This window comes from Idiomarina rhizosphaerae (assembly GCF_024159085.1).
Classification (GTDB): domain Bacteria; phylum Pseudomonadota; class Gammaproteobacteria; order Enterobacterales; family Alteromonadaceae; genus Idiomarina; species Idiomarina rhizosphaerae.
On record NZ_JAMZDE010000007.1, the window covers coordinates 114273 to 170682 of the forward strand.

Annotated in this window: 62 protein-coding genes, 1 tRNA gene and 1 pseudogene (2 of these 64 only partly in view); 11 read left to right on the plus strand and 53 right to left on the minus strand. The window is 46.3% G+C overall.

The annotated features are described in order from the left end of the window. The 16 genes and pseudogenes from NJR55_RS08170 to NJR55_RS08245 all read right to left on the minus strand — a co-directional run. Nucleotides 1–423 carry the beginning of an efflux RND transporter permease subunit gene (locus NJR55_RS08170; protein WP_253619470.1) on the minus strand. 2709 nt of this gene lie to the left of the window's left edge, so 423 of the gene's 3132 nt are visible here — the first part of the coding sequence; the start codon lies at nucleotides 421–423; its stop codon lies beyond the left edge, outside the window. A gap of 10 nt (nucleotides 424–433) precedes the next feature. Then, nucleotides 434–1339 carry an efflux RND transporter periplasmic adaptor subunit gene (locus NJR55_RS08175; protein ID WP_253619472.1) on the minus strand — a complete coding sequence of 302 codons (906 nt, stop codon included), beginning with the start codon at nucleotides 1337–1339 and terminating at the stop codon, nucleotides 434–436. Beyond that, entirely contained in the window at nucleotides 1336–2583 is a 1248-nt protein-coding gene (locus NJR55_RS08180) for a TolC family protein (protein WP_253619474.1), read from the minus strand. The genes NJR55_RS08175 and NJR55_RS08180 overlap by 4 nt, the downstream gene beginning before the upstream one ends. Nucleotides 2584–2632: 49 nt before the next feature. Then, the gene (locus NJR55_RS08185) at nucleotides 2633–2959 is read right to left on the minus strand and encodes a hypothetical protein (RefSeq protein ID WP_253619476.1); all 327 of its coding nucleotides are present in this window, start codon (nucleotides 2957–2959) and stop codon (nucleotides 2633–2635) included. Nucleotides 2960–3018: 59 nt separating this feature from the next. Next, nucleotides 3019–4989 (minus strand): hypothetical protein, encoded by a 1971-nt coding sequence (locus tag NJR55_RS08190; protein WP_253619477.1) that lies wholly within the window; start codon nucleotides 4987–4989, stop codon nucleotides 3019–3021. Nucleotides 4990–5021: 32 nt separating this feature from the next. Continuing rightward, nucleotides 5022–5276 (minus strand): hypothetical protein, encoded by a 255-nt coding sequence (locus NJR55_RS08195; RefSeq protein ID WP_253619479.1) that lies wholly within the window; start codon nucleotides 5274–5276, stop codon nucleotides 5022–5024. Further along, entirely contained in the window at nucleotides 5251–5727 is a 477-nt protein-coding gene (locus tag NJR55_RS08200; protein WP_253619481.1) for a DUF6985 domain-containing protein, read from the minus strand. The genes NJR55_RS08195 and NJR55_RS08200 overlap by 26 nt, the downstream gene beginning before the upstream one ends. Nucleotides 5728–5736: 9 nt before the next feature. Then, complete coding sequence (locus NJR55_RS08205) at nucleotides 5737–6447, minus strand: hypothetical protein (RefSeq protein WP_253619483.1); 711 nt, start codon at nucleotides 6445–6447, stop codon at nucleotides 5737–5739. Between the two features lie 196 nt (nucleotides 6448–6643). After that, complete coding sequence (locus NJR55_RS08210; protein ID WP_253619485.1) at nucleotides 6644–7063, minus strand: SecDF P1 head subdomain-containing protein; 420 nt, start codon at nucleotides 7061–7063, stop codon at nucleotides 6644–6646. Between the two features lie 9 nt (nucleotides 7064–7072). Next, nucleotides 7073–7687 (minus strand): HAD-IB family hydrolase, encoded by a 615-nt coding sequence (locus tag NJR55_RS08215; RefSeq protein ID WP_253619487.1) that lies wholly within the window; start codon nucleotides 7685–7687, stop codon nucleotides 7073–7075. A gap of 109 nt (nucleotides 7688–7796) precedes the next feature. Beyond that, nucleotides 7797–8015, minus strand: a complete 219-nt coding sequence (locus tag NJR55_RS08220; RefSeq protein ID WP_114981441.1) for a type II toxin-antitoxin system Phd/YefM family antitoxin — start codon at nucleotides 8013–8015, stop codon at nucleotides 7797–7799. Nucleotides 8016–8074: 59 nt separating this feature from the next. Next, complete coding sequence (locus NJR55_RS08225; protein ID WP_253619489.1) at nucleotides 8075–8440, minus strand: cupin domain-containing protein; 366 nt, start codon at nucleotides 8438–8440, stop codon at nucleotides 8075–8077. 196 nt (nucleotides 8441–8636) lie between these two features. Next, nucleotides 8637–10754, minus strand: a complete 2118-nt coding sequence (locus NJR55_RS08230; protein ID WP_253619491.1) for a TonB-dependent siderophore receptor — start codon at nucleotides 10752–10754, stop codon at nucleotides 8637–8639. A 104-nt stretch (nucleotides 10755–10858) separates the two neighbouring features. Beyond that, nucleotides 10859–11884 carry a DUF2157 domain-containing protein gene (locus NJR55_RS08235; protein WP_253619493.1) on the minus strand — a complete coding sequence of 342 codons (1026 nt, stop codon included), beginning with the start codon at nucleotides 11882–11884 and terminating at the stop codon, nucleotides 10859–10861. Nucleotides 11885–11911: 27 nt separating this feature from the next. Beyond that, a complete protein-coding gene (locus tag NJR55_RS08240; RefSeq protein WP_253619495.1) occupies nucleotides 11912–12868 on the minus strand; it encodes a hypothetical protein in 957 nt (318 codons plus the stop codon). A 66-nt stretch (nucleotides 12869–12934) separates the two neighbouring features. Next, a pseudogene (locus NJR55_RS08245) lies at nucleotides 12935–13800 on the minus strand (delta-class carbonic anhydrase). Nucleotides 13801–13914: 114 nt separating this feature from the next. Between NJR55_RS08245 and NJR55_RS08250 the strand changes: the two are divergent. Beyond that, on the plus strand, nucleotides 13915–16245 hold the full coding sequence (locus tag NJR55_RS08250; protein ID WP_253619496.1) for a glucose/quinate/shikimate family membrane-bound PQQ-dependent dehydrogenase: 2331 nt from the start codon (nucleotides 13915–13917) through the stop codon (nucleotides 16243–16245). A gap of 27 nt (nucleotides 16246–16272) precedes the next feature. Here NJR55_RS08250 and NJR55_RS08255 read toward each other — a convergent pair whose 3' ends face one another. The 6 genes from NJR55_RS08255 to NJR55_RS08280 form a co-directional block, all read right to left on the minus strand. Next, on the minus strand, nucleotides 16273–16686 hold the full coding sequence (locus NJR55_RS08255) for a VOC family protein (RefSeq protein WP_253619498.1): 414 nt from the start codon (nucleotides 16684–16686) through the stop codon (nucleotides 16273–16275). A 16-nt stretch (nucleotides 16687–16702) separates the two neighbouring features. Then, nucleotides 16703–17761, minus strand: a complete 1059-nt coding sequence (locus NJR55_RS08260; protein ID WP_253619500.1) for a MerR family transcriptional regulator — start codon at nucleotides 17759–17761, stop codon at nucleotides 16703–16705. Between the two features lie 36 nt (nucleotides 17762–17797). After that, nucleotides 17798–18652, minus strand: a complete 855-nt coding sequence (locus NJR55_RS08265) for a class I SAM-dependent methyltransferase (RefSeq protein ID WP_253619502.1) — start codon at nucleotides 18650–18652, stop codon at nucleotides 17798–17800. Nucleotides 18653–18852: 200 nt separating this feature from the next. Further along, nucleotides 18853–19206, minus strand: a complete 354-nt coding sequence (locus NJR55_RS08270; protein ID WP_253619504.1) for an SdpI family protein — start codon at nucleotides 19204–19206, stop codon at nucleotides 18853–18855. Nucleotides 19207–19216: 10 nt separating this feature from the next. Next, nucleotides 19217–19573: a DUF4156 domain-containing protein gene (locus NJR55_RS08275; protein WP_253619506.1), complete on the minus strand. Its 357-nt coding sequence runs from the start codon at nucleotides 19571–19573 to the stop codon at nucleotides 19217–19219. Between the two features lie 81 nt (nucleotides 19574–19654). Further along, complete coding sequence (locus NJR55_RS08280) at nucleotides 19655–20485, minus strand: MipA/OmpV family protein (RefSeq protein ID WP_253619508.1); 831 nt, start codon at nucleotides 20483–20485, stop codon at nucleotides 19655–19657. Nucleotides 20486–20683: 198 nt separating this feature from the next. On the opposite strand from NJR55_RS08280, the gene NJR55_RS08285 reads away from it, so the two are divergent. After that, nucleotides 20684–21172 carry a hypothetical protein gene (locus NJR55_RS08285; protein ID WP_253619511.1) on the plus strand — a complete coding sequence of 163 codons (489 nt, stop codon included), beginning with the start codon at nucleotides 20684–20686 and terminating at the stop codon, nucleotides 21170–21172. Between the two features lie 19 nt (nucleotides 21173–21191). Here the strand turns inward: NJR55_RS08285 and NJR55_RS08290 are convergent, their stop codons facing one another. Then, nucleotides 21192–22370, minus strand: a complete 1179-nt coding sequence (locus NJR55_RS08290; protein WP_253619513.1) for a DUF3179 domain-containing (seleno)protein — start codon at nucleotides 22368–22370, stop codon at nucleotides 21192–21194. Between the two features lie 168 nt (nucleotides 22371–22538). Here NJR55_RS08290 and NJR55_RS08295 point away from each other — a divergent pair, with 168 nt between their 5' ends. Together NJR55_RS08295 and yiaY are read left to right on the plus strand one after the other, a co-directional pair. Next, the gene (locus NJR55_RS08295) at nucleotides 22539–24710 is read left to right on the plus strand and encodes a TonB-dependent siderophore receptor (RefSeq protein ID WP_253619515.1); all 2172 of its coding nucleotides are present in this window, start codon (nucleotides 22539–22541) and stop codon (nucleotides 24708–24710) included. A gap of 192 nt (nucleotides 24711–24902) precedes the next feature. After that, nucleotides 24903–26051 carry an L-threonine dehydrogenase gene (yiaY, locus tag NJR55_RS08300; RefSeq protein WP_253619517.1) on the plus strand — a complete coding sequence of 383 codons (1149 nt, stop codon included), beginning with the start codon at nucleotides 24903–24905 and terminating at the stop codon, nucleotides 26049–26051. Between the two features lie 16 nt (nucleotides 26052–26067). Here yiaY and NJR55_RS08305 read toward each other — a convergent pair whose 3' ends face one another. Next, nucleotides 26068–26484, minus strand: coding sequence for a hypothetical protein (locus NJR55_RS08305; RefSeq protein WP_253619519.1), 417 nt, complete (start codon nucleotides 26482–26484; stop codon nucleotides 26068–26070). Between the two features lie 94 nt (nucleotides 26485–26578). On the opposite strand from NJR55_RS08305, the gene NJR55_RS08310 reads away from it, so the two are divergent. Together NJR55_RS08310 and NJR55_RS08315 are read left to right on the plus strand one after the other, a co-directional pair. After that, on the plus strand, nucleotides 26579–27187 hold the full coding sequence (locus NJR55_RS08310) for a superoxide dismutase (protein ID WP_253619521.1): 609 nt from the start codon (nucleotides 26579–26581) through the stop codon (nucleotides 27185–27187). Then, nucleotides 27184–28077, plus strand: coding sequence for a ZIP family metal transporter (locus NJR55_RS08315; protein ID WP_253619523.1), 894 nt, complete (start codon nucleotides 27184–27186; stop codon nucleotides 28075–28077). The genes NJR55_RS08310 and NJR55_RS08315 overlap by 4 nt, the downstream gene beginning before the upstream one ends. A 121-nt stretch (nucleotides 28078–28198) precedes the next feature. Here NJR55_RS08315 and NJR55_RS08320 read toward each other — a convergent pair whose 3' ends face one another. From NJR55_RS08320 to NJR55_RS08335, 4 genes are all read right to left on the minus strand, one after another. Then, entirely contained in the window at nucleotides 28199–28624 is a 426-nt protein-coding gene (locus NJR55_RS08320) for a GNAT family N-acetyltransferase (RefSeq protein ID WP_253619525.1), read from the minus strand. Between the two features lie 17 nt (nucleotides 28625–28641). Further along, complete coding sequence (locus NJR55_RS08325) at nucleotides 28642–29244, minus strand: hypothetical protein (protein ID WP_253619527.1); 603 nt, start codon at nucleotides 29242–29244, stop codon at nucleotides 28642–28644. Between the two features lie 229 nt (nucleotides 29245–29473). Then, complete coding sequence (locus tag NJR55_RS08330; RefSeq protein ID WP_253619529.1) at nucleotides 29474–29875, minus strand: GFA family protein; 402 nt, start codon at nucleotides 29873–29875, stop codon at nucleotides 29474–29476. Between the two features lie 31 nt (nucleotides 29876–29906). Then, nucleotides 29907–30302: a helix-turn-helix domain-containing protein gene (locus tag NJR55_RS08335; protein ID WP_253619531.1), complete on the minus strand. Its 396-nt coding sequence runs from the start codon at nucleotides 30300–30302 to the stop codon at nucleotides 29907–29909. Nucleotides 30303–30381: 79 nt separating this feature from the next. On the opposite strand from NJR55_RS08335, the gene NJR55_RS08340 reads away from it, so the two are divergent. Beyond that, nucleotides 30382–30873 carry a DUF2938 domain-containing protein gene (locus NJR55_RS08340; RefSeq protein WP_253619533.1) on the plus strand — a complete coding sequence of 164 codons (492 nt, stop codon included), beginning with the start codon at nucleotides 30382–30384 and terminating at the stop codon, nucleotides 30871–30873. A 185-nt stretch (nucleotides 30874–31058) separates the two neighbouring features. On the opposite strand, the gene NJR55_RS08345 is transcribed toward NJR55_RS08340, so the two are convergent. The 16 genes from NJR55_RS08345 to rpoE all read right to left on the minus strand — a co-directional run bounded on the left by NJR55_RS08345 (nucleotide 31059) and on the right by rpoE (nucleotide 45291). Continuing rightward, on the minus strand, nucleotides 31059–31391 hold the full coding sequence (locus NJR55_RS08345; protein ID WP_253619535.1) for a DMT family transporter: 333 nt from the start codon (nucleotides 31389–31391) through the stop codon (nucleotides 31059–31061). Between the two features lie 247 nt (nucleotides 31392–31638). Beyond that, entirely contained in the window at nucleotides 31639–31923 is a 285-nt protein-coding gene (locus NJR55_RS08350; RefSeq protein ID WP_253619537.1) for a hypothetical protein, read from the minus strand. Between the two features lie 100 nt (nucleotides 31924–32023). Then, nucleotides 32024–32800, minus strand: coding sequence for a nucleoside triphosphate pyrophosphohydrolase (mazG, locus tag NJR55_RS08355; protein WP_253619538.1), 777 nt, complete (start codon nucleotides 32798–32800; stop codon nucleotides 32024–32026). Between the two features lie 22 nt (nucleotides 32801–32822). Next, entirely contained in the window at nucleotides 32823–35012 is a 2190-nt protein-coding gene (relA, locus tag NJR55_RS08360) for a GTP diphosphokinase (RefSeq protein ID WP_253619539.1), read from the minus strand. 3 nt (nucleotides 35013–35015) lie between these two features. Next, nucleotides 35016–36368: a 23S rRNA (uracil(1939)-C(5))-methyltransferase RlmD gene (gene rlmD, locus NJR55_RS08365; protein WP_253619541.1), complete on the minus strand. Its 1353-nt coding sequence runs from the start codon at nucleotides 36366–36368 to the stop codon at nucleotides 35016–35018. A 27-nt stretch (nucleotides 36369–36395) separates the two neighbouring features. Next, nucleotides 36396–36776, minus strand: coding sequence for a holo-ACP synthase (acpS, locus tag NJR55_RS08370; protein WP_253619542.1), 381 nt, complete (start codon nucleotides 36774–36776; stop codon nucleotides 36396–36398). Continuing rightward, nucleotides 36776–37504 carry a pyridoxine 5'-phosphate synthase gene (gene pdxJ / locus NJR55_RS08375; RefSeq protein WP_253619544.1) on the minus strand — a complete coding sequence of 243 codons (729 nt, stop codon included), beginning with the start codon at nucleotides 37502–37504 and terminating at the stop codon, nucleotides 36776–36778. The genes acpS and pdxJ overlap by 1 nt, the downstream gene beginning before the upstream one ends. 38 nt (nucleotides 37505–37542) lie before the next feature. Beyond that, complete coding sequence (gene recO, locus NJR55_RS08380) at nucleotides 37543–38247, minus strand: DNA repair protein RecO (protein WP_253619545.1); 705 nt, start codon at nucleotides 38245–38247, stop codon at nucleotides 37543–37545. Nucleotides 38248–38250: 3 nt separating this feature from the next. Then, a complete protein-coding gene (gene era / locus NJR55_RS08385; RefSeq protein WP_253619547.1) occupies nucleotides 38251–39168 on the minus strand; it encodes a GTPase Era in 918 nt (305 codons plus the stop codon). Continuing rightward, nucleotides 39165–39854 carry a ribonuclease III gene (gene rnc / locus NJR55_RS08390; protein WP_253619550.1) on the minus strand — a complete coding sequence of 230 codons (690 nt, stop codon included), beginning with the start codon at nucleotides 39852–39854 and terminating at the stop codon, nucleotides 39165–39167. Before rnc ends, era begins: the two co-directional genes overlap by 4 nt. Further along, nucleotides 39851–40771 (minus strand): signal peptidase I, encoded by a 921-nt coding sequence (gene lepB, locus NJR55_RS08395; RefSeq protein ID WP_253619551.1) that lies wholly within the window; start codon nucleotides 40769–40771, stop codon nucleotides 39851–39853. Before lepB ends, rnc begins: the two co-directional genes overlap by 4 nt. Before the next feature lie 3 nt (nucleotides 40772–40774). Then, nucleotides 40775–42586 (minus strand): translation elongation factor 4, encoded by a 1812-nt coding sequence (gene lepA / locus NJR55_RS08400; protein ID WP_253619552.1) that lies wholly within the window; start codon nucleotides 42584–42586, stop codon nucleotides 40775–40777. 104 nt (nucleotides 42587–42690) lie between these two features. Then, nucleotides 42691–43134, minus strand: coding sequence for a SoxR reducing system RseC family protein (locus NJR55_RS08405; RefSeq protein ID WP_253619553.1), 444 nt, complete (start codon nucleotides 43132–43134; stop codon nucleotides 42691–42693). Next, nucleotides 43134–44099: a MucB/RseB C-terminal domain-containing protein gene (locus tag NJR55_RS08410; RefSeq protein WP_253619554.1), complete on the minus strand. Its 966-nt coding sequence runs from the start codon at nucleotides 44097–44099 to the stop codon at nucleotides 43134–43136. The genes NJR55_RS08405 and NJR55_RS08410 overlap by 1 nt, the downstream gene beginning before the upstream one ends. A 4-nt stretch (nucleotides 44100–44103) precedes the next feature. Next, on the minus strand, nucleotides 44104–44694 hold the full coding sequence (locus NJR55_RS08415; RefSeq protein WP_253619555.1) for a sigma-E factor negative regulatory protein: 591 nt from the start codon (nucleotides 44692–44694) through the stop codon (nucleotides 44104–44106). 18 nt (nucleotides 44695–44712) lie between these two features. After that, nucleotides 44713–45291, minus strand: a complete 579-nt coding sequence (rpoE, locus tag NJR55_RS08420) for an RNA polymerase sigma factor RpoE (protein ID WP_011234067.1) — start codon at nucleotides 45289–45291, stop codon at nucleotides 44713–44715. A 145-nt stretch (nucleotides 45292–45436) separates the two neighbouring features. Between rpoE and nadB the strand changes: the two genes are divergently transcribed. Further along, entirely contained in the window at nucleotides 45437–47038 is a 1602-nt protein-coding gene (nadB, locus tag NJR55_RS08425) for an L-aspartate oxidase (protein ID WP_253619556.1), read from the plus strand. On the opposite strand, the gene NJR55_RS08430 is transcribed toward nadB, so the two are convergent. Continuing rightward, nucleotides 47035–47304: a hypothetical protein gene (locus tag NJR55_RS08430; RefSeq protein WP_253619557.1), complete on the minus strand. Its 270-nt coding sequence runs from the start codon at nucleotides 47302–47304 to the stop codon at nucleotides 47035–47037. The genes nadB and NJR55_RS08430 overlap by 4 nt on opposite strands. 9 nt (nucleotides 47305–47313) lie before the next feature. After that, nucleotides 47314–47586: an FAD assembly factor SdhE gene (locus NJR55_RS08435; RefSeq protein WP_253619558.1), complete on the minus strand. Its 273-nt coding sequence runs from the start codon at nucleotides 47584–47586 to the stop codon at nucleotides 47314–47316. Between the two features lie 80 nt (nucleotides 47587–47666). Between NJR55_RS08435 and ygfZ the strand changes: the two genes are divergently transcribed. After that, nucleotides 47667–48560, plus strand: a complete 894-nt coding sequence (gene ygfZ / locus NJR55_RS08440) for a CAF17-like 4Fe-4S cluster assembly/insertion protein YgfZ (protein ID WP_253619559.1) — start codon at nucleotides 47667–47669, stop codon at nucleotides 48558–48560. Between the two features lie 4 nt (nucleotides 48561–48564). Continuing rightward, nucleotides 48565–49047: a peptidylprolyl isomerase gene (slyD, locus tag NJR55_RS08445; protein WP_034820491.1), complete on the plus strand. Its 483-nt coding sequence runs from the start codon at nucleotides 48565–48567 to the stop codon at nucleotides 49045–49047. Between the two features lie 68 nt (nucleotides 49048–49115). Here slyD and lysS read toward each other — a convergent pair whose 3' ends face one another. From lysS to NJR55_RS08475, 6 genes are all read right to left on the minus strand, one after another. Then, the gene (gene lysS / locus NJR55_RS08450; RefSeq protein ID WP_253619560.1) at nucleotides 49116–50627 is read right to left on the minus strand and encodes a lysine--tRNA ligase; all 1512 of its coding nucleotides are present in this window, start codon (nucleotides 50625–50627) and stop codon (nucleotides 49116–49118) included. A gap of 36 nt (nucleotides 50628–50663) precedes the next feature. Further along, nucleotides 50664–51762, minus strand: a protein-coding gene (gene prfB / locus NJR55_RS08455; protein WP_253619561.1) for a peptide chain release factor 2 whose coding sequence is annotated in 2 segments (ribosomal slippage) — nucleotides 50664–51686 and nucleotides 51688–51762 — 1098 coding nt in all. Because the reading frame shifts where the segments join, the coding sequence is not laid out codon by codon here. A 39-nt stretch (nucleotides 51763–51801) separates the two neighbouring features. After that, complete coding sequence (gene recJ / locus NJR55_RS08460; RefSeq protein ID WP_253619562.1) at nucleotides 51802–53514, minus strand: single-stranded-DNA-specific exonuclease RecJ; 1713 nt, start codon at nucleotides 53512–53514, stop codon at nucleotides 51802–51804. 9 nt (nucleotides 53515–53523) lie between these two features. Continuing rightward, a complete protein-coding gene (gene dsbC, locus NJR55_RS08465; protein ID WP_253619563.1) occupies nucleotides 53524–54249 on the minus strand; it encodes a bifunctional protein-disulfide isomerase/oxidoreductase DsbC in 726 nt (241 codons plus the stop codon). A gap of 55 nt (nucleotides 54250–54304) precedes the next feature. Continuing rightward, nucleotides 54305–55207 (minus strand): site-specific tyrosine recombinase XerD, encoded by a 903-nt coding sequence (gene xerD / locus NJR55_RS08470; protein ID WP_253619564.1) that lies wholly within the window; start codon nucleotides 55205–55207, stop codon nucleotides 54305–54307. 87 nt (nucleotides 55208–55294) lie between these two features. After that, entirely contained in the window at nucleotides 55295–55765 is a 471-nt protein-coding gene (locus NJR55_RS08475; RefSeq protein WP_253619565.1) for a VC2046/SO_2500 family protein, read from the minus strand. A 111-nt stretch (nucleotides 55766–55876) separates the two neighbouring features. On the opposite strand from NJR55_RS08475, the gene NJR55_RS08480 reads away from it, so the two are divergent. Further along, nucleotides 55877–55961: transfer RNA gene (locus NJR55_RS08480), tRNA-Tyr, on the plus strand. A gap of 37 nt (nucleotides 55962–55998) precedes the next feature. On the opposite strand, the gene NJR55_RS08485 is transcribed toward NJR55_RS08480, so the two are convergent. Continuing rightward, nucleotides 55999–56410 carry the 3' end of an NAD(P)H-quinone oxidoreductase gene (locus tag NJR55_RS08485; protein ID WP_253619566.1) on the minus strand. The gene runs 557 nt beyond the window's last position, so the window shows 412 of its 969 coding nt (coding positions 558–969); the start codon falls outside the window, past its right edge; it ends in the stop codon at nucleotides 55999–56001.

Below are 56410 nucleotides of genomic sequence, written 5' to 3' on the forward strand. Positions count from 1 at the left end.
GTTAAAAATTTCTCCCAAACCTGACGCAATGGGACCCATAGCCGGTTCAACGCCTTGCGGCAGCTCCCCCCTAACCTGCTGCAGTCGCTCGCTAATTTGCTGTCGAGCCCAGTAAATGTCGGTGCCTTCTTCAAATACCACCGTCACCTGAGACAAACCATAACGAGAAATTGAGCGGGTATAATCCAGCTTTGGAATGCCCGCCATAGCCGTTTCTACCGGGTAAGTGATACGTTGTTCTGTTTCCAGCGGTGAGTAACCCGGCGCTTCGGTATTTACCTGTACCTGCACATTGGTAATGTCCGGCACCGCATCAATTGGCAGCTTCATGGTGCTATATACACCAACAGCCGCAATCAAAAAGGTAGCGGCCACCACTAACCAGCGGCGTTCAACCGCAAAGCGAATGAGTGCATCAATCATGATAGTCCCCTTAGTGGCTGTGCCCTGCACCTTGTTTGAGAATGTCAGCTTTGATCAAATAACTGTTGCCAATGACATACTCTGCGCCTGGCTCAAGCCCCGAAAGAACCTCGACGTAGTCACCCGATTTGCGGCCGGTTCTAATCTCACTGGCTTCAAACCGGTTGCCGTTGCGGATAAAAACTACGGCTTCTCCGTTCAGGGTCTGAATGGCACCGGACTCAACCGCGATATCGGCAGTAAAGGTGTCGGTTGTGACATCCGCTTTAACATGCATTCCCGGGCGCCAATGTCCTGACTTATTGGGCAACACCACGCGTGCCCGGGCTATGTGGCCACCGGTCATTTGCGGTGCAATGTAAGATACTGTACCGCTTACCGTTTTATGGTGGTGCAAGTCGTATACCTCGGCGCTTTGACCTTCCTGCATTGCTTCCACGTTTTCGGGAAACGCCGACAACTCTACCCAAACTGAAGCGGTATTAATTACCTGAAATAAAGGTTGCTGATCAACCAATTCACCAACATTGGTAAAACGTTCGGAAACCTGGCCACTAATGGGACTGACCACATTAAACTTGGTACCTGTACTGACGTTTTCTACTACAGCAAGCACATCGCCCTTTTCAACTGAGTCGCCAATGTTGGCATTAAGCGAACTCACAATGCCTTTATAGCGGGCGCTAATATGCGCAATATTGTTATTTTCCGGCGCAATTACGCCGAATACGGTTTGAGTCACAGCCATGCGTTGGGAGCTAACTTGTCCCATAGTCAGGTCGGCGTTCTCTATGGCTTTATCGCTCAGTTCAGTATGGGACTTTTCATGGTGGTCATCTTCCGACGCCCAGGTTTGTTGGGTGTAACTACAGACAGCCCAAAAAGCAGCTGCTAGAAAGTAAGTTGATAGTTTCACTGCTGTTCTCCTAAAAATGCTTGTCCGGTCATACGTTCCAGCTGAATGACATCGCTGTATATGGCGTGCTCCCGCGAAACTCGTTGATACTCGAGCTGAGCTAGCTCATTCTGCGCATCCAGCACCTGCAATAGCGAATGCGTACCGCGCGCATATCCCTGGTTAGTTTGTTCGACCAGTTGCTGTGCCAGTGGCAATAGAGTGTCTTTCACTTTTTGTCGGTAGTTTTGGTGGGTTTGCAGGCTGTTTATTAGCGCCAGTGCCAGCGAGCGCAACTGAGTTCGCACCAGCTTTTGCTGCTGCAGGTTCGATTGATGCAACACCCGACGCTGCTGAATACGCCCAATATTAGGATCTTGCAGCTGCAACGGCATCGACGCCTCAACCACAAATCCTGTATCATCCGACTGATTGTTGTAACGCACGCCAAATCCCAGACTTAAGTCTGAGGTGGAGTCTGCTTCCAACGCTTTTGCCTGAGCCTGCAATAAGCGCTCGGAATCTAACAGGCGTAAATATTCAGGCGCCTTATTTACTGCATTTAGAACGTCGGCCTGTTCCGGTAAATTTAAAGGGAAATAAAAAGTGCCCGAAACTTGGTTAAAGTTCGGCTGCTCAGCCCACATTGCGCTGAGCTTTGCCTGCGCTTTAGCCAACTGGCCTTTCAGTTCCTCTATATCAGCCCGTTGGCTCTCGCGCTGAAGTTGAATACGGGTTACCTCAGAGTTTGCTACAGCGCCGGCATTTGCCCGCTCCTGTGCTGTTCGTAGCAGACTCTCCGTACGATGTAGCTGCTGCTTGCTAAGACGAATAAACTCCTGCAACTTAAGTACCCGGTAAAAGCGCTGTGTTGTTTGTGCCAGCACCTCAATACGCTGATATTCAAACTCCGCCTGTTGCACTTTCTCTTCGGCTGTTGCCGCATTCATTCGCTGCTGGCGTTTCTCTCCTAACTCAATGACCTGAGAGAAGGACAGCGTCATCTGCGCATTATCCAGACCGGAGCTTTCACCAGAGCCGGCAAAGTTTTCAACTTCCAGTCCAACTCTCGGGTTAGGTGAAAACCCAGCCTGCAGAGTCAGTGCCTCGGCGGCCTGCTTTTGATAGTCGTACTTTTGTAAATCGGGGTTGCTCTTCAGTGTGCGATTTAGTGCATCACTTAAAGTTAAATCTGACGCGGCAGCACTAACCGGAAATACCAATATGGCACCCAGAAAGACCACCACGAAGCTCAAACGCTTCATGTTTTTTCTCCAATTGTTCGCTATTTAAAAATGACGGTAGAAATGGAGATTAAGCGTTTGGTGGGGGAACCGGCGGTTGATGGGCTAAACCCTTATCAAAAATTACGGCGGTAGGTTGAGCTTCGGTAATAATGGGACAAGCAGAGACACTAATGCCATAACCAGTAATGCAACTCACGTGCGCATGAAACTGGTGGTCGTGCCCCTGCTCAAGATCTAAAGATGAAGAATTCGGGCTATGTTCCAAACCATGGTTGACATCAAAAACAACATCCACACTGCTGTGGCTTGCGTCTTCCATATGGCCAACCACAGACGCACAGGTAAAAAAGCTGTGTATCAGGATGACTGTAATGAGTAACCATGGGATTTTCATGCCCGCTACTTTATCGAACTTAAGCCGCAAACGCTAGCGCAGAACAAAGAAGCTATAAGCTACTTTGCGTTCTGCGTGCCAGTAGAATTCAAGTCAATATCTACGTCATAGTCGATAAATTTAGCCTCCCCCATATACCAAACTTCAAAGGTTTCGGGCTCGCCATAAAAATAGTAAACATCTACCGGTGGCTTGTTCCGACCATGAGCATACACAAAAGACTGCCTCGTTATTTCCTTTAGGTATCCCCTGCTGTCCTTAACAAAAACCTCATTCCGACGACGCTCTTGTTCATACGCTTTTCTTTTTATCGTTTCGCGCGGCTCAAACTCTGCATAATCAATAATTAACCGATTTCCTTTCAGGCTGACACCTGGCGGCAGTTCGTCTTTAGCATAACTTTCTTTCGTCAGATTAGGTGCAATAAGCACCGGAAGCGCAGCTTTAAAGCGAGCAGGTTTAGTTGTGAACCTTTTTGGATAATAATCAATACTGTGCGCTTTAAAGTCATAAGCAAATTCAATGCTCTCTAAGTCCGTGTTTTCGAGGTTCCCACTTTTCTTTAACTCAACTTCAGCGGCATCCTGCACTGGCTCATTATTTTCATCAAAGAACTTATGACCGGCCATTGCAGATGCCGCGACCCGGTAGCCACTTTCAATAAACACATCGCTTTGTACATTGGGGTAAAACCACCTTATAACTCCCGGGGTTTCAACATCCTGTCTTTTCGGGTCGTCGAACTCATATCCCCGGAAATGTAGTAATGTCATTAAATCTGAAATTTCTTGTGCATTTAACTCGGTACGTGATGCTGTAACAGGCAGACGATCATTGTAAACCGGAGCTGTTAGCTCAATCTCTGGTATATCACCCAGGCTAATCTCGTAAGTCCGGGAATATGGCATATCAAGCACAGGAAGATCTAACTCACGTTCCAATTTTTTACTTTCTTCACCGTACACTAATAGCGTTAACAATCCTTTGTCTACTTGTCCGTTAAAGGCCCTGCCTAAGTAAATTTTACCGGCGCGCGCCTCTTTACTGTCTTTTTGCCAGGCCTCAAAATCCTTTTTCACAGCTTCTAAATCGATATTTCCCTGTTTAGCCTTTGCTATTACCTCTTCCAGCAAGTCGTTTTCCTGATAAACCTCAGACATAGGCCGACGTCGCGTTGACCGCCAGGCAAGGTAATCACCATTGGCTGTAACGGCCTCAGCAAGAACATCTTCATTTCCGAACAATTTAGAAGGGTCGGTGCCGTCTTCAGTACTAATTTCAACTACGTAATAGTCTTCTCCAAACTCCAGCACGTTAATTAAAAAGCCGTCCCGCTCCAGAGTTTCGCCAACATCTTCAGCGTCGAGTTCAAATGTAATCATCTGCTCTGGCAATTCTGCATAAAACTCTCCTTTTACAGCAACTGGTCTGGGAGACTTCTCATCGCGTGCATCGGTGAAACAAAATTCTTCACGCGTATCGACAATATCGCCCAATGCCTGCCTATTATTTGCCATATCAGGAAAGCTTGCATATTCAGGGAAGTCCAGGGTATCACCGTTGTCCAAAACCAACTTGGTGTATGTCAGGCCGTAACGAAACGGAAACTCAAAGCCTGGCTTCAGAGTAAAACCCTGTTCGTTTGAATATTGCATGCAAGAGAGGTGTTTCCAACTGTTTACCGCTACCAGGCTCTGCAAGTACGCTTCAGTCATCGAGTTTGAGTCACTGTATTGATTAAAGTGGAAGAGCTCTGGCTGAGCGTATTCAACTTTTTCTATTCCGGCATAAAAGACAAAAACGTCCATCATCCATTGGAAGTTAGACATTTCCTGACCGTACAATGCACGTCCGAGCTCTTCGTCCTCCAGCCCTTTTAATATTTCGAAACGGGCGTCGTGAAGTTCATCGCGTTGCTGAATTTGCTCATACACAGTTCGACCCTCCTGCTTAGCTTCCTTGCTTTCTGCACAACCCGCGCTCAGCATTGCGCTAACGACGGCAACACCCAAAACTTTGTATATATTCACTGTTTCCCTACCTATTTAAGTTATATCGTCAATCAGCCCTGTGAGAGTTCACTTCCAAACCGAGTTTGCAGTTTTAACAATAAATCGTCTGCGCCTGTCAGTTCCCACTCAAACCAGTTATTCCATTCCAGCAACAACTTATGCTCGTATAAAACCAGTTCATACCGGTCATAATCGATGCCTTTATCAAAAGCTAGCGGGCTGTACTGAGATTTTATCTTCCAGCCTTCAGAGCGAAGGGTTTCAAGGAGTTCATTCCCTTTACTGGTAGTGAATTGAATTTTCATCAAGCTGACCAAGCTCCCAGCCTACAAATTTAACGCCAAGCCCATGTTCTTGTTCCCACTTAGACCAGAACCCCATACCGAATTCACCGGGCCCTTCAGAGTCCTGAATAAACAGTGTCTGATATATCAGTAATGGAGCTAATTCACGTATATCGCTAATTACCGGAGCCAGCTCATCGGGGTTTTCACCCCAACTCCCAACGGCCCGGCGATAACTGAATAATGACGCGCGATATTCTGCGTAAATAGCCTCGGCAACAACCGAATGAATAGCCTCTGAATTGTTTAAATAGCCGTTTAAGGTTTCAAGCTGAATTGGGCTCGGCGAACTTCCTTTCTGAATAAAGCAAACTTCCACCTTTGTGGTAACTCCGAGAAAAGACAGATTTAACTCGCCTATCAAAAGGTCGTCTTCTCTTTTAAGGTTTTCATTCCAAGCCACTAAGTCCATTGTCGAGCGCTACCCTTTAATTTGAAACCACCAGGACAAATACGGATATTCTTCTAAAGCTTCCGGTGGCGGTTGCTGTAAAAAGCCATGCCCCGGGTCAAGATCAAGCGCCCCGGTTTCCTGAACAATGTCTCTAATTGCATTAATGGATGCATCCGACTTAGCCTCTTCCAGCTGCGCCTCCTCGTTAAAAGACCATAAATATAAGCCTAATGCCGAATACCACAGGCTGATTAATTCAGGGTTATTCTGCTCTTTTGCCTCAACAATGACTTCTTTTGCCATATCCTGAATAGCCATTTCCACCGGCGGCAATGCATCGTCGCCCGTCAGCAAGCCGGCTTCGACAAACTTCTGCCAGAGCGGTGAGCCAGCATCGCAATATAGGTAAGGTGGTTCAATGTAACCGACAGTAGGGTTCGTCTCGCCGTTCCACTTTTCTTCAGGGTGAAGTCCAACAAAAGTAAACTCGCGGACGCTATCGAAAAAGGCTTTATGCGCGGCGTAGTCAGGGTGTTGAGTGAGTTTAAATTGGTAAACAAAGTTGTGTTTCAACAAAGTGTCAATAACACGAAGATGAGTGAAACCAGTATCCCAACATTCCTGAAATTGATAGAGGTTCCAGAACAGCGAGCGCAGTTCCTGGCTCGTCTTTGTGTTCGACTGAGCCAGACAGTTAACCGACGACTCAACAAGGTCTTCAAACTCGTGCATCGACATGGGACATTTCCTTATTAGTAATAGCGCGGATCTTCACAATACAGCTAACGGAAGAAAACTTACTATGCACCTTCCATTGGCACCGTGTTGTCATTTTGTAAACTGAGTTTACCCAACTTAATACCCAGCTCCAATACGGGTGCCGACACCTTTACAGAAACTTAACCCTAAGTTTCTACATAACTGCCTGGAGGAACTAACGTATGCGACGAGCGCCCTCGTCCATTCCTGTCACTCTAAACTTCTTTCCAAGAGGAGCTCTGACAACGGGGCTTGATATCAATTCATCACCACAATAAATCAGCATACTTAAACCAATATGGTCAGCACTTGCAGCTTCCCATTTAGCAAGAGCGTGATCAGCCACTTCTATTGTCCATTGAACCGTATTATTGTCGGTAGTTGCATTTAACGAACTAAGGTCAGAACGCTCTAACAGTATGGTATCCGGAGCTCTCTCACTCTTTGCTGGTAAATATAAGTTAAAATCACAGTGCTTTTCTTTGTGCTCTATCTTTTTTTGTTCTGCTCTATCCTCTGCGACCGCAGTATCGTCCGCATACGTGAAGCTAGTTACCAACACAGCAAGAATCAGAGGGTATTTAAAGTCGGCCAAGTTTTGCTCCTATTTTATATGCAATTTAGCAGAGGATATACGCTGCCACCTAAAGTACTTTTCATGCGCTAATGCCAACATGGGTACGTCTTCTTCGGTATCACCATAGGCAAATATAGTTTCAAACGCGGACAAATCGAGGGTGCTTTTAATCGCTTTTACCTTATTATCCAGACTGCAGTCTCCGGAGACATAACGCCCTGTCAACTTATTGTTTTTAAGCTCCAGTTCACTGCATATGAACTTAATACCCAGAGCCTTACACCAAAAAGATAAATATGAATTTAACGATGCTGACACCACATAAATTTCGTCGCCACGCTCTTTATGCCATTTAATTTTTGCAAGCGCTTCTTCTCTCATAACACTCGGGAGGTAGTGCGTAGCAAATTCTTTCGCTGACTTTAAAACTTCAGGCTCACGACGATTCCAGAATACAATTCTGGATAACGCAGGCCTCGTTCGTGAGGCTTTTAAAAGCCCCAGTTTATAAAGAATAATAATTGGTGAGGCTAAAATCAGAGTTGCTATAACGCGGTGCTTAGGGGTTGCGTAAAACAGGAACTTTGTGTAGGTGTCCTGGTTAGTTATTGTGCCGTCAAAGTCAAAGAGGGCTAAGTTCATTGAGTTAGGCTATCCCGAATCCACTTTCATCAATCAATTTTTTGCAAGTTTGGCTCTAAAGCGTTGTCACGATAATCTAAATACCGTTGAAGCAATCACCGCGCAGTTATTATTCGAAGGCTTCATCTAGACTCAGCTCTTTGCTGCTTAGAGTCTTTTCAGACAACTTGACCAACTTAAGTAAAGCCATGATTTCCTGCTGAAACTCGTAATCAGAATATGATTGCACCATATAGGCGGGCTTACCTTTTTTAGTTACCAGTAAGTCTTCTTCTAGCTCAAGCGAGTTAGCATGCTCTTTTAAATAGGTAACCGTTTCCGTTTTCATAACCAACCTTAAAAGGCTTTTTCAAGACTGTTTCAACTGTAGCAGGTTACGAATTAACCTCAAACCCAAACATTGTTCTTCGCCTTAAGCTCACCACCGGCTTCACCTGTATTGATAACGCCACTTGGTTCAATCAGGAGTACCTGGCATTCGCTCTCGGCAAAGGGTTTATGCTCTACACCTTTAGGCACCACATACATTTCGCCTTCCGCTAGCTGCACAACGCTATCTCTGAACTCAATACCCATTTTTCCCTTGAGTACCAGAAAAACTTCATCAGTATCTTTATGATCGTGCCAGACAAACTCACCCTGAATTTTAACGACCTTAATTTGATAGTCGTTCATTTCAGCAACCACCCGCGGCGACCAGTGTTCAGAAAACTTACTCAATTTTTCGGCAAAATTAATGACCTTTGATGACATTGATGTTCCCTTTTTTTGGCTGTTCCATAGCTACTCAGCTTCAATTGCAACAAGCACACTATCGATTACGCGGTCTGGATCGGCTTATGGGTTGGCCGCTACTGAACACTGCATGCAATGCTCAATCTTTTCAGCAATACCTTTCCTACCTCAGGCCAAAACGCAATTATACGTACGGCGTTTTTCTAACTGAGTCTTAAAACCTATATTTTAATCCAACTTGATAATTAATCGGTGCGCCAGGCATTGTCCAGAGTGCAGAATAAGAGCTCTCGTAATAATGTTCGTCGAACAGGTTATCAATATTAACTTTTAACGAAAGATCATCGCTCAACGCTATATCGCTAAAGAAACGAACCAAGCTATACGATGGTAAAATATAATTCGGATCGATAGTTTCGCCAAGCCTGTCACCGACGTAATTTGCACTTACACCGACTAACGCCTGGCGTCCGAATACTGACAAGTCATGCTGCAGGGTAATATTCGCAGTATTTTTTGCGATATTAATTAAACGACTTCCCGCTTCAATCTGAACGCCCCAATCGCTATTTACTACATCATTTTTAGTGTACGCATCGGTATAAGCATAAGCCAGGGACAAACTTGTATCTTTACTAAGGTTCGCAAGTAAATCCAGCTCGACACCTTTACTCTCTGCCTCGCCTAATGGCGCCGAAAAACCAACATGTTCCATATCTGTTGTCAAAATATTACTTTTTTGCGCTTTGAAAAAGGCGAGTGTACCGGTAAATGAACTCTTTAACGCAGACCATTTAACACCCACTTCGTACGATTTACTCTGTTCGGGGTCAAACGCTTCATTGTTGTAGCTAATACCTGAGTTCGGTCTAAAGCCTTCAGAGTAACTGGCATATAGATTAATTGAATCGTTTGCATTATAAACGATACCGAATCTCGGGCTCGTTGCTGTTTGCTCCTGTTTCGTAATACTACCTGTCAAATTATTACTGACATCTTGAGAAAATTTATCAATACGAATTCCAAACAGAGCTTTCCAATCTTTGTTGAGGTCGACTTGATCTTGAACGTAAGCGCCTACCGATTGCTGTTTATCGGTTTCATTTCGAAGCGGAGACATATCCGGAGCCTGTTGCCCATATTCAGGGTTAAATAAATTAATTGAATATGTTGTATCATTTTCACCGAAAGCCGTACGCCATCTGTTTTGTACTTTATCCAGTTGATAATCGTAAGCATCGACACCAACCAAAATATGATGCTTTAATTGCCCTGTCGTCAATTGACCACTTAGTTCTAGCCTTCCCGATAAGTCACTAGCGTCGAAGTCTCTATCAACCCGAAGGCGGGTAACGGTTTCACCATCAACGTAAAGCAGTTGTCTTCCGGCAGATAAATCGACTTCCGTGCCGAATCCTTCAAATGAAGACTCGCGAAAACTTAATCCAGCCTGAAGATCCCAGTTTTTGTTTAATTCATGCTGTAACACAAGCTGATGACCTAATGCTTCTATGGTCATATTACCGTCATCCGGCTCACCTAAAAAGCGTGATACCGGAACCGTATCGAAGTCATTATTTAAAACCACAACCCCACGATCAAACGGAGTATCCTGATCTAATATTTCAAGCTCATAACTAAGGCTGGTATTGTCATTAAATTGGTAAATAAATGAGGGTGATAAGTTGATATCTTTTGTTTTCACGGTATCACGAAAACTTCCGGCATCCTCATACGAACCATTTATTCTAAAAGCCGCATTCGAATTAATGGCATTGGTATAATCACCTTCCAGACGATATGTATCGTAATTACCGCCCGAAACTTGCAAATAGCCGTACTCATAAAACTGCGGCTTCTTGGTAATAATATTAATAGTCCCTCCGGGCTCACTCCGGCCATATAAAGCGGACCCTGGACCTTTTAATACTTCAATACTTTGAATGTTGGCAGTATTTCTCCGGCCACTAAAACCGCGCCCGGCATTAAATCCATTGACAATGTAGCCTGAAGGAAGGTTTTCATCTCCAGCAAATCCACGAATCGCAAAACTGTCCCACATGCCACCAAAGTTATTTTGTCTAATCACACCACTAGTAAAATCCAGAGCATTCTGGAAATCGTTAATACCAGCGTCATTTAGCAGCTCACCAGAAACAATGCTAACTGCCTGAGGAGTTTGGTTAAGAGGAACATCACCACGATATGGTTGTTTATGATGCACTACCTTAAGTGTTTCAATATCAGAAGAAACATCTTGCGCACTAACGTGAAATGCAAGTGAAATGGATGTAGCTAATAAAGTACGACAAATTGCAGAACTCGTTTTCATGCGACCTTCTCTTTATTTATCCGCAACAAGATTTAAGAGCCGCATAAGATATCACACGAAAAGCTTAATGAGAATGATTTTCAATTCTAACCATTATATTGCCGTTACTTGCTTTCCAACAACTCTCGTAACGCCGCAGGAAGCACCGCACGCGATTTTTTGGTAATAGCTTTTTCATGCTTTTGCCAGAGAATACCTAAGTAAATAATCCCCAAACCAATAGCCGTTAAAGCGGCCGGAAATAGCCAGCTGTCCTGGAAAACGTCCTGAGCTAAGTAGCCAAGATAGAAGCAACTGCCAAGAGCTCCAAGTACCACAAATACCCGGCGAACCAGTAATACACCAACACCTATCATCAGAAGGTTTACGCAGAAATAGACAAATTTTGACAGTTCACTGTCCGATTCCATAAAGGATAGACCGCCCCAAAAAGCCAAAGCACCGAAGATATAAATCCAGAAAGCATAGTCGGCGGTATCGCGCGAACGAATGTCCACCCAGAATGCAAGACCTATCATTAATAACCCGGTGTACAGCGATACGAATTTTCTTAGTTCCCAACTGATGTCACCGCCAGCAATCATGACGGTAATATCCATAGTCATATACCAAAGTGTCACAGCTATAGGTATAACTAAAAACGGATATTTGTACTTCCACGCCATAATAACACCGACAGCCAGGGTAGCCAGTTCCATGTATATCCAGTGCCACTTTATGTACCGGTGATACTCACGATAGACAGTTTCGTCGGGCCACACTCCCAACCATTGCTGGAGGCCATAAATAGCCAACGGCGTTAAGCAGACCACAAAGGTGGCACAGATTCCTGCGGGAATAGATAAGCTTTTAGCGGAGAAAACATGAGTAAGCTTTAAGCCAATAGCGGCATAAAGAACAGATATCAGAACAATGCCGGCACCACCGAAAGATTCCCACCCCAGGTTCATAAACAGCGTCATTGCGCCAATAGCAATCAGCCCGCCCAGATAATACAGCACATGATTAAAGGTAAATTGCGGCTTGTCCTGATGTTGCTCTTTAATGAACTCAAAAAGAGCGTCGGCTTGCGAAGCAGAGATAATGTTTTTATCCGCCGCCTCGCTTAAGTTCTTCCTTGTAATGTTCATAGTCCATCTCTTGTTTATCCAGTTTATTCACGGAGTTTCTGAAACCGTCCCTCTTATTACTCTTTGTTCATGACGCAATTCGGTCATACAAGTATTCAATGAGTCGTATACTGCACACAAAAGGAATGCGTTTTCATCCTCTTCTTCCAGTCCCAGTCCGGGTAAAAGAGTATTCTTACAAACTCGTCGATCTGACCGACTGGAAAAATACACCGAGAAATAAGAATAAAGCGTATCCCTGTAGCGTTTAAATTCTTCCATGTTACTCAGGCGATCAGCCATCACATCAATAATACTATTCATAGTCACAAGTTTAGGAAAGTCACTAAGATTATCCTGGCCACTAGCTCTCAACTCCTCAGCCGCTAAAGAGCACTTCTCTAATGTGGGTATCAGAGTGCGACTCACTTTTTTTACATTTCCTTCCAGTTCCTTGTTAGAAGATGAAGAGCCGCTATAGAGAGAGAAATCACTTGAAACATCCTCGGAAAACTTCAGGTCTGACGCAGACCCCGCAAGGGCAATAAGCAGAATTTGTGAGTAAATTCTCTCGCTCTGCTCTTCTGTGCGTGGTCGTATCGACATTAAATAAAGTTGGTCTACCAATTCCATTCCCGGCGGGCTTTCCAGTGATTGCCCCAGCTCAATAATCTCAGTCGGAGTCATACCGTGCACAATGTCACCTACCTCTTTTACTGCATAAGGCAAGGGCCGAAATACTTCCCCATGGGACCGATCAATCACCATCAGGTTCAACGTTTGTATCATAGCTTCGTAGTCGGCTTTAGTCGTCGTGTAAGAAAGCTCGTCCAGCGACTGTGCTAATTTTTCATGAGAAGTTGTATCCAGAGTGGCACCCGGAGAACTCTGAGCATAAGACTGAGGCGTAAAGCCAAGAACGCCTATCAAGAACGCTCCGAACATAAGCTGAGAACTGCATTTTAAAGCAGCAGACATTAATGTATCCGATAAAAAATTAGGCATCTTCAGCCTCCAGTTTTCCAGCTTCACACTCTATAACTTACATCTACAATCGGATTACTGCCGCTATTACTTTATTTCAGAAAGCAGTTCAGGGTTCGTTACTAAGTTTCTTACCCCATGAGCATGGTCTTCTTCAAAGACATTACCTTCGCACCAGTCACCCACCGACTCAATATCAACTTTGGCGACTTTCGGGCGAACGCTCCAGGTAACCTGAAACGGCGAGCCTTTTTCATTATAGTTGGGTCCGGTAGTTGAACCTGCGTATTCAACTGGCGTTCCGGTGTCCTCCGGAATATTCACTGCCTGATATAACCCGTCAACCAATTCGTGTTCGTTGAGCTCGCCAAAATCACCGGCGTCGTCATCATTCACCAGCACAAAAACCTGCGCTTCTACTCGCAACTGCGGGTTAACAACAGCATCGTTAAAGCACGCACCCAAGGTCGAACCTGGCTTTATCTTAGCGGTTGAATAAACGTAATGAACTTCAATAGTGTCGCCTGAATAAAGGCTGCCGTGCTCGCTTGGGCAAACGTTCGAATCCTCTGGTTCTAGTTCATCCTCAGTTAACTGCCCTGAATATTCATAACCAGTAAAATAACCTTTTCCGTCGCCGTTCCCAGCGTATTTTGTAAATTCACCGCCTTTGTGCTCGGCATTCTTGTGGAAATGAATATTGCACAGGCTCATCTCAGAAGACTCTGGTGCCTCGTTAAAGTTAAGAGTATTGCTACCACTAAAAGAGTCAATGTCACGCGGTGACTGGGCCCAAACCCTTTCCCCTCCGTATTTTCCGCCAGGTTAAGCCGCTGTTGCTCAATAACTTTATCCGACGCTTCCTCATGAGCACCCGACTGGTCATTCTCGGCGGCAACACTCAAGGGTAATACAACTAAGATTCCCAGCGTAAAAAGGTTATTCGTTTTCATGGATTTACTCCTCAATGAGAGTGGTATCACCCCAAATTCCGCGGTGACTTGGTATTCCATCTGCTAGAATAGTCGCTCACATCTGTATGCATTTCAATATATGGAATGATAGCTATGATTTTATTCTCTATTCTGGTCGCACTCCTCGGCTTCGCCTTAACGGCAGGTGGCGTCTACCTGCTCACACTTGGCGGCAGCCCCTACTACCTTCTGGCGGGTCTGGTCTTACTATTAAACGCCTGGCTTGGTTACAAACGTCATCCGTTAACCCGCACTTTGTTCACTGTATTTCTGATCCTCACCATGCTGTGGTCATTGTGGGAATCCGGTTATGACTGGTGGGCATTAGCGCCGCGCATAGGTTTATTTTTGGTGCTGGCCATACCTTTGCTGTTTTCCAAAGAGGCAGACAACGGCGGGCGCAAAGTATTGCTCCCGGTCTGGGCCGTTCTTGCGCTAATGACACTGGGCAGCCTTATGGCAAACCCACATGACTTATCCGGAAAGCTCGATACGCAAGTAGACAGCGAATCTCCTAAACTGGGCAACTCTCCGGAAGACAGTTGGTACGCTTATGGCCGGACTAATATGGGTCAGCGTTATTCGCCACTGGATAAAATCACCACCGAAAATGTGGGGCAGCTGGAAGAGGTCTGGCGTTACCGCACTGGTGATATGAAAGGCCCTAAAGACGTGGGTGAAACCACCTATGAAGCAACACCATTGAAAATTGGCGATACGCTTTATTTGTGTACGCCGCACAACTGGTTAGTCGCACTGGATGCCAACAACGGCTCTAAACGCTGGGTATTTGACGCCAAAGTGCCACCGGAAAGTCAGCGCCAGCATCAGACCTGTCGCGGTGTGTCCTATTTGCCACCCAGCTCCGGTGAAGCGCCGTCTGCTGAAAAGCTGGACATAGCAGCCGAAACTCAGACTCCGGTGCAGTGTGACGCAGAGCTCTTTTTGCCAACTTCCGATGCCCGTTTAATTGCAATTGACCCGACCACAGGCGCACGCTGTGCAAACTTTGCCGATAACGGTGAACTGGATTTAACCCACAATATGCCGTTCAAACAAGCCGGTTACTATTACTCTACGTCGCCGCCAGTTGTAGCGAATGGCGTAGTGGTAGTTGCAGGCTCGGTAAATGACAACTACGACAAAAACTCACCTTCCGGCGTTATTCGTGCCTATGACGTAAAAACTGGCGAGCTGGTATGGAACTGGGATTCCGGTAACCCGGATGAAACCGCTCCTATTGCCGAAGACGAAGTTTACACTACCAGTTCTCCTAACAGCTGGTCGGTAGCCAGTGCTGATGAAGAGCTGGGTCTTATTTACTTTCCTATGGGGAACCGCACCCCCGATCAGTTGGGTTGGTACCGCTCTGAAAATGAAGAGAAATATTCCAGCTCTGTGGTTGCGCTAAGCCTTAAAACCGGACAGGTAGAGTGGGTACAACAATTTGTTCATCATGACCTGTGGGACATGGATACCCCTGCCCAGCCGGTACTACTCGACTTAGATACCGTAAGCGGAAAACAGCCGGCTCTTGTGGTACCCACTAAGCAAGGCGATGTGTACGTGCTGAATCGTGAAACCGGCGAACCTATATTTCCGATTACCGAAAAATCAGCACCTCAGGGAACGGTGGCTCTGGATAATGCCTCGCCAACACAGCCAATTTCAGCGCTGACCTTCCGTCCACCCACCATGACTGAAAAAGACATGTGGGGAGCGACACCGCTGGATCAGATGATGTGTCGTATTCAGTTTAAGTCACTGCGCTATGAAGGTCAGTACACGCCGCCATCAGAACAAGGCACACTGGTATATCCGGGTAACTTCGGGGTCTTCAACTGGGGCAGTGTTGCAGTAGACCCAAAACGTCAGGTTATGTTCGGTATGCCTTTATACCTGGCCTTCACACAAACGCTGGTTAAAAAAGACGGCTCCGACATGGGTCCGGCGAACCAGGGAGAGCAAGGTCTGAACTCAAACGACGGCGCGCCTTATGCCGTAGATATGAAGCCTTTACTTTCTCCGCTAGGTGTCCCCTGTCAGCAGCCACCATGGGGCTACGTGGCCGGTGTTGACCTGAAAACCGGCGAAACCGTATACAAGCATAAAAACGGTACTGTCCGTGACCTGACACCGCTTCCGCTGACAATTAAAATGGGCGTCCCCGGTATTGGTGGCCCTGTCATCACCGAAGGTGGTCTGGTCTTTATGGCAGCCGCTGTCGATAACTACCTGCGCGCTTATGACTTATCCACCGGTGAAGAACTTTGGCGTGCACGTTTGCCAGCTGGAGGACAGGCCACACCAATGACCTATTTGAACAGCCAGGGTGAACAAATGGTGGTTCAGGTAGCCGGTGGTCACGGCTCTATAGGCACCACCATTGGCGATTATGTGATTGCCTATAAACTCAAACGCTAAATATCCATTGCCAATGAAGGGAAAAGCCTAGCGGCTATAAGAAAATACTGCCAGTCGATTCCCTTCACTGTCCTCAAAACCAAAGCCCCTTGGAGCCCAATCATTAACGGGCTCAGGGATAGCTCCAAGGCTTGGAATTAGAGTAAGAAGATGTTGATGAAATCGTTCCAAATCATCTGTTTCGAAATCAATAACACTGTGTTCCGTGTTAGTAAATGTTGATTTAAATTTCAATCTAAATGAATCATCGGTCTTTACCAAAAGAATTTTTGCTGAAGATTCGACAACTGCTTGAGGATGAAGCATCGCATGCCATTCGTCGGACCAGACACAATCGTACCTCAACGCCTTTTTATACCATTCGATTGCTCGTCGCAGATTAAACACCGGTATCTCAATCGAGCCAATACATATTGTCGCCGAATTAATACTGCTATCCATCTTTTCCTCCTTAGAATTAATTGGTTCCCTCTTCATTAAGAGCTTTCAATGCTTTTTGTAAAAACGTCAAAGTTTCATTTTTAAGCCAAGTACCTCGACATAGTTCAGGTTCAGACATCTGTACTTGACGGATCTCAGCCTGTGTTTCAGGATCAGATCCGGCATACCCCACAAATATTGACTCCCATTCCCGCGCTGCGGATAGCCCTTCTTCACTTTCCGGAGGAATCCCTTCTTCAAGCATTTGATGAATACGGGCAAGAAGAAATGGCCACCGTTTCATCTGACGGGGATAACGATCAGCTAAGTAGGAGTATACTGAGGGCCTCAGATGCTGCTTAAATATAGCTTGTTTATGATTCAAAAATGCCTGTTGAATAAAAGTAATTTGCTCATTATCAACGCCTAAGTAGGTCTGCAGAGCTTCTTCTCTCTCGGCCATTACGGTAATTTTCCTGAGAAGTTCGGGATTACCGTCGGTATCCTGCTCTAACTGTTCCATCCAGCGTACAGCGAGATCCCAGCTTTTTGGATCGGTGGGCGGAATACCTTTCTCACGTAAAACTCTAAGCTCCTCCAACAATTGCCGCCAACGAATTTTGGTGGCTCGTTGACGAGTATAAAATCTCAATTTTTTTAACTCATCGCGAGTAAAATAACGCTCATAAGCGCAAATGAGTTCCAGAGTTTCCAGAAAAGTTTCGGTGTCAGGTTCTTCATTCTGCTCTAATAACTCCTGCATGCGCCAGAGCTTCTCCCGCAAATCGATACCGGTAGTAATTCGTTGGTTAACAGCCGCGAGGTTATCTACAACTAGAGCTTTAATAGAATAGTTATTGCCGCCATTAAGGAGATCTTTTATTTCCGTTAAAGTAAGCCCTAAATTCTTCAATAACTGAATTCGTTGCAACCGAATGATGTCAGCTGAGGTATAAAGACGATAGCCAGCGTCAGTACGCGACGACGGTTGCAACAGGCCAATCTCATCATAGTGGTGCAATGTCCTTACCGTAATACCTGCACGTTTGGCTAAAACCCCAGCTTGCATGCCACCGGAACCTACCGGACTGTTCATCCTATCTCCTCCCTACAGATTCGAATATGTTTAATCCTAAAGCTGCGCCACAATATAGCGAAAACCACCACCAGCAATCTGTAAGCCGTCTTTACGACGGGAAAAATACCTTTGATTCAATTCACTTGAACCAAAAGTACGGACTTGAGGAAACCCCATAATCTTTAATTCCTTTTCAAAATGGGTCGGATCGAACTGCGAACGCCACGGCTCACCCATTGCAGAAAAAACCTCTTCAGAAACTTTGACAATTGCCTGCTCAACCACATTCAATAACTCGGTTTTCACTCGATAATCAAAAATTAGACTCGAGCCTGGTGCTAGTTCTAATATCTGCGACAATAGTTGTCGAACTTGCTCTGCATTTAGATAAGGAATTAGTCCAAGGCAACTGATTGCTACAGGCTTACTTTTATCAAACCCATATTCAATCAAGTCACCAACCCAATTTTTTCGGCTTAGATCGGAAGGGACAAAATGTAAATTTTCCGGTACTTTAAGCCCTGACATCGAAAGCAAAGATTGCTTGTGATTTAACATTTCCGTACGGTCGATCTCGAATAAGTTAGCTCTGGGCAATTTTGTTCCCTGAGATAGACCAAAACTATCAAGGCCTGCACCAAGTAATAATACTTGCCTAACGCCGCTGGCAATCGCAGCACTTACATACTCCTCGGCCAACAGAGAGCGGGCAACGATCCCCGCCCGCATTGAACGAGAGCCAGGCTCGTTATACTTATAGGGATCAGCAATAACAATATCCTTCAGTTCAGGTCCCAAAATAGGCAAAGCTAAAGGGTCATCAAGAACTATTGGTTCATCTAGTAACTGATGTATTGCTCTGGCAATAGCGACAGTATGTGCCGAATCCTGAAAGTGAATTTTTCGCATTCCTTTTCTCCTGCTCCATAAAAATTACAGAGCTTAAAGTCACACGCAACGTAAGGGTCAACCGCTTTTTTTATATGCATATCAACTTCAACTTTTTTATAGAATCAAAGCAAAACACTTAAAATTCTAAACAAATCCGTTTGTTCGTCAGCCTTTATTTCCCCCGAATAATTGACAAAAAATCTCAAGCAAGTTTTAACTTAAGCATCTTCGGTGCTAATACGTTTTCCGTAACGCCAACTGATAATAGCGGGTACAATAATGATTAACGGGGCAAACGCGATAAAAACGGTTAACACAGGAAAACTTTCAAACGGAATAAAAAACGTCACAATACCAAGTAAAACAAGCGGCACCGACCAGAGGATAAATTGCTTCCCTCCATAAGCGTTAATTTTGTACCAATTTTCTTCAGACTTAAATGCGCTACGAGTTCTTATTCCATAAACTGCGTTCATCTTTACTTTTCCCAAAACCAAGGGAATAGCAAGAGCAATCATCAAAGCGGCAGTCAGAATATTAATTATGCCAAGAATAACGCTTGAAATATCCACTTTATTCCTCCTATTGAGAGTTATTATTTGTGCATTTATATGCGTTTCCGAAAACTGTTGCGCTAAATGTTCCCCCGACACCATCGCTGTTATTACTTTGACTTTGATTTTGGAGAACGACATAGTTAGCCCCTAGCTTTAATGCATTGTTACGGAGCTCATTTCTGGCTCCCTGCATCAAGTTTTTGTCTGATGTAATATCAGCAGTAATAACGTTTCCCTGGGCGCCACTAACCTCCCCCAAAAACTGGCATCCGGATGGCACCGGGTTACGCGTTAACAGTACCTTTTCAGCCCCCGCTATCATCGGTTTAGATGCGCATCCAGTTAATGCAATCAAAAAGAAAAACGTGACGATAGTTTTCATTTTTTTCTCCTAAGTAGAGTCGAATTTCGTATAAAAGGTTAAAACAAAACTTCATGCTCTTCCGCTGTTGAATTAGGCTTATCAGAACTTGTAGATGTAACCAAAAAACACATTATTTTCGGCAGAGCGGCCAATCAGCGGACTGTTTTTTATTTCCTTTGCCAGGCTTGTAACACTGAAATCTAAAATCAAAAGCTTATTCTGGCTGAACATATAACCAACCCGCGCTCCAACTTCCATATTGATAGCGGCCTCTCCCTTATAGAGAGCTCGATCAGCGTTCACTTCGTTTGCCTGAACGCCATAGTAGTAATCAACATAATTATCGTCGTGCCATTCGATTTCGACACGCGGACTGAATGTATATTTCTTAGCAAAGTGCCAGGTTTTCTCAATACCCAAATTAAAACGAAGGCCTTCGCTGTCCCCGGCAACTTCACTCAAAAATTCTGCGCTAATATTAGCCAAACGACTCTTCCACTTTACTCCTGCACCAGCCCAGAAACCGCCTTTCCTATCTTCCATACCCTCAAGAATCCAGGTATCACTCTCGTCATAATTATTAATACCGACCCTACCAATAAGACTAAAATCAAGCCTGTTGAAATTGCTAATCTCATAGCTTGGAAGCCTTAACCTCAGTTCAGGACCTGCTAACCGAATATATTGATTTTCAAATGTTAAAACAGGGACACCTAGATTCTTACGTTCGACATCTATATAAGCTTTTTGCTCGCTGTACACCCCTAAGCCCAGCCCCCAAGATGAATTAACTGTTTCCCGTTCTATTAATTGTTCTGCACCAACAGGCAAAGCACTTCCCAAAATGAGCAGTAAAATCGTTACTTTAGTAAATACAAATTTGTAATATCGAAATAATAACCTGCAAGCCTCAAAAACTAGTGATGGCATAAACATACTCCCTGCAAAAAATATTGACGCATCTTCATCATCTTTAACTTCGTAAAGCAGATTAAAACCATACGCTACGTGAGGGTCAACGGTCTTTTTTAACTGGAAACAGGTTGTTATTTCGGACGAATTAAAGTTCTGGAATATACTGCCGATAACACTTGCAGGAATAAATTTTAACCTTCTGGAGAGAGTGCCATGCCTATATCTTTATACACGAAGACCGCCTCTTCCAGTGTGCCTTCGGTTAGTACTAAGCCACCCAACACAACAACGAATAGCAAACCTGAGAGCGACAAAACCAGTAGCAACGCCAGTTTTTATGTTGACCTGTCGCCTTTCGTTAAAGAACTTACCTCTGCCTCTGAAAAAGGGGAAAGTTCCCTGCTTTCTAAGAAGGAAAAAATTGACGAAAGTAGCCTTCCCACAGGGCTAAAAGACTTACTAAAACGGATAGCGGAGTACAGAGAAAAGATTAAGGAGAAACAGCAGGAACTGCAGGATGTTATGAACGATAGCGCCCTGAGCGATGAAGAACGCAAGACTCGTATAGACGCTCTGCAAAAGGAAATCAGTAGCTATAATACCGCACTTAGCCAGGCTATGCTCCAACTCAGCGAAACGGTTGATCAAATGGACTTAGATGACAAAGCAGTTGCGGAAGTGATGTCCTTGGTTATGTCCTAAAAATGATTGTCTCTGGCATTCAACTTTTCTTCTCTTGCAATCTAACCAGCTGACTTCCGGGGTGAAAGAGCTTCCAGGAGAACCAATATTCATCGGAAATAGCCACAGGAACCAGGTTCGATTCTATTTCGCCTTTTATAAACTTACCGCGAACATTCCATATCGTTCCGCTTTTTGTGTCGCAAAGCGTGCTATTAGCACCGGGTTCAATACTCACCGACTCTCCCTCGACTGAGCTTTTAAATCCAAGAATAGAGCCGTTCACAGCGACAAGCACAACACCTAATTCTTCGTTGTTAACCACGCCCTGCTCTAATAACTCGTCTTTAAGGTACACAACTTGCGGGTTAGCGATTTTATCGGTAATGCCCACCATACGCGTTCGTGGCGAAAAGGTATTATCCCGGTTTTTTGATGCAAGCCCTGGGGTCAAACCATTCGCTATAACCTTGTTCCAAAGGCCCTTAACGGGAAGCTCAAACGCTTTAAAGTCCTGCTTTGTTACTCTAACGACCTTAGGACAGAGGTTTAGCTTTTTCACCTCACTCCAGGTTAAAACCTGAAACGGGATCATTGTTAGCGTATACGGGTGTAACTTGCCAATAACAGATTCACAACTGGCTTGCTGGAAAAAGGTTCTAGTTTTTTTGTCAGCCACAATCATATTCGCATTTTTAAACGAACCGACAAACAAAGGGCCAATATCGGTGATATCGAAAGGAATAATACTGTGGCACATGGCGCAATAAGTTAACGCCACCAGTTTGTCGTCGAGACGATCATTAATAATGTGATGATGTATTACATAGTCCAGCGGGTACGCCTTAGTAACATCATTGTACTCAATAACAGCCAACTCCATGTTGTCCTGAAGAGGAAGCTTCAGCGGATCATCTGTCATAGCGGGGAAATCCACAGCTTTAAACACGTTTTCCTGATGCATTCGATGCGCTAATACAACGGCCAACGCCATTAGGATAATAGGAAACAATGTCCACAAAGGGAACTCACCCACTTGCCAGGTAATTAACAAGGAGGCAACGATACCGGCAGCAAACACACTCCAGGTTATAGGCTTTCTGATGAAGTAATGATAATACGACCACTGAACAGGAAACGCCTGAATAAGCGTCATGTAAATAGCAGCAGATCCCACTGCCAAAGACAAAACAGCGAGTGCATAAAAAATAAATACCATAGCGTTCTCTCAGTTAGAGCAAAAAACGGTACATGCCATTACCGAAGTAAACACCATCTCATTGAGTAAAGCCATAGCGGCAATAGCTCCCCCTTAAACGAAATTGATAATAATTATCATTAACATTATACTAACCTCCCAACATTTTCTACAGGCGAGGATAAAAAGGTGATAACTCAGCATTTAAGAAAATCCCCTCTTCACATAGCAGTGTTACTTGGCATAGGCGCTGCCTCAGCTGCTTTGCCGTCTTACGCGCAAGAAGAAAGCAATAAAAGCGAAGAAATGGAAAGAATTGAAATTAAAAACTCTTACACAACACGTGTTATGGATTACTCCACCGGGCTTAACCTTTCTCTTCGAGAAACCCCTCAGTCTATGACCGTAATTACCCAGCAGCAGATTGACGATTTAGCAATAACAGAAATTGCTCAGGCACTACGATACACCACAGGCATTAACGTCAACCGAGCCGAAACTGATCGTATATTCCCGACCGCACGAGGATTCTCTATTGATAACGTACAATTTGACGGTGCTAATGTGCGGGGTGCCTACGGTGGCGTTGAAGGAGACTTTCTTTCTGACATGGCCGTTTATGAGCGTGTAGAAGTGATTCGGGGCGCAGCAGGTTTACTCCAGGGTGCGGGCAATCCATCAGCCGCTATCAATTTAATTCGTAAAAAGCCAACGGAAGATCTGCGCTCTTCTATTAACATTAAAGCTGGCCGATGGGATTTAACCCGAGCGGAAGCCGATGTTTCTTCAAGTCTGGGTTTTGACGATAAGTTACGGGGACGCTTTGTTGCGGCTTATCAGGATGCCGGTTCTTACATGGACAGTGTAGAGCGTGATAAAACGATTCTTTACGGTATTCTGGAAGCTGACATAACGCCCTATACCGAAGTCAATTTCGGAGTCGACTACCAGAAACATCATGTTGATGGGATAAGTTACGGTGAGCCCGTACCTTTATATTACAACGACGGTACACGTACTGAACTCCCCCGTTCCAGTAATACCGGAAGTGACTGGACGTATCGTGATCGTAATCGCAACATTACGTTTGCGTCTCTGGAGCACCGGTTTTCAAACTTTTGGCAATTTGATTTTTATGCCAGCCATATTGACGGGCATTATGATGACAAAAGAATGTATGTAACCGGATTTCTTGATCGGGATTCCGGCCTCGGACTTGGAGCCAGCCCCAGCTCGACCAGAGGTGACTGGAATCAGTATACCCTGGACTTTAGGCTAAGTGGTCCGTTTGAGCTTTTAGGACGCCAACATCAAATGGTTGTTGGCTGGAACAGTAACCTTGAAGAAAATGACCGAAGCAGACGACCTGCACTGTCACCAGTTGAGCCATGGAGCTTTTACCAATGGGAATCTGTCCCTGAACCAGAATTTGCATCGGCATCTGACTATATCTGGGGCTGGGAAACCAAACAAAGCGGATTTTACAGTGGTGCGCAATTTGACTTAGCGGAGCCTTTGTCCCTAATTGTAGGACTTCGCACCAGCTCATGGTCGCATGAAGAGTACAACTACACTCCCGAGGCTATGAGCTCCCCTGTCATCGCGGTGGATGAATCTGACTCGGGTGTTATTACCCCATACGCAGGTATTGTTTACGACATTAATGATCATTTCTCCACCTACGCCAGCCTGACCGATATCTACAATATTCAAACTCAAAAAGATCGGAATGGTAATTTGCTTGACCCTGTGCACGGCGAAAACTATGAAATAGGTCTAAAAGGTGAATTTTTTAACCAACGGCTGAATTTTTCAACCGCTGTATTTCAGGTTAAACAAAAGAATGTCGCTATTCCGGATATTGAAGTTATTGTTAACGGTCAGCCAGAACAGCGCTATAAAGCTGAAGACGGCGTAGAAACAAAAGGTTATGAAGCTGAACTCTCAGGTGAACTTATGACCGGACTTCAAGTTTACGCCGGTTATACACACCGGGTAGCCCGCAACAATGAGGGTGAAAAAGTCAGCCGCCAGGCGCCTGAAGATATGGTAAGAATAACCAGTTCTTATAGCTTTGCAGAGAATTTGCCGGGGTTTACTCTGGGTGGCGGGCTTCGTTGGCAGAGTGAAGTATTTCCGTCAAGAAACCAAGGTGTGGGCCCTAATGGTGAAATTCCCCGTCAGGAAAGTTATACGGTTGCCGACCTGTTTGCCCGCTATCAGATCTCTGACAGCCTTACTGCGTCATTAAATATTAATAACCTTTTTGATAAGAATTACTTTGAAAGTGTCGGCGTATACAATTACGGTTCTTATGGCGAACCACGTAATATCAGTGCCAGTGTGCGCTGGGACTTTTAATATATTATTGGCCTTTATTATCTAAACAATGGATATAGCCCCGCTATTACCTATGGTAGCAGGGCTATATGTAGACTCTCTGGTGTGTTGATTTTATCTTTACGCCAAACTATTGATTCAGATCAAGCTATTCAGCGAAACAAAGGAACACAATAATAGAATATAAATTCACTGACAGAAAAGGCTAATGCCATGAGCAGTACTTTTTATATTCCAGCGGTCAATATTATCGGCGAGAATGCCCTTAAAGATGCGGCCACGCAAATTGATAACTATGGCTTTAAACAAGCCTTGATAGTCACCGACCCCGGCATGACCAAACTGGGCGTTACTGCCGAAATCGAAGCCCTGCTAAAAGAGCATGGAATAGACAGTCTGGTTTACGATGGCGTACAACCCAACCCGACAGTGACGAACGTTAAAGCCGGGCTAGATGTTCTGCAGAAGCATCAATGCGATTGTGTTATTTCACTTGGTGGTGGTTCAGCTCACGACTGCGCCAAGGGCATAGCACTGGTTGCCACTAATGGCGCGCAAATTGGCGACTATGAGGGTGTTGATGTCTCGAAAAAGCCACAACTGCCACTCATTAGTATTAATACCACCGCAGGCACAGCATCTGAAATGACCCGCTTCTGCATCATTACCGATCCGGAACGCCATATTAAAATGGCAATTGTCGACCAAAACGTGACACCTATTCTTTCTGTTAACGACCCAAGATTAATGGTCGGCATGCCTGCCAGCTTGACTGCAGCAACGGGTATGGATGCTTTGACGCATGCCGTTGAAGCTTATGTATCTACCGACGCTACGCCGATTACCGATGCCTGTGCCATAAAAGCCATAGAGATTATCCGGGACAATCTTCACGAAGCGGTTCATAACGGAGCAAATATGGAAGCTCGTGAGCAAATGGCTTACGCACAGTTCCTGGCGGGCATGGCGTTTAACAATGCGTCTCTCGGTTATGTACATGCCATGGCCCACCAACTCGGCGGATTCTACGATTTACCGCACGGTGTCTGTAACGCGGTTTTATTGCCTCATGTGCAACGCTACAACAGTCAGGTTATCGCACCGCGCCTGAAAGACATTGGTAAAGCACTGGGCGCAGAAGTACAGGGATTAACAGACAAAGAAGGTGCTGATGCTGCTATTGCCGCCATTGTCGAACTGTCTCAAAGCGTTAATATTCCGGCTGGTCTGGAAGAACTGGGGGCAAAAGAAGAGGACTTTAGTACATTGGCAGACAATGCGATGAAAGACGCTTGTGGCCTGACTAATCCAATTCAACCCAGTCACGAAGACGTTGTTGCTATTTTTAAAGCGGCTTTTTAACCGGAGTCACCGAAACTTAACTGCTCAGGATCGGGCCACCTATGGAGGTGGCTTGATCCTCAATGCTCTTGTGCATAAACATAAGCTGGCGCAACTTGCAGGCTTCGCGCAGCAGAGCTATAGCCGCAGGGTGATCTGACGAAAGCGTATTCTGTAGCTGCTGAAAATTATGTAATGTCCTACTTAACAGAGAAATGCCACAATTCACGCGATTTTGACGATGATATGTCTCAGACAAATTCTGCACCGCAATTGACAGGCAAATAATAACCTCGCCAGCCTGCTCGTTCTGGTGTTTCAGAATATCACTCAAGTGTTCTCGTAGCAGGAGAATGCTATTCATATAGTAATGATTGGCATTTTGCCATTGCCCCTGCTCAAACTCATAATTACCCATACGCTGTAACACTTTCCAATTCTGAATGAGTTCCATAGCAACCTCCTGTGTTGTTCATCAGCATGCCTTGCAATTTAAATAAATGCAAATGATAATAATTATCGTTACATTAACTAATCAGGAGTTAACTATGTCATTTGAATTACCTGCGTTACCCTATACTTACGATGCCCTTGAACCTCATGTTGATGCCATGACAATGGAAATTCACCATCAGCGACATCACCAGAACTATGTCAACGGTCTAAACCAAGTGCTGGCCGACACCCGTTACGAAAAATGGGACTTATCTGAACTGTTACGACAAATTCAGAGTATACCTAGTAATATGCAGTCTGCAGTGCGTAATCATGGTGGGGGTCATGCTAACCACTCATTGTTCTGGCAAGTTATGTCACCTCAGGGCGGTGGCAAGCCAACGGGCAAACTGGCTAAAGCCATAGAGAGCGACATTGGTAGCTTTCAGAATTTCAAAGAGCAATTCACTCAGGCAGCGGTCAGTCGGTTTGGTAGCGGCTGGGCCTGGTTAGTGCTTAATGCTAACGGACAACTTGAAATAACCAGTACAGCCAATCAGGATAGTCCTTTAATGGATGGACTGACTCCCATACTAGGATTGGATGTATGGGAACACGCATACTATTTAAAGTATCAGAACAAACGTGCAGACTATATTGCAGCATTTTATGAAGTGATTCACTGGCCGGAAGTTGCCAGACGTTTTGAGGAGAATAAATGAAGGTAATGGAGTTATTTCAACCTGGCTGGCGACTTGGAAGCAAGCTGCTTGCCTGGTGCGCCCTGGTGCTGGGCGCGGGCTATGGTCTGTATCAGCTCATTCTCCTAATGCAGTATCAAGACCATGTACGCTACGCCTTTTATGCAGGAATGATGGCTGCCGGTGCAACCGCTTTAGGCACTCTTCCGGCTCTGTTCTCCAATCAGTTATCTAGTCGTTTACATGCTGCAATGCTGGGGTTTGGCGCTGGTGTCATGCTGGCGGCCAGTATTTTTTCTCTCATTATACCGGCGTTAAACTTGTTTGAAGCGGCAGCACAAACGGCTTGGCAAGGCCCACTTAAAGTAGCTGCCGCTATTCTCCTGGGCTCTTTTTTGATGATGGCTCTGGAGCGCAGTGTACCGCATGAGCACTTTATTAAAGGTACTGAAGGGCATCAGGCGCTGATATTAAAACGCAGCTGGTTGTTTGTTATTGCCATTATCCTGCACAATATTCCGGAGGGACTGGCAATTGGCGTAGCTTATGCGGGCGAAGATACCGTTGGAGCGTCGACTCTGGCAACCGGTATTTCTGTACAAGACATACCGGAAGGTTTTGTCGTAGCCATGGCCTTACTGGCTGCCGGTTATAGCCGCAGACTTTCTATTGGAGTAGGTATGCTATCGGGGCTAGTAGAGCCTTTAATGGCTGTTATTGGTGCCATTGCATTGAGCAACTCAGCTGTGCTGCCCTGGGGGTTGGCTATGGCCGCGGGCGCTATGCTGTTCGTCATCAGTCATGAAATGATTCCCGAATCACACAGAAAAGGCCACGAAATGTCCGCAACGAACGGCCTTATGCTGGGTTTTGTGCTGATGTTTGTACTGGATACCGCTTTGGGTAGTTAGCTATTACTTTAATTAACGCGGCATCCAGGTAGCTGTTACAGAAGTATCCCGTTACAGCCCTCTTTAAAAGACGTAGCAAGCTCAGTTAATTGATGCCAGTATCGTTTTTTCGTTAAATAGACTACTTTCGAACAAAGCGACACATACCTTTCCCGAGGTTTTCGCCGTCTCGCGCAATAAACTCATAGTTCTGATAAAAAGCCTCTTTTCCTTTAGCTGCGAGTAGACCAATCGTTGAACCCTCGGGACATGCTTTACTTAAATAGTTTTCCACTCTTTCCATAAGCACACGGCCAATACCATAGCCTTGGTATTCAGGACTGACTAAAACGTCCTGAATATAAAAGTAGATGAAACCATCACCAACAACTCGTGCCATACCTATAAGGTTTTCCGCGTGCCGGATTGAAACATTGAACAATGAGTTATCTAAACTCTTTTTTGCGATATTCTGCTCAACACTGTCCCAGCCCAATTTGCCGCGTAATTCGAGGTATTCGCGGGCTGTGGGTGGTTCGTCATTTATTATGTAGTTTAGTTTTTTCATTGTGTGCTTTTAATCTTCTACTCAGCCTCCCCACAATTAGGAATAGCATTAATATTGCGCTGTATGTCGCCGTCTAATTTAGTGACGTCCATATCCTCAAGGAACAAGAAAAAGTCTTCATCATCCTGGGTTTTTAAATAAACGTTCAGCTCAGAATTGCCCCAAGAAAAATTCTCGTCGCGACAGGCAGAAATCAGTCTCACGTTCATACTGCCCGCTCCTCCTTTTTCATTGTTTTCGCGGTAGTCTTTAACCATCTTTTGTCCTTCAGCCATTGTTTGCGCATCTTCTTTTGATAGCTGCAAGACTGTTATTTTTTCATTTTCCTCAATGTTTTCTTTTAAGCTATCAGGAACCGCGTAGTCTTCATTAATAATTACCGGGAAGTGATGGTCAAAACTGGTACTTGGGTCGTTAGTTCGAAAACTGAAATCGATGACCACATCGCCGTCTCGCACGTTAACTCCATTCGGAGCCACAACAGCCACAACCAGCTGCTTAGGATCTGTTTCTAATGGATTCAGGTTCATCATTTTAATCATGGTACTGAGTGGAATATTACTGCATGCCGTTGCCAGAGTTAGAATGCTGGCTAATAAAATTATTTTTATTTTATTCACAATGAGTCCTAATTATAAAAACCAAATGTTGAATTACATCTTGTATTGTTGAAAAAATGTAACCCCTGTAGCTAGCTGACTATGGTTATGCAGTAAAGTTTCAATTTTGGTTTAGGAAATTCATTTTCGGCGAGCACCGATAAAAGAAGTAAGAGCCGGGGAATTGGCTATTATTTTGGTGTATTAAGAAGTTATAAAGCGTACCAAACGTGCAACACCAGGATACCTTTCAGCTTGGCTCATTACCGTCATAACGTGGTAAATCGGCATCTAAATCGTCCCAGCTTGCTCTTGATGAGACAAAATTGTGAGATATTGGCTTTTCAGCTATGTCTGAGTCCAAAATACCCAGTCTAAGGCGCAGTCTTTCCGGCAAATTTTCATTACTGTTGAAAATTGGAGATGCACACTTTTTACAAAAATGTCGTCTTTTACCAGGTGCAGTCTGGTAATAAGTAATGAAGTCTTTTCCCTCTTTAATAACTAAGTCACTTGTGGCTATAAACCCATTCGTAGCGTAAGCCGTACCGCTACTCTTTCTGCACCTGGAACAATGGCAATGAATAATTGAGTCTATCCCGCCATGAATTTCTAATTTAACAGCTCCGCAAAGACAGCTACCTCGGTACATAAATATCCTTAATTTTCGCCACTAAAAACGATTATTTAGACCATGCGCCATCTGCCGCTAGTCCGAGCAAACGACGAAATTTCGGACACTCCATATGGCTTGGCGCGGAACAAGCGGCAGCATGTCGAAGGCCGTCGCGCATCCCTATTAACTTCTTGATTGTTCTATCCAGTTCATCGGCTTTATTCGCTAATAATTCTCTATCTATATTGGGTTTTCCCTTTGAGCCAATCATGCGCGCAATTTCATCAAGTGAAAAACCTGCCGCACGCCCAAGAGCGATCAATGCCAATTGATCTAGTATGTTCGCGTTAAAAACCCTACGCAACCCTTGCCGTCCGACAGAGCTGATCAGCCCTTTCTCCTCATAGAATCGCAAAGTAGAAGCTGGCAATCCAGAAAGTTTGGCGACCTTAGCAATATCCATAAATTCCTCTTGACCTCAAGTTAACTTTAAGTTGTACGCTGTCATTGGTTCAAAATTAAGACGAACAAAAAGGATAATTATGAACAATTTGCTAGTTATAGTATTCATCGGATTTGGAGCAACTGCAGTTATGGATTTGTGGAGTATCGCGCGTAAATCGCTGTTTGGTATTCCTCTTCCAAACTATGGAATGGTTGGGCGCTGGATTGCCCACATGCCTCACGGTCAATTCAGGCATAACTCCATTGCGAAGTCCTGCCAGGTAACCGGGGAGCATATTATAGGATGGACCGCACACTATTTGATAGGCACGATTTTCGCTGCATTACTCATTATTATTTGGGGAGAATCATGGGTTCATAATCCAACAATTACCCCGGCACTACTCGTCGGTATAGCTACCGTTTTAGCTCCTTTTCTCATTATGCAGCCAGGTATGGGAGCAGGTATTGCAGCGTCCAAAACCCACAATCCTGCCTCTGCCCGACTACATAGCTTAATAACGCACACAGTTTTTGGGTTCGGCTTATATGTATCCGGCTGGGTAGTAAAACTTTTTTACTCAATATAAAAGTTCTACTTAGCAAACTTTAGCGACTAACGGCTAAAACGAGTTAGGCGCTAATGGATTTCGATTTTGCACTGAGAGATATAAAAAAAGCCCGACACCAATAATTATCAATGCATCGAGAATGCAGAGCGTTCCAAATTATAGTATTCGGTCCAGATACGGGACAGTAACCACCTGTTAAATGTTTAATGCACACTGACCTTAGAAAAAACGTTGAGAACTACAACCCCAGCAACAATTAGCGCCATGCCAATAATGCTGGCAAAATCTAATTTCTGATCAAAAATCAACCACCCCACTGCAGAAATCAATACGATTCCTAACCCAGCCCAAATAGCGTAAGCAATACCAACAGGGACAGTTTTTAAAGCCATAGAAAGACAATAGAATGCAATAACGTATCCTAGAATAACTAGTAGGCTCGGCCAAAGTTTTGTAAACCCCGCACTTGCTTTCAAGCTAGAAGTTGCCACCACTTCAGCGGCAATTGCAACACCAAGAAACAACCAACTTTTCATTCTAACTCTCCAAATAAAATATCGAAGAGCATTTTACTTAAACACCTTTAAAAAGTGCAGTCTTGTTATATCTATGCACCTGTGCGCAAAGCTCGTGAAGAATATTGTTTCTAATATATAGTGCTACAGAAAATCTAAGAGGTATGGTCAGTGGTGGTGATGTTTTTTAAGTCGCTCGCGACGTCAAAAATTAGGCTAGGCCTTAATTACAGAGCTTTCGCATCCAAAGTGTTTACCCAGCATATAATTAATTTTCATTAAATATACGAACATTTCCCCAAAAGCGACTGTACTTCCCTACTATCTTCACTGTTGAATTAACGGCAGCATTAACTTTCAACTTTTTCGATTTTCGTTTAATCAAGCTATGCTGAAGTGCCTGTATCTCATAACTTCCTGGTTCAACATCAACCGATATTGTTTCGCCGAAAGAGCCTGTCCCGACTCCCTCTCCATTAACAAGGAGTTCAACCTCAGGTTTTAAAATTATAGGCCCTTTAATCGGTTTTATATTCAACTCAATTCTTGTCATTTTATTTATCCTTTTGATAAGGAGCATAGCTGGCGGTCGTTTGTTTTAGATCGCACCTGACGTGAACGTCAGGCTACGCCGTCCGAGATAGCCACATTCATCATAAGCCTTGTTTTGCTTGCTGCCAGAGGGATTCGAGTTCGTCGAGTTTGCAGTCGGTTGGGTGTTTGCCTTGCTGGCTTAAGCTTTGCTCAATGTGCTGAAAGCGGCTTTTGAACTTTTCGTTGGCGCGTTGCAGCGCGGCTTCGGGGTTCACTTGTTTGTGCCGGGCGAGGTTAACTACGGCAAACAGTAAGTCGCCAATTTCTTCTTCAATGTGGTCCTGGTCGGTAGCTTCTTTTACTTCCTGAATCTCTTCGTCAACTTTGGCGTAAACCGGTTCGGCTTCGGTCCAGTCAAAACCTACTGATGCGGCACGCTTTTGCAGTTTGGCAGCTTTTAAAATACTGGGCAGTTGACTGGGTATGTCGTCAAACACAGAGCCTTTGGCATCTTTCTTTGTGCGCTCCTGCTGCTTTATCTGTTCCCACTGGGCTTTAATTTCAGCGTCAGACAGGTTGCGCTCCGCATCGGTGCCAAATACATGCGGGTGTCGGCTTATCAGCTTTTCGGCAGTATGTGCAGCTATGTCATCCAGCTCAAATTGCTGCTCTTCGCGCGCTAACTGAGCATAAAACACCACCTGAAACAGTAAATCTCCCAGCTCATCTTTTATCGACTGCCAGTTACCCGACTGAATGGCATCTACCACTTCGTAGGTTTCCTCTATGGTGTAAGGAATTAACGAGGTCATGTTCTGCTTTAAATCCCAGGGGCAGCCGCTTTCTGGGTTGCGTAACTGAGTCATAACCTGTTGCAGTTGTTGCATGCCTTTCACTGAGGTACCTCTATTGTTTCAACTAAAGCTTTAAAGTAATGCGCTGAACTTGCTCCACACCGTGAACCTGGCGCAGTCTGTCTGTAATGCGGCTCAACGCGTCGCTGTCTTTTACGGTCAGAGTTAACACTACGGTAGCCGACTGTGACTGCGCATCGCTTTCGCTGTCCATTTGCGCCACTGCCGCCTTTTCGTTCGACAGCACGCTGGTAATGTCATGCAACAAACCGTTACGGTCTAAGGCTGACACACGCAGGCTTGCACGGTATTCCTGTTTGGAGTGTCCCGACCAGGACACTTCAATACCCCGCTCAGGGTGCTGATGCAATAAATGCTTCAATTGATCGCAGTCGCTATGGTGCACAGATACGCCCCGCCCCTGAGTAATAAACCCGGTAATGGGCTCACCCGGCAGCGGCTCGCAACAGTTTGCAAAGTGCATCATCAGGTTACCAATACCCTCTACCGTAACGTCAGACTTCGGCGTTTTGGGTGACTGCTTGGCTTTACGACGTTTTGTTAAGCGCTCTACTTTGTCGGCTTCGGTTTCCTGCGGTTTCAGGAAGTTCACCACTTGGTGCAAGCGCACGTCGCCGGCACCAATAGCGGCTAACAAATCGTCCAGCGTCGGAACGTTAAAACGCTCGACCGCTTTACTAGCATCTGCCACATGCAGTTGATACTTCTGCAGTTCGTTTTCCAGTAACTCTTTACCGGCCTGCAGGTTCTTTTCTCTGTCTTCTTTTTTGAAGTAGGTGTGAACCTTGGCTCGTGCCCGTGACGAATGTAGGTAACCCAATTGCGGGTTTAACCAGTCGCGCCGTGGCTGGGCATTTTTCTGAGTCAGAATTTCAACCCGGTCACCGTTTTGCAGCTGGTAAGTAAAAGGCACAATGCGGCTGTCTATTTTCGCGCCAATGCACTTATGCCCTACCTGACTGTGAATATAGTAAGCAAAATCGAGCGGGGTTGAGCCCATGGGCAAATCCACTACCTCGCCCTTCGGGGTAAACACGTACACACGGTCTTCAAACACCTGCGAGCGAATTTCATCTACCAGAGTTTCGCTGCCGGCCATGTCTTCGTGCCAGGCCAGTAGCTTACGCAGCCAGGCTATTTTGTCTTCAAAACCGTGGCGTTTACCAGCGGCTGCGCCCTCTTTGTACATCCAGTGCGCGGCTACGCCCAACTCGGCGTCGTCGTGCATGTCGTGCGAGCGTATCTGAATTTCAACGTTCTTGTGTTCAGGCCCTATAACCACGGTGTGAATGGACTGATAGCCGTTGGGTTTAGGCGTTGCTACGTAGTCGTCAAACTCGGACGCAATATGGCGCCAACTGGAATGCACCACGCCCAGTGCGGCGTAACAGTCTTTCAGGTTATGGGTCAGAATTCGTACAGCACGAATGTCGAACAGTTGGTCAAACTGCAGGTGCTTTTTCTGCATTTTGCGCCAAATAGAATAAATATGTTTGGGGCGGCCATAGACATCGGCATCAATACCCTGCTGCTTCAGCGACTCCTGCAACCCCGAGACAAAATTATCTATGTAGAGTTCGCGGTCGGTGCGGCGCTCATCTAAACGCTGAGCAATGGTTTTGTAGGTTTTAGGATGCAGGTAACGGAAAGAAATGTCCTCCAGCTCCCATTTCAGCTGCCCTATGCCTAACCGGTTAGCCAGCGGCGCGTATATTTCCGCGCACTCTTTAGCCGCCAGTACCCGGGTTTCTTCGTCGGCTTTCTTTACTTCGCGCAGGTAGCAAATGCGTTCGGCCAGCTTTATCAGCACCGCTCGCACATCCTCCACCATAGACAGTAACATGCGTCGTACGTTGTCTATCTGGCTGCCGTCTGGCTGGCCGTGTTGGAAGTGTTGTAAGTCACCAATGCTTTGCATTTGCTGTACGTTACGCAGTAGCACAATCAGGGTTTTCGATTGTTTACCAGTGAGTTTGTCTAAATCGAGCTTGCCAGCTTCCAACAATGGCACATACAACGCCGCCAGCAAGGATTCTGCATCCAGCTTTAGTGGTGCCAGTATTTCGACCATTTCCTGGCCTTTCAGCAAGGCTTCAGCTTCCTCAGGAAACTGCTGCTTCAGTTGCTGAAAAGTACTTTCTAACGGCTCAGGATCACTCACAGCGTTCAGCCAATGCTGTTCACTGTCTTTGTATTTGGGGTCATCCACGTGGGTACTGCGTACATGGACCATGATTTACGACGCTCTCTCCAGACAAACCATAGTTTCAATGTGATGGGTTTGCGGAAACATGTCAACTGTACTCAGGCCAATTATGCGGTAATTACAGCCCTTGCTTTCGGTTAGCATGCCGGCAATATCCCGCGCCAAAGTATCCGGAGCGCAGGAAACATACAAAATGCGTTGTGGTCTGTGTTCGGGCTTCAGCTTATGCAGCAACTTCACCACACCTTCAGCCCCCGGTCTTGCAGGATCTAAACACCACAAATCGGCGGGCTCACCTAAGTCTGAAGCGGTAATTTCGTTTAAGTCGGCGCTAAGTGAACTCAGGTTATCCATCCCGTTGTTTTCAGCATTAATGCGTGTCTGCTCAGCCATGCGGTAAACACCTTCTACCGCCAGTACCGACTTTGCCCGGCGCGCTAACGGAAGACTGAAGTTGCCAATACCGGCGAAAAAGTCATACACGCGCTGTGTTTTTTCTGGCTTCAGCCAGTCCATAGCCTGTTGCACCATGCGCTGGTTAATACCGCCGTTAACTTGTAGGAAGTCACCCGGCTGAAAATACAGTTTGTCACCGTCAATGCTGGTATCAAAAGGCATTGCTGCACCAGCTAAAGGCTGCAGATCGTTCTCGCTCTGTAACCAAATATCGGTTTTATTGGCTGTTTGCCACTTCTGCAACGCCTGCATGGCGTCACCCGGCAGCGCTTCCGTGATACGCAGCAAAATAATAGGGGTATTGGTATTAATAGCCTCAATATGACCGAGCTTGCTGGCAACAGCCGATGTATTTAATAAAGGGTATAGGGCATTGACGCGTTGCAGCAGAATTTCATCGGCTACCAGGCAGTCCTGTATGGCGACAATATGGTGGCTTTGTGCTTCTCTGAAGCCAATCAGCAACTTTTGCTCTTTGCCCAGCCAGCGCGTTGCCAGCCTCACTCTGCGACGGTAACGCATCGGTTCGCTGATCAGCGGTTCCTGCCATGGCAGACTGCTGGTTTGGGGATTAAATACGCCGAATTTCTGAAACAGCTCTTCCACCACTTGCCGCTTATGAGCCAGTTGTTTTTGCTCGTCTATGTGCTGAAAGTCGCAACCTCCACAGCTAGCATAATACTGACAAGGCGCTTCGCGACGGTCGCTACTGGGCTCCAGAATACGCTCTAAATGACCACTATGTTTGCCGGCAGTTTTGTACTCTATAACTTCGCCCGGCAAGGCGCCCATGATAAAACGGGTGGGCTGACCTTTTACAGCTGCACGTACAACCGCACGCGCCTGATGGTCAAGTGCTGACACCTGACCTTTTAGGGTTTTACTTACGGACTTATTGCGCTTCTGCGGCTTAAAAAATTGCGCCATGTTGGTTTTGCTTTACCTAATTTATTTCTAATCTATTTCTAAAATAACCGTTGCTACCGCGTAGTGCTTTTCGTCACTAATGGATAAATGACTGCCGGTAATGCCCTGCTCTTTTACCCATTGTGCGGCGGTTTCGGTAAAATGCCATTCAGGTTTACCGTATTCGTTATGCACTACTTGCATATGCTGAAAAGACAATCCGGCGGAAATACCACGACCAAAGGCCTTGGAACAGGCTTCTTTGGCAGCAAAACGTTTGGCAAGAAAAGCCGCTTCATCAACCGAGGCTGTCATTTCTTCCTGTTCTTTTGGCGTTAACACGCGTTTCACTAAACTGTTGCCACGCGCTAACGACTGCTCTATACGGGCTACTTCAACAATGTCAGTACCTAAGCCCCAAATTGCCATTAGCGTGCCTTATCTAAAATATTGCGCATATCGCGCACAGCCTGATCCAAGCCAACCAATACCGCGCGGGCAATAATCGAATGACCAATATTCAATTCACAAACTTGTGGGATTTCCGCCACTTCTAATGTGTTGTGATAGTGCAGACCGTGCCCCACATTCACCTGCAAACCAATGGAATGCGCGTATTCTGACGCTTCCATTAAGCGAGCCAGTTCAACGGTACGCTGCTCTTCAGTTTCAGCCTCAGCGTATTGCCCGGTGTGCAACTCCACAATGGGTGCACCGGCTTTTTTAGCGGCGTCTATTTGCTCATGGTCAGCGTCAATAAACAACGACACCTGAATACCGGCATCGCTTAAGCGACGAGTGGCATCGGTAATCGTTTCTAACTGACCAGCAACATTCAGGCCACCTTCCGTGGTCAGTTCCTGGCGTTTTTCAGGTACCAGACAACTGTAGGTAGGCTGCGTTTTTATCGCTATATTGAGCATTTCCTCGGTAACCGCCATTTCCAGATTCATGGGCACATTCAGTGTTTGCTTCAGCATGGCAACGTCGCGGTCAGTAATATGACGGCGGTCTTCACGCAAATGAATGGTAATGCCGTCGGCACCAGCTTGTTCGGCAATAGCTGCCGCAGCTACCGGGTCGGGATAACGAACTCCACGTGCGTTACGCAACGTGGCCACATGGTCAATGTTAACGCCCAGGCGTAAACCTTTCATTATTCAGCTCCTTTCGCTTTCGGCTAGTTCTTCGCAATTCACTGACGCTTAGTGCCGCGGAACAGTTCACGACTGCGCAGCGGTTTGTCACCTAAATAAACCGCTAAGGCGTCACGCATAATATATTTTAGCAGTCTTAAACGGCTTTCGTCGTCAACATCCCACGCGGCCAGTTTCTGAATATCCGCCACCGAATACGCTCGTTGTTGATTGTCTCTGGCTTGGGTCACAAAGCCATGATCGGGAATAAAATAACACCACTTCGAGTCCGACAGTGCATGGCCGGTGTCGGCGTCATAATGCCAGTCAAACGCCGCTCCCAAATGCTGTAATAACTGCCATTCAAACTGACGTAAAGCTGGCTCTACGCGCTCGCTGTTGGTCATGTTTTGTAAGGCTGAAAAATAGCTTTCAAAAAGCTCGGGGGCTTCAGCTTCTGTCGGCACCAGCCGTTGAATTAACTCATTGAGGTAAAAGCCACTGTAAAGTTTATCGCCCTGCAACAGCAGTTTTTGGGTTGCCTGCTGCGGTTCCAGCAAGGTTAAGGTTTTTAAGTCGCTGCGCCCCTGAAACTCGGCCAACAGTGGCATAAAAGGTTGTGCTAAACCGCGCCAGGGGTTTTTCGGGCGCTTAGCGCCTTTAGCCACCACCCGAACTCGTCCTTTATCTTCAGTGAACAGGTCCAGAATGAGACTGGTTTCCTGATAGTCCCAACGATGCAACACCAGTGCCCGCTGCGCCACCGGTTAATCTTCCCGGTAGCCCAGACTTTTCAACGCTCGTTCGTCGTCCGACCAACCAGATTTGACCTTCACCCAAAGTTTCATCATGACTTTGTTGTCCAGCAGTTTTTCTAAATCGCGCCGGGCTTCAGTGCCTATGGTTTTCAGTTTACTGCCACCCTGGCCGATGATCATCCGCTTCTGCGCTTCACGCTCAACCAGTATTAAGGCATGAATGTGAGTGGTGCCTTTTTCAGACTGACCAAACTGCTCAATTTCCACCGTAGTTTCATACGGCAGTTCGTCGCCGGTAAAACGCATAAGCTTTTCACGCACAATTTCTGCTGCCATAAAGCGTACAGAACGGTCGGTTACATAGTCTTCAGGATAATAATGATAGCCTGGCTGCAAATGCGAACGGACAATTTTTCTCAGCTCGTCGATGTTGGCGCCGTGTGTTGCCGATATAGGCAGAATGGCATCAAACTTATGCTGTTCATTCAGCCACTGCAAGTGCGGCAATAAGCGTTCTTTGTCTTTCAATTGGTCGACTTTATTAACCAGCAAGACCACCGGGACCTTACTGCGCTGAATTTTTTCCAGCACCATTTTATCGTCTTCCAGCCACTTTAGGTTTTCAACCACGAACAGCACTAAGTCTACGTCTTTTAACGCAGAGGAAGCAGTCTGGTTCATCACCCGGTTTATGGCACGAGGTTCTTCTTTGTGCATACCCGGCGTATCGACATAAATAGCCTGACAGCCATCGTCGGTGTCTACACCTAAAATACGGTGGCGGGTAGTCTGAGGCTTATTCGAGGTAATGCTGATTTTCTGCCCCAGCAACCGGTTAATCAGTGTGGATTTCCCCACATTCGGACGACCAACAATGGCGACGAAGCCGCTGTGTTTATTCTCGTCCAGTTCTATATCCAGCGTCATGCGCTCTCCTGCAAATGTTCTAATGCGGCCGTTGCTGCAGCCTGTTCGGCTTTACGGCGGCTGGTACCTGTGCCTTTAAAAGGGCTTTCGATACCTTCTACAGAACAGTTTACGGTAAATTGTTGATTGTGCGCCTGCCCTTGCGTAGCAACCACGTCGTACTCAGGTAAAGGCTTCTGACGCGACTGCAGTAACTCCTGCAGACGTGTTTTTGGATCTTTCTGGCTGGTGCCGGGCTCAATCAAGGTTAACTGGGGTTCAAACCAGTTAAGAATGACCTTCCGAATCGTATCCATGTCACTGTCGAGGTAAATGGCACCAATAATGGCTTCTACTGCATCGGCAAGAATCGACTCGCGACGATAACCGCCGCTTTTTAACTCGCCCTGACCCAGCGACAAAAAATCGCCCAGTCCCATTTTTTTACCCAACTTCGCCAAAGAGCGACCACAAACTATCGCGGCGCGCATGCGGCTTAAATCGCCTTCTGCTACTTTGGGAAACTTTTGATACAAAGCTTCAGCTATCACCAAGCCTAAAATAGAATCGCCCAGAAACTCCAGGCGTTCATTGTGTGTTGATGATGCGCTACGGTGGGTCATTGCCTGACGCAATAAATCCTGCTGTTCAAAGCTATGACCAACAATTTTTTCCAGTTCCGTTAAAGGTGGTTTGGGCAAACTCACTCAATACTCCCTAGCCTTTCAAATCGAACTCCCGTAGGAACCCACGACGGCAACCAACTATCGCTACTGCGATCCATTTCAAAACTCATCCAGATGAATACCGCTTTGCCAACCAGCAGTTCTTCGTCAACGAAGCCCCAGTAGCGGCTATCACGAGAATTATCGCGGTTATCACCCATAGCAAAATACTGGCCTTCCGGCACCACCCACTCGTCTTTCTGTGTGCCCGGCTGATTAAAATACGACATAGTCCGTGGCGCAACGCGTGGGTCGATAAGAATTTCGTGGTTTACATCACCTAACTGTTCGTCATAGGTGCGTAAAGGTGACGAACCGGAGAAATACTCACCATCTGCTTTTAACGAGGTGGACACCACCTTCATTTCTTCACAGTCTTTCTGACCTACCGCACAGGCCGGTTGAATATAAAGCGACTTGTTACGGTAGATAATACGGTCGCCGGGTAAGCCAACAATACGCTTTATAAAATCAATATTTGGTTCTTCTGGGTACTTAAATACCGCAATATCACCGCGTTCCGGCATTGAGGTATCTACCAAGGTTTCCTGAAAAAGCGGATCTTTAATGCCATAGGAAAACTTCTCTACCAGAATAAAGTCTCCTTTCAGCAAGGTTGGCATCATTGAGCCTGACGGTATCTGGAACGGCTCGTATAACAAAGTACGTACCACCAGTACTAAAGCAATAACCGGAAAAATAGACTCGCTCAGCTCCATAAGTTTAGGCTGAGGCGCCAGAGTGTCAATTTGCTCTTCGGTTAAAGCCTTGGTTGTTTTTGTCTCAACTTCAGCAATAACCGCTTTACGCTTTGGCTTTAACACTCTCGCATCGTAAAGCCATAATAACCCGGACAGAACAGTAATAACGGTTAAAATAATTGAAAAATAATTGGCCATTTCCTATTTGCCTACTTTTAAAACCGCAAGGAAGGCTTCCTGAGGTACTTCTACGTTACCCAGGTTCTTCATGCGCTTTTTACCCTCTTTTTGTTTTTGTAAAAGCTTCTTCTTACGACTAACGTCACCGCCATAACACTTAGCTGTTACGTTTTTACGCAGCTGCTTGACCGTTGAGCGCGCAATAACATGGTTGCCAATGGTCGCCTGAATGGCAATATCAAACATTTGTCGTGGAATTAACTCACGCATTTTATCAACTAACATGCGGCCGCGCCCTTCAGCGTGATCACGGTGGGTGATCATTGCCAGAGCATCTACCCGGTCGCCGTTAATCAGTATATCGACACGAACCATGTCCGCAGGTTCAAATTTCTTGAACTGATAATCCAGTGAAGCGTAACCACGACTGGTCGATTTTAGCCGGTCGAAGAAATCCATAACCACTTCTGCCATAGGCAGCTCGTAAGTGACCGCAACTTGTTTACCGTGATAAGCCATAGCCGTTTGTACGCCGCGCTTATCAACACATAAAGTAATAACATTACCCAAAAACTCTTGCGGAACCAAAATGTTGGCTTCCACAATAGGTTCGTAAATGGTTTCAATATCGTTAACCGCCGGCAAGTTCACCGGGTTGTCCACTTTGACTATGCTGCCATCGGTTTTTTCAACTTCGTAAACAACCGTCGGTGCAGTGGTAATCAGGTCTATGTCGTACTCACGCTCTAAACGTTCCTGAATAATCTCCATGTGCAGCATGCCAAGGAAACCACAACGGAAACCAAAACCAAGTGCAGCAGAGTTTTCTGGCTCATAAAAAAGCGACGCGTCGTTTAACGACAATTTCCCCAAAGCATCCCGGAACGACTCGTAATCCTCAGAGCTGATTGGGAACATACCTGCGTAAACCTGAGGTTTGACTTTTTTAAAGCCCGGTACGGGCTCTTTTGCCGGGCTCTTCGTGTTAGTTAGAGTGTCACCGACCGGTGCGCCCAGAATGTCTTTAATGCCCGAAATAACATAGCCCACCTCGCCAGTGTGCAAAATACCAGTTTCATGGGGTTTCGGGTCAAAATAGCCGACTTTATCAATTTGATACGACTGGCCAGTGGACATTACTGTCATTTTTTCACCAGCTCGCAGCGTTCCGTTACGCACGCGAACCAAAGAAACAACGCCCTGATAATTATCAAACCAGGAGTCAATAATCAGTGCCTGTAAAGGCTCTTCTGGTTCGCCCTTAGGCGGCGGTATTTGCCGGACAATGCGTTCAAGCACATCATCAATACCTAAACCAGTTTTAGCCGAGCATTGAACCGCATCCACAGCCTCAATCCCGACAATGTCTTCTATTTCCTGTGCCACGCCCATTGCATCGGCCTGTGGCAGATCAATTTTGTTCAGTACCGGAACAACTTCTAAGTCCATTTCTATAGCGGTGTAACAGTTTGCCAAAGTCTGTGCTTCAACACCCTGAGCTGCATCAACAACCAGTAGCGCACCTTCACAACCCGCCAGTGAACGCGATACTTCATAAGAGAAGTCAACGTGCCCCGGAGTATCGATGAAGTTTAACTGATAGGTCTCACCATCTTTAGCCGTGTAATAAAGGGTTACGCTCTGCGCTTTAATCGTAATACCCCGCTCGCGCTCCAAATCCATGGAATCGAGTACTTGCTCTGCCATTTCACGGTCGGTCAGTCCGCCACAATGCTGAATCAGACGATCCGACAAAGTCGACTTACCGTGGTCAATGTGAGCGATGATCGAGAAATTACGAATATTACTTTGCTTGAACGCCCTATTCGGCATTGATGATACCTCTGTAAAACTTAAATTCTGGAACTTAAAAAATTAGTCCCGATCATACTCATGTTAGCGGCAAGAACAAAGGACTTTATGACAGTTCAGGGGTTTCAGTGCTGAACTTCAGCCGCAACGCTTTCCAGTTTGACCATCGCATTGACTTGAATGTCACGTTTACGGAACCAGCGTTTTAATCCCCAAAAGGTAAAAGCAAAGCCAGCAAAGGACAGTAAAATAACAAAACCTTCGGATAACGTGCCTGTATTTTCCAGTAGCACAGCTAATAGCAGCAGTGTCAGTATGGGTAAACCGTAGAGTAGTAAAGCAAAGCGTGTTACTGCGGTTTCCGGTACTTCTAATTGCACTTGGTCGCCCGGGCTAAAACTTTGTTCAGTAACCACGGTAAACTGCGCATTTCGGTCAGCAAAAACTTTACTTAAAATGCCGGCACCACAGTTAGATACCTGCGCACAACCCGAGCAGGCAGTTTTCAACTGGGTGGTAACGGTTACGCGGTTGCCATCAACCGCTGTTACTTCTGCTATTTCTTTCATTATTTAACTTCTGCCGCTATGCGTTGAGCCATAGCTAAAGGTACCTGACCCACCACTGTCACAAGAAAGTTATTATAACGCTTTGAGAACAAAGTGTGTGAAGAAGATAGCGCGAGATCGGTTTCCATACCTTCTGTTAGCTCAGCCACATAAACAGAATATTCGGCGAGGCCATCGGAAAACAAATAATGGTCAACCGGCGTTGCATCAACAACAAGAGTGTGGCTTTGCTGGCTTAATAATTTGAACCCGCGCGGTGCCCACCGCGGCCCAACACTGTAGTTTGTTGCGCTTTGCACCCGGAGATCTTTTAACAGCGGCGGCATTTCAATATTGCTTATTTCTTTGGTTATCTCGGGAGCGGTATCACGAACCGATAAACTGGTTAGTTGCATTTGCTCCACAACATCGCCGGACTGATTCATCATGATCATTTTAAGCGGCATACCGTGCTTACGATCTATCCATAGTGCGTAGCTATAACGCTGGTTATCGCGGCTTAAAATACGAATATGCTGGGCGTTGCGACCTAAAACCCGTGCGCCACCGCCCACCATAACCTGATAGCTATGGCTGAGACGTTCAAAGGGCTCGGAGAACGCAGCCGGCAAGATAGCAGTAATAGTATCGGACTTTAGCGCGTAGTTACTGGCTGAGGTATTAAAATGGGCGACTTTGTTATTAACCCTTAAGATTCGAAAATCCGGACCATTCATTTGAATTAACAGTTCGGTACTTCCTATTTCCGGGTCGTTGCCCTGTAGCCACTGGTAAGGCTCAATCTGGTCGCCATGTACATGAACCAGAGAAGCTTCAAAGTTCAATTCAGTTAGCGCTTTTGCCATACGGTTGAACCAGTCAGCACCACTTTCTGCTTGTTCGCTAGTCTGTTGTGCGCTTACCGAAAAGGTTCCGGCGAATAAAACAGCGCCACATAAAATAGACCGGTACAACCGAGTTATCATAGCCTTAATTACCTTTGTTGAGCTCCTGCTCTGACTGCTCATCTTTTTCTGTCTGCTCTGCTTTTTGCTGCAACATCAATTGTTGCTGATGGTCAATCAAGTATGACTGAACCTGACGGCGTCTTTGCTGGTCACTGATTTGCGACATTGGTTCAACACGATTCAAGCTCACCGGCTCACGACCGCCGCCGATAGGACTGGTTAGCAAAGTAGGCTCTGCGCTGCTACCATCGGGGGTTACTGGTTGCTGATAAGTTTGCACTGTCATCACCGCAACCACAGCAACACTTGCTGCAACGGCAACTTTAGCGAAAGGCTGGAACCAACGGGAAGCAGCTTTATTCTGGCTCTTGGAGCCACCAAAACCGGGCTTAACAACATTATTGGATTCCTGGCTTACGCTGACGCGAACCCGCTCACTGATATCAAGACTGATATCGGAGTTTAAGTCGCCTTTTAATGCCGCACGAATAACACTGTAACGGTGCCACTCCTGCTGAGCCTGTTCATCTTTCAACAGTGCTTCAATTTCATCGGCATTGATGATTTGTTCATCAAACAGCGCGGATGTTGATTCTGATTTATTCCGAGACATAGATGCCCCTCTGTTAGTTTACCGTTCCAGCAACGGTCGGAGTTGATTATCTATTGCTTCCCGAGCGCGAAAGATGCGAGAGCGGACAGTACCTATAGGACAATCCATTTCTAGCGCAATTTCCTCGTAACCGAGACCTTCAATTTCCCTTAATGTAATTGCCCGGCGTAAATCATCCGGCAACTCATCGATTGTTTTTAATACCACATCTCGAATTTCATCAGAGAGCATTTGTCTTTCCGGAGAGGCGCTGTCTCTTAGCGCACCGGCTCCTTCATAAAACTCTGCGTCTTCTGCATCAATGTCAGATGCGGGCGGTTTTCTACCTTGCGAAACTAAATAGTTTTTCGCCGTATTAACCGCAATTCGGTATAGCCAGGTATAAAAGGCACTGTCGCCACGGAAGTTCGGTAACGCCCGATACGCTTTTATAAACGCTTCCTGTGCAACATCAGCTACGTCGCCCTGTTGTTTGACATAACGCGATATCAAACTCATGACTTTATGCTGATACTTTTTTACCAGCAGATCAAAAGCCCGGTTATCACCTTGTTGTACTCTTTCGACCAGCTGTTGGTCACTCACCTGTTCGCTCATCCGAGCCTGTTCTCCCTTAACCCAGGAACTGCTGGAACTGGCGGCCCGTCCTGTTTCTTACTGACTGTGACAGAGCCGCATGTAAAAAGTTCGCAAAAATATCGCCAAATGCGTAAAATCGTTCAAAATTCACATTGAGTACTTTATGGAACCTGTTGCAAATTATCAATGCGATGTACTGATTATTGGTTCGGGAGCCGCGGGATTAACTACCGCTTTACAATTAGCCGATAACTTAAACGTTACGGTACTAAGTAAAGGCCCGCTGACTGAAGGCTCAACCTTTTATGCGCAAGGCGGTATAGCCGCAGTATTCGACGAAAACGACAGTATTGAGAGTCACATCGAGGATACCTTAATTGCCGGCGCCGGCCTTTGCGATCCCGAAGCCGTTAAGTTTACCACAGAAAACGCGCGCGCAAGTCTGCAATGGCTGATTGACGCCGGAGTAGGCTTTGATCAAGTTGAGTCTAAAGACAGCAACCCGGCCTACCATCTGAACCGTGAAGGTGGTCACAGCCATCGCCGCATTCTGCACGCAGCAGATGCCACCGGCAAAGCGGTACAAACAACATTGCAGAAAAAAGCAATGGAGCATCCAAATATTCAGGTGCTGGAACGATACAACGCCGTCGACTTGATCACGGGTTCACGTATCGGTAAACCTGACGGTTGCTATGGAGCTTATGTCTGGAGTCGCCAGAAAGAACAAGTTGAAACCGTTGCGGCAGGTTGCGTGGTGCTGGCTACTGGCGGTGCAAGTAAGGTATATCAGTATACCAGTAATCCGGATATTGCCAGCGGCGACGGTATTGCCATGGCCTGGCGTGCAGGCTGTAGCGTTGCCAATATGGAATTTAATCAGTTCCATCCGACTTGTTTATTTCACCCCAATGCACAGAGCTTTTTATTAAGCGAAGCCTTACGCGGCGAAGGTGCCTTGCTGAAGCGCCCGGACGGTACTCGCTTTATGCCGGACTTTCATGAGTCTGCTGAGCTGGCCCCGCGCGACGTAGTTGCCCGCGCTATCGACTTTGAAATGAAGCGTCTGGGTGCCGACTGCATGTATCTGGATATTTCTCATAAACCGAAAGACTTTATCCAGCATCACTTCCCTACCATTATGGAAAAGTGCTTGTCGCTGGGCATTGATATCAGCAAAGAGCCGATGCCGGTTGTTCCTGCGGCCCACTACACCTGTGGCGGTGTTAAAACCGATATGAACGCAGCGACCGATTTACCCAACTTATATGCCGTTGGTGAAGTTGCCTGCACAGGCCTGCACGGTGCGAACCGCATGGCCAGCAATTCGCTGCTGGAATGTCTGGTATTTGCCCGCGCGGCAGCTAAAGATATTTTATCTAAGCGTCCCCATCAACAAGCCTTGAACCATATTCCCGGCTGGGATGAAAGTCAGGTAGGCAACTCCGATGAGGAAGTTATTATTCAACATAACTGGCATGAGCTACGACTGTTTATGTGGGACTACGTGGGCATTGTGCGTACCACTAAGCGTCTGGAACGAGCCCTTCACCGAATTCAGTTGTTACAGCGCGAAATTCACGAGTATTACTCAAACTTCCGTGTGAGTAACAATTTACTGGAATTACGTAATTTGGTGCAGGTATCAGAGCTTATTGTACGAAGCGCTATTAGTCGTAAAGAAAGTCGCGGCTTACACTATACTCTGGACTACCCTGACACATTACCGGATCCTCAGCCTACGGTCCTGACACCTAAAAGTTAGGGCTCTGACAGCTGTTGTAACTGGCGCCGCAGTTTTATCTGCTGCGCCTTTGACAACTGAAACCACCAAACCCGCAGCCAGCGCCGCTTTTCCTGACCTTTTTCTGTTTTATAGGCAAGCGGCAGTAAAACCAACATACCGCCTACGACCAGTGCCTTGCTGAATAATTGACAACGTTCGCTTTGCCACCACCAGTAGCGTCCGCAAGCCGACACAGACAACACGCGCATGGGTCGCTGTAAGCGGAAATAACTGTCAGGGCTCACCGCGCGGATCTAGACCTTAACGCGCGACAACATAAACTGAACCATTTCAGCAAGCTCTTTGTCTTCGCACTTCTGGTGTCCCATAAACCAGGCAAAAAGATCCGGGTCATCGCAGGTAATCAAACGGCGAAATACCGCTTTTTGCTCTTCGCTTAGTTCGTCGTAGGCCTGATCGACAAAAGGTTCAAACAATACATCCAGCTCCAACATGCCCCGACGGCATGCCCAACGTAAACGACGCTTGTCTTTTAGTGCTTCTTCCGACTGTTTTAACGGCAACATAAAATCTCCGCAGCAATTGCCCTTGTAATTCGATAATGTGCCCTAATATTACCACGTAAGCCATTTAATAAGGAGTCATTGTGGTTGAGTTAACGCAGCATTTTACTGACGCAAATCAGGATCACCTTTCCGTTCAACTGACGGACTATGGTATCCTTTCGGTTTCTGGCGAAGATGCTGACAGTTTTTTACAGGGTCAGCTGACATGTGATTTACGCAAACTCGACCAGAATAATTACTTATATGGCGCACATTGCGATCAAACCGGAAAAGCATTTAGCATCTTCTGGCTTTATCGCGAAGACGACACCGTTTTTTTAATTATGCATCGCAGTGCAATTGAAGGCTCTTTGGCACAATTAAAGAAATTCGGTGTCTTTAGTAAAGTCAGTATTGAAGATGTAAGCGACGACTGGAACATAGCCGGTGTTTTCGGCAGCAAAGCAGCCAGCGTTGCAGCAGAATTTGATGGCCGGGTAATACAGGTTGGGACCAGTCCCGACCAATATCTGTTGCTCAGCCAACAACCAATTTCTACGGATTATCCGCAACCCTACTGGGATGCGTTGGAAATTGAACGGGTTCGTCCACAGCTTTCGTCTGAGAACATCCAGGCGTTTGTCCCGCAAATGATGAATTTGCAGGCGTGGGATGGAATCAGTTTTGACAAAGGATGTTATATCGGCCAGGAGACTATTGCCCGGATGAAGTATTTGGGCAAACAGAAACGGGCGCTCTTTCGCTTATCCGGTAAAGTAACGGCTCAAGTTACTGCTGGTACGCAATTAGAGAAAGCCATTGGCGATAACTGGCGTCGTGCAGGTACGGTCATTATGGCAGTGAACCGCACCGACACCCAAGTGGACTTATTAGCTGTTTTACCCAGTGACATAGACACTGACACAGCTATACGAGTTCGGGATGACGACGCAAGTCTTCTGGAAATACACTCACTGCCTTATCAATTAGGTTAAATTTATGAGCGAAACCATTGCACCAAACAAAGTCGTGGCTATCAACTATGCCGTTAAAACGGAAGATGGCCAGACCCTGGACCAGTCTAAAGATGGCAGCCCACTGAACTTCATCCACGGCCGTGGCATGCTGATTCCTGGTCTGGAAAATGCACTGGAAGGCAAAAAAGTTGGCGATAGCTTCACTGCAGAAGTTAAACCAGAAGAAGCTTATGGCGAACGTCATGACGGCTTAATCCAGACTGTACCACGTAACCTGTTCGGCGAAAACGAAGTACAGCCTGGCATGCAGTTCCGTGCCAGCACGGATCAAGGTGAGCAGTCTGTTGTTATCGTTGAAGTAAAAGACGACGAAGTCACTGTTGACGGTAACCACCCATTAGCCGGTGTTAACCTGAACTTTGACGTAGAAGTTATTGAAGTTCGTGAAGCGACTGAGCAAGAACTTGAGCACGGTCACGTTCACACTGACGGCGAAGATCACTAAGTCCTGCTTTTTGATTTTGATAAAAGAAACCCGGCTAATTAGCCGGGTTTTTTGTTTCAGAAAGGTAATTAATCCGCTTTTGGGCGCATATGTGGGAACAATAATACGTCGCGAATAGACGCAGAATCCGTTAGCAACATAACCAGACGGTCAATACCAATGCCTTGACCGGCTGTTGGCGGCATACCATGCTCCAGTGCGGTAACATAATCTTCGTCGTAGAACATAGCTTCGTCATCGCCCGCTTCTTTCTGCTCGACTTGCTCGCGGAAACGTTCAGCCTGATCTTCAGCATCATTCAACTCCGAGAAACCATTGGCTAACTCTCGACCACCGGCAAAGAATTCAAAACGGTCAGTCACAAACGGATTGTCGTCGTGACGGCGAGCCAACGGTGAAACTTCCGCCGGATACGCAGTAATAAAGGTTGGCTGAATTAAACGGTGCTCAGCAACGGTCTCAAAAATTTCAATCTGAACCTTGCCTAAGCCCCACGAAGGCTTAACACTCACACCAACCTGTTCGGCAATTTCAGTTGCTGTATTCATGTCATTAAGCTGCTCAACGCTCACTTCCGGCATGTATTTCACAATAGCTTCCAGCACTGTCATGCGTTCGAACGGCTTGCCAAAGTCATAATCCACACCCTGACTGGTAAACTGAGCAGAACCTAAGACCGACTCAGCCGCACCGCGTAACATTTGCTCGGTTAAATCCATTAAGTCGTGATAATCCGCGTACGCCCAGTAGAACTCCAGCATAGTGAACTCAGGGTTGTGACGCGTTGACAGGCCTTCGTTACGGAAATTACGGTTAATTTCAAAGACCTTCTCGAAACCACCAACGACTAATCGCTTCAGATAAAGTTCTGGTGCAATACGTAAAAACAGCTCCATATCCAGAGCGTTATGGTGCGTGCTGAAAGGACGAGCTGCTGCACCGCCCGGAATGGCCTGCATCATAGGAGTTTCAACTTCCAGAAACTGACGATCACTTAAAAAACGACGAATATAGTCAATGATTTTAGAACGAGCCACGAAAGTGCTGCGAGACTCTTCGTTAGTGATCAGATCTAAATAACGCTGACGATAGCGCATTTCCTGATCTGACAAACCATGGAATTTATCCGGCAAAGGACGTAATGCTTTAGTCAGCAAACGTACTTCGTCAACTTGCACGCTTAACTCACCGGTTCCGGTAATAAATAAGGTACCAGAGGCGCCGAGAATATCGCCTAAATCCCACTTTTTAAATTCAGTGTTGTAATAACCTTCAGGCAGGTTGTCACGGGCAACATACAGCTGAATTTTACCGCTCATATCCTGAATGGTGGCAAAGCTCGCTTTGCCCATAATACGGCGGGTCATCATACGACCGGCAACTTTCACGCGAATGCCCTTTTCAGCCAGCTCCTCTTTGCTCACATCATCGTATTCAGCATGCAAATCGGCTGCCAAAGAATCCCGACGGAAATCGTTCGGGAATGCGATGCCCTTATCGCGAAGCGCCGACAGTTTCGCCTTTCGCTGCGCGATCTGTTCGTTTACGTCTACTTCAGGTGCCTGCGATTTATCAGTCATTATCGATTTTCCTCTGTCGGGATACTTAAATTAAACTTACAGCCCGCTTTTTAAGCTGGCTTCAATAAATGGGTCAAGTGCGCCATCAAGCACAGCCTGAGTATTACGGTTCTCGATACCAGTACGTAAATCTTTGATACGCGCATCGTCCAGAACATAAGAGCGAATTTGACTGCCCCAGCCGATATCAGCTTTTGAGTCTTCTAATGCCTGTTTCTCTTCGTTCTGTTTCTGTAATTCAAATTCGTACAATTTCGCTTTCAGCTGTTTCATTGCTGAGTCGCGGTTCTTGTGCTGCGAACGGTCACTCTGACACTGCACGACGATGCCGGTTGGTTCGTGCGTTAAGCGCACCGCTGAATCGGTCCGGTTAACATGCTGACCACCCGCGCCCGAAGCCCGGTAGGTATCCACCCGCAGGTCGGACGGATCAATCTCAATATCAATGTCGTCGTCTACTTCGGGGTAAACAAATACCGAAGCAAACGAGGTGTGCCGGCGGTTACCTGAGTCAAACGGCGATTTACGTACTAAGCGATGCACCCCGGTCTCTGTACGTAGCCAGCCGTAAGAATATTCTCCAACCACACGCACTGTCGCCGATTTTATGCCAGCAACATCGCCCTCTGACAGCTCAGTAATTTCCGCTTTAAAGTCATGGGCTTCAGCCCAACGCAAATACATGCGTAGCAGCATATTAGCCCAGTCTTGAGCTTCAGTTCCGCCGGAGCCTGACTGAATATCCAGGTAGCAGTCTGCCGAGTCATTGTCTTTTGAAAACATACGACGAAACTCTAAAGCTTCCAGCTGTTTCACTAAACCGGACAGCTCTTCCTGAGCTTCGTTAAAGGTGTCTTCGTCTTCTGCTTCCACTGCAAGATCAACCAAACCCTCGACATCATCCAGCCCCTGCTGAAGTTTATCCAGGGTTTGTACCACTTGCTCTAATGCCGCACGCTCTTTACCTAAGGCTTGCGCCTTGGGTGGATCATCCCACACATTGGGTTGCTCCATCTCACGGGTAACTTCTTCCAGACGCTCTAACTTAGCATCGTAGTCAAAGATACCCCCTAAGCGAATTACTACGCTCACGCATTTCTTTGATGTTGTTGTAGGTTGCGTTAGTTTCAAACATGCGACTACCTAATTCTGTTAATTCTAAAAGGGGCGTAGTTTAACGTATTGCGCGGATTTGCTCCACCAACAACTGAACGTTTGTGCGTCCGCGGAAGTGATTAAGTTGCGGCTTGTATAAAAGTTCAACAACCGAGGACTGCTGCGCCGGCCATTGTTGTGTATCAACGTTAAAGGCAATCGCATCTAATAATTCGCCTTGCGGATGACGCACCACCAATTTTAGATGTCGCTCTCCGACAATACGCTGATCCACCAGCTCAAACTGGCCGTCAAACATAGGTTCTGGAAACTGTTGCCCCCAGGGGCCTGCACTTTGCAGCATATTCACACTGTCCTGAGAAAGTTGCAGTGTTGTGAGTTCGCCATCAGACCAGAATACACGTTGCTTCTGTTCTTCTGACAGCCACTCCGACGCAACTTGCTCAGCCAGTTCGGAAAAGCGCGTCAGATTCACTTTCTTCATGGTTAGGCCGGCGGCCATAGCATGTCCACCGAAACGTTCCATAATGCCCGGCTGCAGACTATGAACACGTTCCAGCAAGTCCCGCATATGCAGACCGCTAACCGAACGTGCGGAGCCTTTTAGGAATTCATCGTCATCGTTGGCTAACGCAATAACCGGCCGGTTCACCTGCTCTTTTACTCTACCCGCGACAATACCGATAACACCGGCATGCCAGTCCGGTTGGTACAAGGTCACTAAATCAGGCACCTGCCCCTGATCAAAGCGTAATTTCGCGACAGCGCTTTCGGCATGCTCGCGCATTTCCGTTTCAATAGATTTACGTTGCTGGTTTAAGTCGTTAAGCTGCTGCGCTAACTGCTGCGCGCGGGACTCACCCGCTAATAAGCACTCTATTCCCAGTCCAATATCGTCTAAGCGCCCTGCTGCATTAATTCGCGGACCAAGAGCAAACCCTAAGTCACTGGCGGCCAGCTGACTGGCATCACGGTTCGCAACTTCCAGCAACGCTTTAATTCCGGGGCGGCTCATACCTTTACGAATACGGGCTATCCCCTGTTGCACCAATACGCGGTTGTTATAATCCAGCGGTACAACATCAGCGACAGTGCCAAGAGCAACGAGATCCAGCCAGTCAGCCAGATTAGGTAATGGCTCAACACCTTCATCACGTAGCGCTGAACGCAACGCAAGCAGGACATAAAACGCCACACCCACACCCGCTAAATTTTTGCTGGGAAACTCACAGCCGTGTTGATTCGGGTTCACTATCGCATTAGCCGGAGGCAGCTCTTCAGGCGGCAGATGGTGGTCGGTAACCAGCACTTGTATGCCCTTCTCTCGAGCAAGTGCAATAGCATCATGCGCTGCAATGCCGTTATCGACAGTCACAATTAACTGCACATTCTCGACAGCCAGTTGTTCTACCATGGCAACAGACAGGCCATAGCCGTCAGTCATTCGATTTGGTACACGATAACCCACTTGCTGTAGACCAAAGGCCTGCAAGGCCGACACCATTAATGCTGAGCTGGTCGCGCCATCGGCATCAAAGTCACCGCAAATACAAACCTTTTCTTGATTTTTTAACGCTTTTTGCAGCAGTTCAACGGCTTTACCGATGTCTCTTAACGAAGAAAAATGCAGTAACCCGGAGGCTTTCAAAGATAATTCGTCAGCACGACGGACACCCCGACGGGCATAAATTTGCCGCAACAAAGGTGGCATTTGTTGCGGCAAAAAGTCATCGTCAACGACTTGATAACGACGTATTTCATAATCACTCATGAATTACTGTTACTCACCTTTTTTAATTTCAGCAATTAAGCGTGATGCAGGTAGCGCTCCCGGTACTAAACGACCGTCGGGCAGAACAATAGCGGGAGTGCCGCTTACCCCAAAAGATTTTCCCAGTTGGTAGTGCTCAGCAACCGGATTGGAACAGCTTGAGTCGCCACTGTAATTTTCGTCTTCTTTAAAGGCGGTAATGGCCGCTTTTTTGTCATCCGCACACCAAACCGTTTGTAGCTGCTGCCCGCCTTTGCTACTCATACCACCACGAGGAAAGGCCAGGTATTTTATGGTAATGCCTTGTGCGTGATAGCTGTCCATGTTTTCGTGCAGGCGCTGACAATAACCGCAGGTAGTGTCAGTAAAAACCGTTACCTGATATTTCTCATCCTCAGCCGGGTAAACGATCATATCGTCAGCAAAACCTTTCAGCATTTTCAGGCGAACTTTAGCCATGCCGGCTTCACTTAAATTTTCCGGTTCACTACCGGTTATATCAAACACATTGCCGCTAATAAGCCGTTCACCATCATCTGACACATAAAACATGCCCTGATTAGTCACTGCACGGACATAGCCATCAATTTCACCTGGCTCTGTCGACAATACTTCAATACCAATTTTATTCAGGTGCCGGGTGTCGACTTCATTTTGTTCCGCACTAATAGCCGGCGCACTAAAACTTGCACCGACCAGCCCTACTAATCCAACTACAGACATTAAATTGCGCATAAATACCTCTTAAATTAACTGTCCGAACCCTACCCTGTTACCAGCCAAAATGCAATTAGCCGCGCGGGTGATGCTGAGCATGTAAGGCCTGCAGACGTTCACGTGCAACCTGGGTATAAATTTGTGTGGTAGATAAATCACTGTGACCTAACAGTAGCTGTAAGACACGTAAGTCGGCGCCATGGTTCAGCAAATGCGTGGCAAAAGCATGGCGTAAAGTGTGCGGCGACAAATGTGCGTAAATGCCGGCTTCTTCGGCGTAATGCTTTAATCTGTACCAAAATGCCTGACGTGTTAACAACGAGCCACGTTGCGTAACGAATATCCAGGGACTGCTCTTATCTGTTATTGCCGGGCGTCCGTGCTTTAAATAATTGTCCAGCCACTCCAGCGCTTCTTCCCCTAACGGCACCAAACGTTCTTTGTTGCCTTTGCCAACAACCCGAACTAAGCCTTGCTGGCGGCTCAACTGGTCGTATTGCAGACGAATAAGTTCGGTTACCCGTAATCCGGTGGCATAGAGCACTTCCAGCATAGTCCTGTCACGCAGACCAATCGGAGTTTCTGTATCAGGTTGTTCCAATAAAGAAATCACATCCTCTTCGCTTAACGAATGTGGAATGCTTTGCGGTAATTTAGGGCGTTTCAGGCGTGTGGTCGGATCTACTGCCACCCACTGCTGCTTTACAGCAAACTGGAAGAATTTTTTCGCTGAGCTTAAAAAGCGCGAGGTGCTTCGTGGCGACAAGCCTTGCATACGCCGCCACAACAGGTAGTCCTGCAGAACGACTTCATCGGTGTCCATTAAGGACTTTTTCAATGGTATTAAATATTCGCAGAAACGACGAAGATCACTGCGATAAGCAGCCTGAGTATTATCGCTGGAACCATGATGCAGCCACAAGTGCTCAGTAAAAGCATCAATACGGTCTTCGTCCTCTGGGCGGAGTTGCTTCATGGGTTTTGGAAATTAGCGAAATGGTACTGGCATTATGCCGTATAGTGGAAACGGCGGAAACTCTTTGCAGCGAATAATAACGTAAGTTTAGTGGGTAATTCCGAGCTTCTGCAGAACGTCGTACAAACCCGCTGGCCCTTTGTGCTTGTACTCGTCTTTTTCTTCCGTTTGTGGCTGCTTCTTCTTTTCCAGCCGCTGACGAACCCGCCAGTCCAGGTTGTGAAGAAGCTCCAGTGGCAAACGATCTGGCGTTGCGTCGGGAATAAGTGGTTGAGGGTGAGTTGCGTCCTGTAATTTAAAATCAGACAATTGACTGGCAGTTGCATAGACACCACTAGCCAACACCATACCCGGCTTTGCATCTAAAGGTCGTGCCCTACCGGCTCCAATGGTTCTTTGCCAGTTAACTTGCGCAGGACGCTCAGAAACAACCGGTTCTGCACCCAATGCCGAAACCCAATAAGCAAACTCGCCAGCAAAGCCATGGTTAACCGCTTCGCTCGCGTGTTGCTCAAAGAAATAGGCAGCATTGTCCTGAACTGCAGCAACTTGACTCATTAAGACTCTGGATAATCGGTGACAGATACCTCTGTATCGGCCAAAGTCCTAAAAGTTTAAGTTTTCTCTTTACAGCTAAGCTAAGACTGTTATTATACGCGCCTCTTGAGTGGAGGGGTTCCCGAGTGGCCAAAGGGATCAGACTGTAAATCTGACGGCTCAGCCTTCGCAGGTTCGAATCCTGCCCCCTCCACCATTTCTTTACTGCACTGTCAGTTGGCTATCAGCCTGAATTACTCTTCCGAAAGCGTTATAACCACCTTACCCTGAGTTTTATTATCTGCAACATAATCCAGTGCTTGCTGAATATCGTCAGCTGCAAAAACCTCATCGATAATGGGTTTTATGGTGCTGCTTTTAAATTTATCACCAAAATCATGCCACAAACCTTGTAAAATTTGCCCTTTGCGTTCCGGTGATAATGCTCTAAGGGTTGAACCAATCAGCTTTTGACGCTTCATCAGCATGCGCCCGAAATCAACTTCACCAGTCAAGCCAGCCATTAAGCCAATTAAAATAATACGGCCATCCTGAGCCAGATACTGCTGGTCTTTTGCTATGGACTCACCGGCAACAGGGTTCAGAATAACGTCTACTTCACCCAGAGCTTTAACTTCTTCAACAATGTCCTGTTTATGGCGGTTA

Excerpts from the sequence above, each read along its gene's own strand:
- NJR55_RS08180 (WP_253619474.1), bottom strand. The coding sequence starts at position 2,583 with ATGAAGCGTTTGAGCTTCGTGGTGGTCTTTCTGGGTGCCATATTGGTA.
- NJR55_RS08185 (WP_253619476.1), bottom strand. The coding sequence starts at position 2,959 with ATGAAAATCCCATGGTTACTCATTACAGTCATCCTGATACACAGCTTT.
- NJR55_RS08195 (WP_253619479.1), bottom strand. The coding sequence starts at position 5,276 with ATGAAAATTCAATTCACTACCAGTAAAGGGAATGAACTCCTTGAAACC.
- NJR55_RS08200 (WP_253619481.1), bottom strand. The coding sequence starts at position 5,727 with ATGGACTTAGTGGCTTGGAATGAAAACCTTAAAAGAGAAGACGACCTT.
- NJR55_RS08205 (WP_253619483.1), bottom strand. The coding sequence starts at position 6,447 with ATGTCGATGCACGAGTTTGAAGACCTTGTTGAGTCGTCGGTTAACTGT.
- NJR55_RS08215 (WP_253619487.1), bottom strand. The coding sequence starts at position 7,687 with ATGAACTTAGCCCTCTTTGACTTTGACGGCACAATAACTAACCAGGAC.
- NJR55_RS08220 (WP_114981441.1), bottom strand. The coding sequence starts at position 8,015 with ATGAAAACGGAAACGGTTACCTATTTAAAAGAGCATGCTAACTCGCTT.
- NJR55_RS08225 (WP_253619489.1), bottom strand. The coding sequence starts at position 8,440 with ATGTCATCAAAGGTCATTAATTTTGCCGAAAAATTGAGTAAGTTTTCT.
- NJR55_RS08230 (WP_253619491.1), bottom strand. The coding sequence starts at position 10,754 with ATGAAAACGAGTTCTGCAATTTGTCGTACTTTATTAGCTACATCCATT.
- NJR55_RS08235 (WP_253619493.1), bottom strand. The coding sequence starts at position 11,884 with ATGAACATTACAAGGAAGAACTTAAGCGAGGCGGCGGATAAAAACATT.
- NJR55_RS08240 (WP_253619495.1), bottom strand. The coding sequence starts at position 12,868 with ATGCCTAATTTTTTATCGGATACATTAATGTCTGCTGCTTTAAAATGC.
- NJR55_RS08250 (WP_253619496.1), top strand. The coding sequence starts at position 13,915 with ATGATTTTATTCTCTATTCTGGTCGCACTCCTCGGCTTCGCCTTAACG.
- NJR55_RS08255 (WP_253619498.1), bottom strand. The coding sequence starts at position 16,686 with ATGGATAGCAGTATTAATTCGGCGACAATATGTATTGGCTCGATTGAG.
- NJR55_RS08260 (WP_253619500.1), bottom strand. The coding sequence starts at position 17,761 with ATGAACAGTCCGGTAGGTTCCGGTGGCATGCAAGCTGGGGTTTTAGCC.
- NJR55_RS08265 (WP_253619502.1), bottom strand. The coding sequence starts at position 18,652 with ATGCGAAAAATTCACTTTCAGGATTCGGCACATACTGTCGCTATTGCC.
- NJR55_RS08275 (WP_253619506.1), bottom strand. The coding sequence starts at position 19,573 with ATGAAAACTATCGTCACGTTTTTCTTTTTGATTGCATTAACTGGATGC.
- NJR55_RS08280 (WP_253619508.1), bottom strand. The coding sequence starts at position 20,485 with ATGCCATCACTAGTTTTTGAGGCTTGCAGGTTATTATTTCGATATTAC.
- NJR55_RS08285 (WP_253619511.1), top strand. The coding sequence starts at position 20,684 with ATGCCTATATCTTTATACACGAAGACCGCCTCTTCCAGTGTGCCTTCG.
- NJR55_RS08290 (WP_253619513.1), bottom strand. The coding sequence starts at position 22,370 with ATGGTATTTATTTTTTATGCACTCGCTGTTTTGTCTTTGGCAGTGGGA.
- yiaY (WP_253619517.1), top strand. The coding sequence starts at position 24,903 with ATGAGCAGTACTTTTTATATTCCAGCGGTCAATATTATCGGCGAGAAT.
- NJR55_RS08305 (WP_253619519.1), bottom strand. The coding sequence starts at position 26,484 with ATGGAACTCATTCAGAATTGGAAAGTGTTACAGCGTATGGGTAATTAT.
- NJR55_RS08310 (WP_253619521.1), top strand. The coding sequence starts at position 26,579 with ATGTCATTTGAATTACCTGCGTTACCCTATACTTACGATGCCCTTGAA.
- NJR55_RS08315 (WP_253619523.1), top strand. The coding sequence starts at position 27,184 with ATGAAGGTAATGGAGTTATTTCAACCTGGCTGGCGACTTGGAAGCAAG.
- NJR55_RS08320 (WP_253619525.1), bottom strand. The coding sequence starts at position 28,624 with ATGAAAAAACTAAACTACATAATAAATGACGAACCACCCACAGCCCGC.
- NJR55_RS08330 (WP_253619529.1), bottom strand. The coding sequence starts at position 29,875 with ATGTACCGAGGTAGCTGTCTTTGCGGAGCTGTTAAATTAGAAATTCAT.
- NJR55_RS08335 (WP_253619531.1), bottom strand. The coding sequence starts at position 30,302 with ATGGATATTGCTAAGGTCGCCAAACTTTCTGGATTGCCAGCTTCTACT.
- NJR55_RS08340 (WP_253619533.1), top strand. The coding sequence starts at position 30,382 with ATGAACAATTTGCTAGTTATAGTATTCATCGGATTTGGAGCAACTGCA.
- NJR55_RS08345 (WP_253619535.1), bottom strand. The coding sequence starts at position 31,391 with ATGAAAAGTTGGTTGTTTCTTGGTGTTGCAATTGCCGCTGAAGTGGTG.
- NJR55_RS08350 (WP_253619537.1), bottom strand. The coding sequence starts at position 31,923 with ATGACAAGAATTGAGTTGAATATAAAACCGATTAAAGGGCCTATAATT.
- relA (WP_253619539.1), bottom strand. The coding sequence starts at position 35,012 with ATGGTCCATGTACGCAGTACCCACGTGGATGACCCCAAATACAAAGAC.
- rlmD (WP_253619541.1), bottom strand. The coding sequence starts at position 36,368 with ATGGCGCAATTTTTTAAGCCGCAGAAGCGCAATAAGTCCGTAAGTAAA.
- acpS (WP_253619542.1), bottom strand. The coding sequence starts at position 36,776 with ATGGCAATTTGGGGCTTAGGTACTGACATTGTTGAAGTAGCCCGTATA.
- pdxJ (WP_253619544.1), bottom strand. The coding sequence starts at position 37,504 with ATGAAAGGTTTACGCCTGGGCGTTAACATTGACCATGTGGCCACGTTG.
- era (WP_253619547.1), bottom strand. The coding sequence starts at position 39,168 with ATGACGCTGGATATAGAACTGGACGAGAATAAACACAGCGGCTTCGTC.
- lepB (WP_253619551.1), bottom strand. The coding sequence starts at position 40,771 with ATGGCCAATTATTTTTCAATTATTTTAACCGTTATTACTGTTCTGTCC.
- lepA (WP_253619552.1), bottom strand. The coding sequence starts at position 42,586 with ATGCCGAATAGGGCGTTCAAGCAAAGTAATATTCGTAATTTCTCGATC.
- NJR55_RS08405 (WP_253619553.1), bottom strand. The coding sequence starts at position 43,134 with ATGAAAGAAATAGCAGAAGTAACAGCGGTTGATGGCAACCGCGTAACC.
- NJR55_RS08410 (WP_253619554.1), bottom strand. The coding sequence starts at position 44,099 with ATGATAACTCGGTTGTACCGGTCTATTTTATGTGGCGCTGTTTTATTC.
- NJR55_RS08415 (WP_253619555.1), bottom strand. The coding sequence starts at position 44,694 with ATGTCTCGGAATAAATCAGAATCAACATCCGCGCTGTTTGATGAACAA.
- rpoE (WP_011234067.1), bottom strand. The coding sequence starts at position 45,291 with ATGAGCGAACAGGTGAGTGACCAACAGCTGGTCGAAAGAGTACAACAA.
- nadB (WP_253619556.1), top strand. The coding sequence starts at position 45,437 with ATGGAACCTGTTGCAAATTATCAATGCGATGTACTGATTATTGGTTCG.
- NJR55_RS08435 (WP_253619558.1), bottom strand. The coding sequence starts at position 47,586 with ATGTTGCCGTTAAAACAGTCGGAAGAAGCACTAAAAGACAAGCGTCGT.
- slyD (WP_034820491.1), top strand. The coding sequence starts at position 48,565 with ATGAGCGAAACCATTGCACCAAACAAAGTCGTGGCTATCAACTATGCC.
- lysS (WP_253619560.1), bottom strand. The coding sequence starts at position 50,627 with ATGACTGATAAATCGCAGGCACCTGAAGTAGACGTAAACGAACAGATC.
- recJ (WP_253619562.1), bottom strand. The coding sequence starts at position 53,514 with ATGAGTGATTATGAAATACGTCGTTATCAAGTCGTTGACGATGACTTT.
- dsbC (WP_253619563.1), bottom strand. The coding sequence starts at position 54,249 with ATGCGCAATTTAATGTCTGTAGTTGGATTAGTAGGGCTGGTCGGTGCA.
- xerD (WP_253619564.1), bottom strand. The coding sequence starts at position 55,207 with ATGAAGCAACTCCGCCCAGAGGACGAAGACCGTATTGATGCTTTTACT.
- NJR55_RS08475 (WP_253619565.1), bottom strand. The coding sequence starts at position 55,765 with ATGAGTCAAGTTGCTGCAGTTCAGGACAATGCTGCCTATTTCTTTGAG.